The organism is Candidatus Marivariicella framensis (assembly GCF_982709265.1).
This window is the reverse complement of sequence record NZ_CEXPNT010000001.1, coordinates 57,672-115,342: the sequence shown is the minus strand read 5'-3', so window position 1 is coordinate 115,342 and position 57,671 is coordinate 57,672. Positions and strand designations below refer to the sequence as shown.

The following is a 57,671-nucleotide window of genomic DNA, read 5'->3' as shown; positions in this document are numbered from 1 at the left end:
GAAGAAAGTAAAGTCCTCACCTCTTGAATTAACATCATCAGCAAACCACTCTGACAAACCGGATGGTGTTGACAAATATTGAAAAAGGAGTTGTGGAGAAGCTTGAAAATCAATTTCTAGGATGAATGGAATTTTCTTACTCATATTATTAAAAATTTTGATCAATATATAAAAAAAGAAATTGTTTATCCTTTAATAACTTAAAATTTACTAATCATTGTGTTTAAATAAAGCTTTAACTATATTTGCCCCCCAATGGCGAGGTAGCTCAGCTGGTTAGAGCGTCGGATTCATAACCCGGAGGTCGGGGGATCGTGCCCCCCTCTCGCTACAAATTAAACTATTTTAAAAGTAGGTGTACAGCTAAATTAACATTAGTTCTTGAACATAAAAAGCAATTGATTATAAGTTAAAATCAATCTCTAGTAAAGCTATAAAGTGTTATTGTTTTTTTGCAGTTGAGACAACTGTTGATCCTCCACTTGAACTTGTAGCATTCGAGCTAGTACTTCCTCCTGAAGCAACTATAGACCTTGTTATAGTTGGAGCTGAATTTGTTGAACTATTTCCTTGACTTGAGTATCCGTTATTTGAGTTATCTGGTCCTTTATAAACACGAGTATCTCTAATACCTCCATTGTTAGTATATGATCTTGTATCGTTTCTAGAATTACGAGTTATCCAAGAATTACTTCTACGTGGGGTAGGAACAACTTTAAATTTCTTTCCATTTTTAACAAGAACAGTTAAAATATCGTCTCTTACAGGTTTTGAGTTTTTATTGCCCGTTGAACTAGGTATATCAGCAAGTTCAATAGCATTACTTCCTAACAATTCAAGTTGCCTTAATACGTATAAATTCTCATTAGCTAATTTAATTGAATATTGAGTTAAATCAGTAAAGTAATCCGATCCAAAAAAATATTTAAATTTAGGTTTAAACCACTCGTAATCACCAAAAGAAAGAATCAGATCATCTCTCCATTTATTCCAAGTTAAAAATCTATTATCATAAAGCTCCAAGTATGAATTCCATCCATATCTTCTCATTGAATTTAAGTTGAAATAATTAAAATACCAGGATCTATTGGAATTTGTAACAAAAGTGATGTAGTCGGAAACCAAATCTTGATTCTTTAAAAAAAGATTACGAACACTAATTGGATCTTCCATGATTCTTAAATCATAATTTAATTTAAATTCTTCTTTAATTTTATTTTCAAGATCAGCTTGGGAATAGCTGAAAAAACTAATACTGATAAAAAAGAATAAAATTAATTTAACTAGTTTCATGTGAATTGTATTACGCAACTAAGTTAACTAATTTTAATTTAATATTAAATGTTAAATGTTAACTTAATAAATATTAATTTTGCAATCATCTAAATCATCAATGAATGTTAAGTTCAAATTTCAAAATTTTTTTTTTAATTATCGTTTTATTCTTAATAAAATGTAGTTCTGAGGATAACTTGGAAATACTAGCGGAAGAAGAAGAGATATTAGAAGCTCAGATATCTAGCTGTGTTGATTATACTAACGTAGATAGTTCTGACCTAATGAGTTATTGGAATTTGTTCGTGGAAGATGTTAAATGCTCAAGGGGTGGTCCGGATTACGGAGAAATCAATACAATTGTAAATTTAAAATTTGACATACAAACGCCAGAAGAATTTGCTTCAGGGGTGTCTCCAGATCATGCAGGTTATTCAACATTTGCAGGTTATTGCAATAGAGAAGCTGTTATAATTGGGGTTATACTTAATTTCTGGGAAGATTACACAGAAATACAACAACTATGGCTAATGTATCATGAGTTTGGACATGATGTTTACAAATACGAACACAGTCAAAACAGAACGGATATAATGTATCCTTCGATCCCAAGAGGAGATACAAAAATTAATGATTTCATTAAAGCTAAAAATCGATTTTTAAGAAGAGATTTTCCTGGAATATCATATATCGAATGTCCAGGTGACTAATTCTTATTTATAGATTTATAAATGAGATTAAAAACCAATCCACTGATAACCATAAAAATCCCTAAAAGGGTTAATAAAGTATATCTTTCCTCTAAAACAAAAACTCCAAATAAAATAGTAAATACTACTTCTACATATTTAATTGGGGCAATCTTGTAAGCAAATCCATTTTGAAAAGCTTTTGTCATATAATATTGACCAAAAAAACCAACAACACCCATAAGAAATAAAAGTAATAGATCTTCATTTATTACTGGAGTCCAGTAAAAATAAATACCAATAAAACTTAATGTAAAAGAAGTCATCATAAAATAATTAACTATAACTAAAGGGTGCTCCTTCTTTCCAATTAATTCAATAATTAAGTAAACAAATGCTGAAAAAAAAGCAGCAAGCAAAGCCATGGAAAAACCAAATAAATTCATTTTATTATTAAAACCTCTAATAAAAAGAATACCTATAAATGATATAAGGTAAAAAAACCATTCAATTTTAGATATTTTTTTATTAAAAAAAAAGACAGTTAATATTGCAGCAAAAATTGGTGAGATGTACCTTATTGATACGGCAGAACCAACCGACATATAGCTAACAGAGAAAAAAAAACAAAGCATAGCTAAAGCACCAACCACTCCCCTTTTCATTAAAATTATTTTGTTTTTACCAAAAAATGGAATCTTATAATAAATTAGTAAACTTGAAGTGATAGCCAACGTAGTAATTGATCTAAAAAAAACCAATTGAAAAGTTCCGTAGTTTGTCAGGTGTTTTAACAACGCATTCATAATTGAAAAAGCAAATACACTAATTAACATGTATTTAACGGAACTGTATAATTTTTTCAATCGGAAAATTTTTACAAATATCTATCCTTTTTATTATTATGAAAACTTTTTTTTCTGTTTTTAAAATTTAATGATTAATAATGTAATTTGTAAAAAGAATTATATAAAATGAATAAAAAATACATTTTAGCATTAGACGCTGGGACGACTAGTTCTAGATCTATACTATTTGATAAAAAGGGTAATCAAATTGCAATATCTCAATATGAATTTGAACAATTTTTTCCAAATAAAGGTTGGGTAGAGCATGATCCAGAAGAAATATGGAAAACTCAACTAAAATCAATTGAAGAGGTAATTAAACTAGCAAAAATAAGTCCAAAAGATATTGATTCAATTGGGATTACAAATCAGAGGGAAACTACTGTCATATGGAATAAAAATACTGGAAAACCAGTTTATAATGCTATTGTATGGCAAGACAGAAGAACAGCTTCTATCTGTGATGCTCTAATCAAAGATAATAGTGCACACTTATCAGTAAAAGAATTATTTCAAGAAAAAACAGGGTTAATTCTAGATGCTTATTTTTCTGGCACTAAGATTAAATGGATTTTAGACAATGTTCCTAACGCAAGAGATTCTGCGAACAATAATGAATTGGCATTTGGGACTATTGACACTTGGTTAATTTGGAAATTAACAAACGGAAAACATCATGTAACTGATCCTTCAAATGCTAGTAGAACTCTACTTTATAACATACATGAATTAAAGTGGGATGATGAACTATTAAAGCTACTTGATGTTCCTTTAAATATCCTTCCAAACCTTTGTCAATCTTCAGAAATAATAGGAGAAGCTGAAATTTTTAATCAGAAAATTAGAGTAGCTGGAATAGCTGGAGATCAACAAGCTGCTCTATTTGGTCAGCTTTGTTTTAACCCAGGTGATGTTAAAAACACTTATGGAACTGGGTGTTTTTGCATTATGAATACAGGAGAAAATCCTGTAAAATCAAAAAACAAAATGCTGACTACTATTGGCTATCAAATAAATGGAAAAACCACTTATGCTATTGAAGGTAGTGTTTTTGTGGCTGGAGCATTGGTTCAATGGCTTAGAGATAAGCTTGGAATTATTAAAACAGCATCAGAGATTGAAGCTTTGGCAAGTAGCGAAAAAGACAGTGGTGGAGTTACATTTATTCCTTCTCTTTCTGGACTTGCTGCTCCATATTGGGATCCTCATGCTACAGGAAACATAATGGGTATAACTAGAGACACAACAAAAGGTCATATTGCAAGAGCTGCTTTAGAAGCTATTTCACTTAGATGTAAAGAGGTTGTTGTTGCAATGGAGAAAGATTCAAATACAAAATTTAATACTTTAAAGGTTGATGGAGGGGCAAGTAATAACAACTTATTGATGCAAATTCAAGCTAATATCCTCGAAAGTAATGTTATAAGACCAAAAATAACAGAGACTACTGCACTAGGTGCTGCTTTTTTAGCGGGATTAGCTACAGGTTATTTTAAAAATATTGAAGCTATTAAGAATATATGGGAAAAGGATAAATTATTTAAACCTCAAAAAGACTCATCAATTGAAGAAATAAATATTTTGTGGAATAAAAGAATAAATCAGATTATTAATTAAATGAATCGATCAAATAATCTTTCAAAAATTAAATCTGTTGAATTATGGGATGTTATTATAATTGGTGGTGGTGCTTCTGGTCTTGGTTCGGCAATAGAATCAGCATCTAGAGGCTATAAAACACTTTTATTGGAAAAGTATGATTTTGCTAAGGGAACTTCTTCTAGAAGCACAAAATTAATTCATGGTGGAGTTAGATACCTTCAAAATGGTGATATATCTTTAGTGATTGAGTCTCTAAAAGAAAGAGGAATATTGAAAAAAAATGCTCCACATTTAGTAAAAGATTTAAGTTTTGTTATACCATCCTATAATTGGTGGACTAGTCCTTTTTATGGAATTGGTTTAAAAATATATGATATGATGGCTGGTAATCTTGGAATTGGACCATCTACTTTTCTTGATAAAAATGAAATTGAAAATTTAATTCCGAACGTTAAAAAAAATGGGTTAAAAGGAGGGGTGATTTATTATGATGGACAATTTGATGACTCAAGAATGGCAATAAGTCTTGCTCAAACTGCTGAAAATCATGGTGGAGTTGTATTAAATTATATTGAAGTAATTAATATAATTAAAAGCAGTGACAACACTGTTTCGGGGGTTGAAGTTAAAGATTCATTTAGTAAAGCTAAGTATCAAATAAAATCTAAGGTAGTTGTTAATGCAACTGGTGTTTTTTCTGATTCAATAATGTTAATGGATGATTCGAAATCTCTTAGGATGATTCAACCTAGCCAAGGAGTTCATGTAGTTATAGATAAGAAATTTTTAAATAGTCAACATGCAATAATGGTCCCTCACACATCTGATGGTAGAGTTCTTTTTGCTGTACCTTGGCAGAACTATGTCATTTTAGGCACTACAGATACTAAGGTAAATGAAGCAAAACCTGAACCGAGAGCATTGAGTGATGAAATTGATTTTATTATTTCAAATGCTGGAGAATATATGGCGTCAAAACCATTAAAAAAAGATATTAAAAGTGTTTTTGTAGGGTTAAGACCGCTTGCTGTTAGTGATGATAAAAATGAATCAACCAAAGAAATTTCTAGACATCATAAAATTAAAATAAGCACAAGTGGTCTAATTAGTATCCTTGGTGGTAAATGGACAACATATAGGAAAATTGGTGAAGATGCAATAAGCTCAGCTATGCTAGTTGGTGGATTAGCTTCTTCAAAAACTATTACTGAGAATCTTCCAATTCATGGATATAATAAAAATCCTGATTTTGATGACCCACTTCATGTTTATGGAGCTGACATTAAAGAAATAATAAAAATAACTAGCGACCCTTCTGGAAATAAATCTTTATCAAAAAAACTTAATATTACTAAACATCAAATTTTATGGGCAATTCAAAAAGAAATGGCTTTAACGCTTGAAGATGTTTTAGCTAGAAGAACTCGATGTTTATTTTTAGATGTATTTGAAACTGAAAAATTAATTGATGATGTACTAGAGATAATGGCAAAAGCTTTAAATAAAAATCAAAACTGGAAAAGAGATCAAAAATTATCTTTTTTAACTTTAACAAAAAAATATAAAATATGAATGTGACTCCATTTATTGCTGAACTTATTGGCACAACATTTCTACTTATTTTAGGACAAGGAGTGGTAGCTAATGTTAATTTAAAGAAAACCATTGGAGAAGGTCAAAACCCTTGGCTATTAATCACTATCGCATGGGGTTTTGCTGTATTTGTTGGTGTTTTTATTGCAGGGAGTATAAGTGGGGCTCACTTAAATCCAGCCGTAACATTAGGTCTTGCTGTTGCCGGAAAATTTTCTTGGAATATGGTTCCTTCATATATATTAGCTCAATTAATTGGAGCGATGTTGGGGTCATGGCTAAGTTATGTTGCTTATATTGACCACTATAGAGAATCAATAGAAGAAGATATTGTTAGAGGTACATTTTGTACTGGACCAGCTATTAGAAATTTCAAAAACAATTTGTTTGCTGAGGTTCTTGGAACTTTTGTTTTAGTGTTTTGTGCCCTTTGTATTGTTACACCAAATATAAATATTGAAGGTGTTGTTATTCAAAATTTTGGATTAGGGTCAATCGACGCTCTACCTATTGGTATTGTAGTTATGGTGATTGGAATGAGTTTAGGCGGAAATACTGGGTTTGCTATTAATCCAGCAAGGGATTTTGGACCCAGATTAATTTACTCTCTCTTACCTCGTAAAAACAAAAATCCTGACTGGTCATATAGCTGGATACCGATATTAGGGCCATTTGTTGGTGGGGCTTTAGCCGGGCTTTTATATTTTTTGATTTCTTAGTCAAGTTTAAAAAAAACCTGTATTAGCCTGTTTTTGAGCAAACTCCAAAAAAACATGTTTAAAGCTAACCGACTGATCAAGGATCTATTTACGTAACAGCTTGCTTTTACAATCACGACTCACTTTTTATAAAAAATTAAACGTTGAGTTTGTCAAATAATTACTAATACAGGTAAAACAATATTTTAAAACCTTAGTATGTCTTCAAATGTACGTCAATAATATCTATAAGCTCGAGCACTTTTTCATTCTCTTTAGATAGACCTTGATTATTATGGTTACTATTGTTTTCTAGCTTAGTTGCATATTGTAGAGCACACATAGCTAATACATCTTGTTTATCTCTAACAGCATAGCTTTGTTCAAGCTGTTTAGTCATTGTTTCAATTTTTTTTGCTGCATTACGCAAAACTTCTTCTTGTTCTGGAACTATTGAAAGAGGATATACCCTGTCAGCTATTGTAATTTTTATTTTAATCAAATCACTCATAAATATTACTCATCTTTAATTTCTGATAGCTGAAATATGCAACCTTCAACTTCGTTTATCAATTTATTAATTTTACGTTTTGTGATTGCTTTCCCATCGTTACTTCCTAATATGTTATTTGCAATTATCAGTGACTTATTTTGTTTTTCTAAATCAGCTAATTTAAATTTCAGTATCTCCTCGTTAGATTCTAGAAACTTTGTTTTTTTTATTAGCTGGTTAAAATTTAAATGATTTTCTTTAAGCCTATTAAGGAGTTTGATGACTTTTTCTTCTAAAAGTGATATGGTTTTAGTATAATTATTCATAAAATCATTTACTTATCCACAAATTTAAAAATTATCATAATAATTGATTTAATTTTCGGTAATAATTTAATATTAAAATGAAGATAAAGCATTTAGTTAAATTTATACTTTTAATATCATCATCTATTAGTTATAGTCAAAGTACTATATCTCCCCTTGAAATTCCCTTGAATTTATCTGGAACCTTTGGCGAATTAAGAAACACTCATTTTCATACAGGAATTGATATAAAAACAAAGGGTAAACAAGGGCTAAAGGTCAGATCTATAAAAAATGGAGACCTTGTAAGGGTAAGAGTTAACAAGGGCGGTTATGGCAAAAGTTTATATATAAAACATACCGACGGTACTACTTCAGTTTATGCTCATTTAAAAAAGTTTTCTAAAAAAATTGAGACTTATGTCAAAATGATTCAGTACAAAAAAAAATCTTATGAAATTCAAGACTTTCCTGAAGCGGGTGTGATAAGTTTTAATGCAAGAGAACTAATTGGCTTCAGTGGAAACACAGGAGGTAGCTCAGGGCCACACTTACATTTCGAAATAAGAAGCTCTGAAACAAATAACCCGTTAAATCCTATTAAGTTTGGGCTTAATATAATTGATACTATTAAACCAAAAGTTAATGGTTTATACCTATATAAAGTTTATAAAGATGGAAAATATGATTTTTTAAAAAAAATTGAAATAAAAAAAATTAATGATGGGTCATATTTAGCTTCAACAATAAATTATACTGGTAGTCTTGGAATTGGATTAAGTTATTTTGACCGACAAGATCAATCATATAGTAAAAATGGGGTTTATTCTTTAGATTTTAATTTAAATAATAATCCAACATTCAATTATAAAATGGATGAGCTAAGTTTTAATGATAAAAGACATTTAAAACTATTGATAGATCTTGAGAAATGGAACTTAGAAAAAAATAAAATTCAAAAACTTTTTACTCATCCAAAATCAAAATACAGCTTTATCAGTAATTCAAATTCATATGGAGTGTTTACTATTTTAGATAATGAGAGCTCTACTGGTAGTATAAAAATTATAGATTTTAAAGGCAATAGGACTGATATTAAATTAAAATTCGAAGGAATCATTAAAGATTCTCTTAAAAATATTTCTAATAAAAATACAATCAATCCAGATTATGAATACAATATTGATCTAGATGGAATTAGTGTCAAGTTTCTTAAAAATTCTTTTTATAATCCAATTAATCTCAATATCAAAAGCAATAATGACACCTTATATCTTGGAGAAAATATTCATCCCTTAAATAAAAGTTTTGAGATTAATTTTCTAATCACTAATAATGATAGCGTTACTTTAAAAAAAGGCTTTATTTCAAAAATAAATAAACATGGGAAACCCCTTTTTTTAAAAACAAGAAAAGTAGATAGTCTTTGGACAGTAAAAGTATCTGAGCTAGGTAAATATTCATTATCTATTGATACAATTCCACCAATCATTAAACCTTTAAACTTTAAAAAAAATGAGTGGGTAAGTAGTTTGAAGTTTTTAAAATTAAAGGTTAAAGACGACTTATCAGGAATAAAGTCTGTCGAAGGGTCAATTAATGGGAGCTGGGTCTTATTTGAACACGAGCCGAAAAATAGTATAATTACTTATAACTTTTCTGACCTTTATTTTCCAAATGGAAAACATATTCTAAAAATAAAAGTTGAGGATTTAAACGGAAATGAATCACAATATGAATCAGTTTTTTTTAAAAAATACTGAATTTACCTAATTAGCTAAATTCTTTTAAAACGCCCATCAAGTAATCAACTTCTTTTTTTGAATTGTAAGAAGAAAAAGAAAACCTTAATGAAGGCCAATCATTATTTTTTTCTCCCTGGACTTCTTTCAAAACATGAGACCCTTGATTACTTCCTGACTGGCATGCACTACCCTTAGAACATGCAATTCCCTTTAAGTCTAGTTGAAAATCTAATAAAGAAGCCTTTTTCTTAATTACGGGTATCGCTATATTTATCAGTGTATAAGTACTCTCTTCAGAATCAGAACTACATCCATTGAATTGAACGTTCGGAAAAATTTTTTTGATAGATTTAATAAAATAATCTTTTATAGACTGTATGTATACTTTTTCTTCATTCAGATTATCGTAACTCAAAGAAATTGCTTTTTCCATTCCAATAATATTTGGAAGAGCTTCTGTGCCTGCTCTTAGTCCTCTTTCTTGTGCTCCACCACGAATAAATGGATTAATTCCAGTGTTCTTTTTAACGTATGAAAACCCTACTCCTTTTGGTCCATGAAATTTATGGGCTGCAGCAGATAAAAAATCAATATTATATTTTTTAACATCAATATTAAAGTGAGCGACACCTTGAACAGCATCAGTATGAAATAATGCATTTAACTCTTTACAGAGTAAACCAACTCTTTCTAGATCTAGAATAGTACCTATCTCATTATTAACATACATTAAGGTTACAAGCTTTTTAGAATTATCCTCCTTTAGAAGTCTTTCAAGATCTTGAAAATCAACTTGACCCTTGTTGTTTGTTTTAACATACTTAATATTAATACCAGAAGACTCAAGATCATCAAGCGTATGTAAAACAGCATGATGTTCTATCCTTGAAGATATAATTGTGGTTACACCCATATCTTTGACTGAACATCTAATTAACATGTTATCAGACTCAGTTCCGCCAGAAGTGAAAATTATTTCTTGAGGTGAGGCATTTAAATATGAAGCAATTACTTTTCTTGCATTTTCTAATTTAGATTTAGCAGACCTACCAAAAGAATGAGTAGAAGATGGGTTACCGTATGTTTCTAATAAACAGTTTTTGATTTCGTCTACAACTTCATGCCTAATACGAGTAGTAGCGGCATTATCAAAATACACTTCCATCTAAAAACAATTTTTTGCTAAGTTAATTAAGATTCAAACTCTCGCAATGTTTTTTTTATAATAGTAATACATTCATTTAACTGAGTTTTTGTTATTACTAATGGAGGTGCAAACCTTATAATATTTCCATGAGTGGGTTTTGCAAGAAGTCCATTATTTTTCAACTTGAGACATATGTTCCATGCTGTTTTACTATCGGGTTCATCATTAATTACAATTGCATTAAGCAAACCTTTACCCCTAACTAATTTAACAATAGAGCTCTGTTTTATATAGTTATTTATCTCATCACGAAAATAATTACCAAGATCTCTTGCTCTTTGAGTTAATTTTTCGTTTTTAACAACTTCTAAAGCCTTTTTTGCTACTACAGAACCAAGAGGATTACCCCCAAATGTACTCCCATGCTGACCAGGTTGTATTACGTCCATTATTTTACTATCACACAATACAGCAGAAACTGGATAAGTTCCACCGCTCAGAGCTTTTCCTAAAATTAATAAATCAGGTCTTGTGTATGTTGATTTTTGTCTTTCACAATTATTTTCACAAGTGCAATTTCCACAAACTGCTAATAAAGATCCCGTTCTTCCAATACCTGTTTGAATTTCATCAGCAATAAATAAAACATTATTTTTTTGACATAGTTTCTTTGCTTCAGACAAATAATCTTCATCAGGAACATAAACTCCTGCCTCTCCTTGGATTGGTTCAACTAAGAAACCAACCACATTAGGATTGTTATCTAATGTAGATTCAAGAGATTTTAAATCATTATATGGAACATGAAGAAATCCCGGGGTATGGGGTCCAAAATAATCTTTAGATCCAGGATCAGATGAAAAAGAAATAACTGTAGTAGTTCTTCCATGAAAATTATTTTCACAAACAATTATTTGAGCTTGATTTTCAGGTATACCTTTAATTGTATGACCCCATTTTCGAGTAATTTTTATTGCTGTTTCAACTCCTTCAGCACCAGTATTCATAGGCAGCAATCTTTCAAAGCCAAAATATTTAGTTGAAAACTCCATGTATTCCCCTAGTTTGTCATTATGAAAGGCTCTCGAAGTCAAAGTAAGCTCTTTTGCTTGACTTATTAAAGCTTCAATTATTTCTGGATGACAGTGGCCCTGGTTAACTGCTGAGTAAGCAGATAAAAAGTCATAATATTTTTTACCTTCAACATCCCAAAGAAAGACTCCTTGTCCCTTAGTTAAAACAACTGGAAGAGGGTTATAGTCATGGGCTCCAAATTCTTTTTCTAATTCCAAATGATAGCTTGAAAGAGTAGTGTCAATAACTGAGTTTTTTTTTGTAGGACCTACCATGGTTGTTTTATTTAAAACATTATTACTGTCTATTGTTGTAAATATATAAATTATATTAAGAATATTTAAATTTAAAACTGGAGTTTGTTAAAATAATAATTAACGTTTATGACTATAAATTATAAACAATAGTAGTTTTGTAAAATGAGAAGTAAAAATAAAAATATTATTTATGAGGATATAAAAATTATAGATACTGCCAGTAAAGGAAAATCTGTAGGAAAAACAGCTGATGGTAAAACAATTTTTATTTACAAAGGTGTTCCTGGAGACATAGTGAATGTTAATGTTTTTAAAAAAAGGAAAGGTTTTCTTGAGGGAAGGATTGAAAAATTAATATCTCCTTCACCAAATAGAATTGATCCAGAATGTGATCATTTCGGAATATGCGGGGGCTGTAAATGGCAGAATATGAATTATGCTGCTCAATTAATTTTTAAGCAAAAAGAAGTGCTTGAAAATATCAAAAGAATAGGTAAGATTGATTTAATAGAACCTGAAACCATACTTGGTTCATCCGAACAGTACTTTTATAGAAATAAAATGGAATTTTCATTTTCTAATAGAAGATGGCTAACTATTGATGAAATAAATGATAAGGAAAATGATCTTAATAAAAATGGACTTGGATTTCATAAACCAGGTATGTGGGATAAAATAATTGATATTGAAAAATGTTATTTACAAGAAGATCCTTCTAATGAGATTAGAAATTCAATAAGAAAGTATTCTTTTAAAAATAATCTTTCATTTTATGATTATTATAATAAAACAGGTCTACTCAGAACTTTAATGATAAGAACAAGCAGTAATGGAGGTTTAATGGTTTTAATTCAATTTTTTGAAAATGAGGTAAAAAAAATAGCTAGTTTACTTGAATATTTAACATCAGAATTCCCAGCTATTTCTTCTCTTAACTATTGTGTCAATTCAAAGGATAATGACACGCTTTATGATCAAGAGATAATTTGCTACTCTGGAAAAAGTTACATTACTGAATCAATAGAAGATTTAAAATTCAAGATCACACCCAAATCTTTTTATCAAACTAACAGCAAACAAGCATATGAGTTATATAAAATAACTCTTGATTATGCAAGTCTTCAAGGATCTGAAATTGTTTATGACCTTTATACTGGAACAGGAACAATTGCACAGTTTATTTCAAAAAAATGTCATAAAGTAATTGGAATCGAGTCTGTGGCTGAAGCTATTGAAGCTGCAAAGCATAATGCAAAAGCTAATAAAATTAGAAATGTAGAGTTTGTTTTAGGAGATATGAAAACAGTTTTTAATGATGCCTTTATTAATAAGTATGGAAAAGCAGATGTCGTTATAACTGATCCTCCAAGAGATGGAATGCACAAAAAGGTTGTTGAACAGATATTAAAATTATCTCCAAAAAAGATAGTTTATGTAAGTTGCAACAGTGCCACTCAAGCAAGAGATTTATTCATATTAAAAGGTAATTATAAAATAAGTAGATCTAGAGCTGTTGATATGTTTCCACAGACTCATCATGTAGAAAATGTTGTACTTTTAGAAAAGCAATGAAGAGAAAAATAATAATTTCTATTCTAATAATTTTATCTTTTACATCATTAAGTAAATGTGAAAGAGATGATATCTGTATTGAAGGAACAAAGGGAACTCCAAACTTAATAATTAGATTTTTTGATGCTAATAATATAAATGAGCCAAAAAATGTTCCTTTTTTAGTGATAAATAAATTAGATGATGATTATCGAGATTACATAAGAAGATATTTTTTAGGAAATGATTCAATTTCAATACCACTTAAAGACTCTCAAGACTTCACTCAACTAAAGTTTTTTTATAATTGGGGTGGTGAAGATGAAAATATAGATACATTAAAAATAAATCATGATCGTTTCGATATTTATATGGATAGAGCATGCGGTTTTAAAGGTCAATTTATATTTAACGAAAATCCAATTGAAGGAATTGGCACTGAAAATTCCTGGATTAAATCATATAAAATCATAAAAGATTCAATATTAAATGAAAACAGCATGCACCTGGCATTGTATCATTAGTTTTATTTTTATTATTAATTTACAATTACTATCTGCCCAATCTAAAAAAGACAGTTTAGTTAATGATAAAACAAAAGCTCCATTAACACTTCGTTTTGGTGTTGATCTTTTTCAACCTGCCATATCTCAATTTGATAAAACTTTTAAAGGTTTTGAAATTGTTGGAGACCTTAGAGTAAAAGAAAACCTTTATCTGAGTTCCGAAATTGGGACTCTAGAAAGAACTCAACAATCTGAACTTATAAACTTTACAACATCTGGAAGTTATATTAAATTTGGGTTTGATTTCAATATGTATAAAAACTGGACTGGAATGAATAATCAGGTTTATTTAGGTTTTAGATTTGCAAACAGCCTATATAATCATAATATTAATAATTACTTACTATATAGAACTGAACAAATTTTTGAGGAGGAACTTGTTCAAAATGAATACTCTACTGGGAAATTAAGTGATTTAAATGCTCAATGGATTGAATTCTTAGTTGGAATGAAAGTTCAAGTTTTAAAAAACACTTATATGGGGTTTAGTCTAAGACTTAACAGATTATTGGGCAGCACTTCTTCGGAAAATTTTGGTGTTTTATTCATTCCTGGATTTAATAGAGTTACAGATGAAAATATTTTCGGCTCATCCTTTAATTACACCCTCACCTATTCAATTCCCTTTAAATGGGGGAAATCTAGATAATACTTTAAGGTTTATTCAGCTTGTGAATTTTTTTTGTTCCCGGATAAATAGGAAAATATAATAGTCGAGATTCTAACTTACCATTAAATAATTTTATTTTTCTGCTCGGTCTTAATCCAACATACTTCATTGCATCCAAGTTAGAAGAGATAAACCATGCGTCAGTATTTGAGTATTTAGTCTTTAAGGTATCTCCTATGTTTTTGTATAATTCTTTTATATCGCCTTTTAACCTTTCTCCGTAGGGAGGATTTGTAACTAAATGTAATTTTTCATTAGAAGCCTTGCTTGTATCAAAAAAACTATTTTGATCAACTGAAATAAAATCACTTAAACTAGCCTGATTTATATTTTGTTTAGCTTTTAGAATAGCCGATGGAGACTTATCATATCCATAAACACGAATGCTAGGCTCCTTGACTTTCTTTAATTGTGAATTTTGAATCAACTCAAATAAATCAAGATCCCAATCTGGCCATTTTTCAAAAGCGAATTCATCTCTATTTATATTAGCTGGAATATTAGATGCCATCATAGCTGCTTCTATTAAAAAAGTGCCACTACCGCACATTGGATCTATAAAATCAATTGATTTATCCCATCCTGATAACTTAATTATTCCAGCAGCTAAAACTTCATTTATTGGAGCGATGTTAGTTGATGTTCTATAACCTCTCTTGTGTAAAGATTCACCTGAAGAATCTAATAACAAACTACAAACATTATTGTTAATATGGAGGTGAAAGCGAAAATCAGGATGTTTAAGATCAACATTTGGACGAGTCTTATTTTCATCTCTAAATTTGTCAACTAAAGCGTCCTTGGCTTTTTGAGAAACAAATAGTGAATGTGTAAAAATATTTCCTGAAAGGACCGAATCAAAAACAAAAGTACTTGATTCGTTCATGTAGTCACTCCATTGATATTTATACAGCTCGTTGTATAAGTCTTCATTGGAATTAGCTTTAAACTCATAAATGGGCTTTAGAATTTTAAGAGCCGTATGTAAACATAGGTTTGCTTTATAGATAAAACCTTTATCACCGATAAAAGATACTATTCTATTACCAATTTCTATATTTTGAGCACCAAGATCAAGAAGTTCTTTAGCAAGAACTTCTTCCATTCCATAAAAGGTCTTGGCAACTATCTTAAAATTATTATCCATAAATCATTTACAGATCAAAAATACTTTAATTTTGCTGAAATTATATTTTTATTATAAATGAAAATAATTAATATTTTATTGCCTTTAATTGGATGTTTAATCGGTTTTTATATTGCCTTTAATTTTAAGTCCAAAGATTTAAAACTGATTTTAGCTTTTAGTGGCGCACTACTTATAAGCTTAATTGTTTCTGATATTCTACCTGTTCTATATCTTCAAACACCATTTACGCCTGGGCCTTGGATAATGATTGGAATTTTATTACAAATTATTTTAGAGTTTTTTTCGAAGGGTGCTGAACATGGTCACTCACACTCAAAAACAAATCAGAATCAATCATTTATAATTCTAGGAAGCATATGTTTTCATGCCTTTTTAGAGGGTATACCAATAAATAAATTTGAAACATTAAGCTGGGGTTTATTTATTCATAAAATTCCCGTGGCAATGGTTGTTTATTTTATTTTTAAAAAGGTTAACGGCTCAGTTAAGTATAAATTATTGTGTTTGGGTGCTTTTTCTATCGCCACACCTTTAGGAGCAATTATTTCTTATAAGCTACCTCTTTTTGAAGATTTACTATATCCATTGACTGCTGTTGTAGTTGGGATGCTTTTGCACATTGGGACAACAATTTTATTTGAAAGTAGTGAAGGACATAAATTTAATCTTCAAAAAATTTTCAGTATTGTCGCAGCTATATTAATTGCTGCAATTATTTAATTTCAAATCTTACTTTAGGAAAGAATGGTTATTATTCTAAATCAGTGGATTAATACTATGTGAACTTGTAGTTTGTGTTTTGCTGGAGAATCAAATGATTTTAATTGATATTATCTTGGCTCACTCACGCTTATGGTTTTAACTCAGGTACTTGTTTAGCAACTGAAGCAAAAATCTAATTAGGTAAAATAAGAAATAATAGCTATATAATCTGACAATTACACTATAAACATGACCTTATGTCATGTTTATTTCATATTAATACTGACAATATGTCAATATTCTGTATGGGCATTGATTTTGTATTTAATAATTTGTAAAAAATGTTTAACTAAAATATAAATATTATGAATTTAATTAGAAAACAAAATACTAGATTTCCATCAATAATGGATGATTTTTTTAAAACAAACTGGGACATACCTATTCCAGATTATTCAAACTCAACACCAGCTGTTAACGTAAAAGAAGATGATAAGAGCTTTACATTACAAATTGCAGCTCCAGGGGTCAATAAGGATAATTTTCAAATAAGCTACGAAAACAAAGTAATGTCAATTGAGGTTGTTAAAAACAATGAAAATGAAAATGATGATTTCACAAGGAAGGAATTTGATTACAACTCATTCAAAAGAAGTTTTTCAATCCCTAAAAGTGTAGAATTGTCAAAAATAAATGCTTCTTACCTTAATGGTGTTTTAAAAATTAAATTACCTAAAAATAAAGAAGACCAATTACAACCTAAGAAATTTATTAAAATCAAATAATAATTTTTTTACAATATTGATGTAATTTTAATTAGTTCCAAACCCTCCTTTCAGGAGGGTTTTTTTAAAAATTATTCATAATGATCCTATTAAAGTACAATACTTTAAGAATTGGAACTCTTTTTAATTCTATTTAATAAGTTTTTTCCAGAAACTGCACTAGCTGTTAATAATCCGGAAAACAAAGCCCCTCCTACTCCAGCAGTAACGATATCTTGTCCGGTAAGAAAAAAGTTTTTAATTTCTGTTTTAGGCTTTAGAAAAACTTGATTGAAACGCTCTGGATTATGATCAATTCCGTACAATTCACCTTTTTTATAATTAACAAAATTCTTTGTGGTTAATGGGCTTGACAATTCATAATGATCTATTTTATCTCTTAGATCTGGAATCTTATCAAATAAGCATTCTAAAAGTCTTTTAGAAATCTTTTCTTTGAGCTGATCATAATCACCCCCCCTTTTCATCCATTTTGTACCTTCCCATTGAGAAAAAGTTTCGTAAGGCAAAAGAGTAATAACATCAATAGTACTTTTGCCAGGATATCTTTTATTCCATGTAGGGTCCTTAGATGATGGAAAAGAAATATAAACCAATGGAAATGGAGCATCGATATCATTCAAATAGTCGTCAACACACTGATCATGACTTCCTTTATCTGGATATATCCACAAATTATTTTTAGGGAGATTTAAATCTTCTGGTGATCCATTTAACCCAATATAAAGACAACCATGTGAAACCGATGGCTTAATTTCATTTAACCTTGGAGTTAAATTATATTTTTTACACATCTCTGATGGGATCAATTTTTCATAAGTATTAAAAACTCCAGTACCACTGACTATTTTATTTGCATAGAATTCTTTACCATCCGACATTAGAACACCAACAGCTTTATTTTTTTTCACAACAATCTGCTTCACTTCTGCACTAACTAAAATTGTTCCAGACGATCTCTCTATCACAGGATCTATTGTTTCTAAAATCCTTGAAGATCCGCCAACAGGGAAACTACCTCCATCAAAATAATGCTTAACTACCGATGCATGCATTGCAAAACTACTCTGTTTAGGAGGAAGACCATAATCTCCATACTGCGCAGTAAGAACTTTTATTAATTGATCATTTTTAATAATTTTTGATAAAACATCATAAGTTGTCTGATTTGAATATTTTAAATATTCTCTCCTCATGAAACGACCTAAAATCTTATCGATAAAACTTGGCAAAACTTTGCTTAAGTAGAATTTACCTGTAGCTTTATTTGAAGAAAAAATAAGATCTATGTAGTTTTTAATAGAAGTCTCTTGGTCAGGAAAATATTCTACCAATTTATTTTTAAAATTCTTAACACCTTTTACAAAATCATACTTTTTGTTACCAATAATCACCCTGTCGTAAACACTACCCATATCAGCCCATTTAAGCTTCGAATCAGTAATGTAATCGAATAACAGTCTTATAGCACTATTCTTTCTTTGAACCTCACCTATATAATGAATACCAACATCCCACTCATAACCTCTTCTTTTAAAAACATGCGTAAATCCACCAGCAGTGTAATGCCTTTCAAGAACAAGAACTTTTTTGCCTTCTTTTGATAAAATAGCTGCAGCAGATAAGCATCCAATTCCAGAACCAATCATTATTACATCGTAATGATCTTCTGTTTTATATTTTCTTTTATACGATTGAATCATTTAAAATAAATTTAACAAGTTAAAAGCTGTTCAAAAAACCCACCTATCTCCTTTTCGTTATCAACAAAATGAATTTCAAGTATCCAATCTCTTTTATTTCCATTTATATCTAGAGCTAACATATCGATATTATTATCAGGGTGGACATAGTTAGTTTTATCTTCTTTATCCAATTTTTCATGTGGAAAGTGACCAATTAAATGTCCGGCAATTTCACCTCCAAATTTCCAACCATAATTGTTTGCACTTTTAACTGCGTAATCGTAAAGCTCAGCCCCTGTTATATGTTTTCTTGAAATAAAAAAATTCTTACACTCATTCCAAGCTAGTGAAATATCTTTAACAAGCTTCAGCTTTAGCTTATCGTCTCCTAAAACATAAGTTCTTCCATAATCAGCCTCCCACTCATCAAATATCGGTCCAAAATCAATAAACAAAATATCATCCTCTTGTATTATTAAATTATCTGGATTTTCATTATATGGCTTAAGAGTGTTTTTTCCAGCCCTAACAATTCTCTTGTGCCAATACTTTTTTATTCCATAAAGCTCGAAAGCTAGATTAAAGATCTCAGCATTAAGATCGTTTTCTGACTTGCCAGGACAAATTAAGCCCCTGTTATCAATTTGATTAAACAATTGAGCTGCTTTTTTTTCTGCCCCAATTAGTTGTAATTTAGTATCATTCATTTTATCTATTCATTATTTAATGGCTTAATTTAATAATTATTATTTGACTAAATCATGAGTAAAAAAATTATTTTTCTTATATGTTAGAAATGAAAACTAATTGTGAAAATTGCAATAAGCACTTTCTAAATGTAAGTAAAGAAGTTTTCATATGCTCTTATGAATGTACTTTTTGCAAAGACTGTGTTGAAAAAAAACTAAAACATATTTGCCCTAACTGTAATGGCGACCTTCAAATAAGACCAATAAGAAATTAACACCAATTAAAAAAATCTACTCAATAGTTATAGTACCTACCATACCTCCATGCAAAGAACATTGATAGTAGTATACACCTGCTTCAGTTGGCGTCCAAGAAACAGTCCCATCATCAACCCCATTACCCACTACTCCATCTATTAAATTTCCTGAGCCAGTTCCAGCTATTGTTTTTAAATAAAATGGGTGACCAGTTGCATCTACAACAAAATTGATATTATCACCAATATTAAAAACTAAACCTGGATCATTTCCAGAAACATTTCCATTCCTGTCGGTTCCACTTAAGCTATAATCGGATGAATTATTAGCGGTTACTGAGAGAGAATATGACTCAGAAGTATCAATGTTGAAGGACCAAACACCAGAGATATCTTGAATTTTAAACCAATTATTTTTGATGAAATCAATGTTAGAATTCTGGTCAGAATATTCATTTTCTCTTGCGCAAGAGGTAAACAAAAGCCCATTCATTACTTCAGCTTCTGTTAAAAAACCTTGATCTATCATTAAATTAATAGCAGCAGCTCCTCTAGAAGCAATTGCTCCACCTAACAATGAATTTGGATTAGGCTCGTTTTCAGAAACCGACTGGTTATAAGCAGCTAAGGCTTCTTCCATAAAAATAGATTTTGCTGATTCAATTATACCTATCTCTGCTGCAACATTGTGTGAAAAATACTCCGCGCCACCTTCTATGATCCATCTAGAGTTTGAATTCTCGTTTTGATCCATCAAATTTCTACAACTTTCATCTTCCAAATCCTGCTGAAATGCATGATAAGTTTCATGAATAAATAATTTTTTTAAATTTGGAATGCTCATTTCACTTGGAGCAGCAATTAAAACTAGTCTCACATCAGATGTAATTGCAAACTGAGAAGAAACATCAGCACCATTATTAATATAATTCATGTTTTCATCAACAATTTCTTGAAGTTGAGTCTCGTTGAAACTAGTATGTGTAGAAATCCAATTTGACATACTAGTTTCTATTGAAGATAATTGATCATTGTTTAGAACAACTTCGTAAGAATTAAAGCCTCCAGGACCAATAAAACCACCCTCACTTATTAAATTTCCAACTGGAAATACTATAGCCATTATTTTAGCAACTCTAGTATTCATTTTTAACGAAGAGGTGTTAAAAATTAATTCAAATTCTGATTCTGGAATTTCTTTTACTATTAAGGGATATATTAAATCGAAGCTTGGGGAGCTTTCAACAGAACTTATTTCTTGAAAATTTGCAGATATAGTAATATCTGAATTTACAATGATTGATATTGAAGCATCAGTAGAACTATTGCCTGTCCAATTCACGAAATTAAAACCAAAATTTGCAGACGCAGTAATTGTGACAGATGTGCCTTCATCATATGTACCCCCAGTTGATGATACTGAACCACCCAAGCCTGAAGTTACAGTTAATGTGTATTGAACTGTAACTGGTTCTGTCGCATCTACTGGAGGTTGAACTACAACTGAAGGTGTAACATATCCGTCATCAGATGATGAACAAGAATAAATAATTAAAAAAGTGATTATTAAAAGTTTCTTCATGATTATTTATTTATTTTTAGTATTAATAAATTATTGGGACTATAATCTCATTATTCCTGTTTATGAATCTATATGGGCTATTGTAGACTAAAATCTTTGTGTCTCCATTTATTTGTATGCTATTAAGATTGAGTTTTAAAATAAGTTCTTTTGAAAATTTGTTTTCTTTCTCAGAGTTAGTATAACCTCCATACTTAATAACTGCATAATATTGGCCGATACTTTGATATAATTTTAAATCTAAATTTAATGGGTTGGGAGCAGTTTCGAGAGTAATCTTGGATGGAAGAACAAATTCCATCGAAGATTTAGTGTTAGTTTTCTGCATATGAACTGGGGTTGTCATCGACATCTTTTGATTCAAGTCGTTTGAACCAGAAATATACTTAAACAGGGGGGCAAAGCCACTACTTTTATTTACATCACCATCATATTTTATCATCATAGAAGGTGGATAGTATCTAATCTCAATTCCATCAAAATTTGATACTATATCAAATTTTTGTGTTTCATATTGGGACATCATAAAAAGTGGATAAAGAAACATAATAAAAAAAAGGCATTCAATTCTCTTTTTAAAATATTTATGATTATTTGATTTATTTTGCATTTTGAATAGATTGTGTGTCTGGCATCATTATATTTAAAATAAAAGATACTGGACAAAATTTAGTGAATGGACTAATAATTTGTAATACTTCAAAACCTAAACACATCCACTTTATTGAAAAAAAACTAAATAAAACTGCATTTACTATATAAAAAAGTCCACATACAGCATCGTCTCTTCTAACTTTTATCACGTCTCTATCACTCAGTTTTTTTAATTATGCCTAAAATTAATAAAATGATGCTAAACAATAAGATTTATTTTGCATAAATGAATATATATTTGTCTTTAAAATAAACAAGAATGAACCTTCATAGATTTATATTTTTAATATATATATTCTTATTAACCTCATCACCAATTTTAGGTCAAATCAACCCACAAAACATAACCATAGCCCGTGATAAATACGGAGTGCCTCATATTTTTACTAAAACCGATGCAGAACTGGCTTATGGATTAGCTTGGGCTCATTCGGAGGATGATTTTAAAACTATTCAACAATCATATCTCGCTGGAAACGCAATTCTTTCTAAACATATTGGTCTTAAAGGTTCAGGAGCTGATTTTTTAGCTCAGTTCATACGCTCTGATGAAATAGTTGAAAGGGATTATGAAAAAAAAATTAGTCCTGAATATAAAAAAGTTTTAGAAGGGTACTCTGAGGGGATTAATAGTTTTGCAGAGCAAAATCCAAACAAAGTTCTTCATCCAGACTTATTTCCTGTAACCCCAAAAAAAATGCTCAAATATGCGCATTTACAACTCTTTATATCTTCTGAAGGCGACTATTGGACCGAAAAAATAGTTAAAAATGATTTAAATTATAAAATTATTGATCAATCTATTGACCTCTATTCTAATCAAGAAAAAGGATCTAACACATTTGCATTTAATAGTAGTAAAACTAAAGATAAAAACACCTATTTGGCAATCAATACTCATCAACCACTTGACGGACCAGTCTCATGGTATGAAGTTCACTTGCAAAGCGATGAAGGAACAAATATATTAGGAGCTCTTTTTGCTGGAAGCCCTAATGTTTTAATTGGAGTAAATGAAGACTTAGGTTGGTGTCATACTGTTAACAGGCCTGATAAAACTGATGTTTTTGCATTAGAAATGCACCCTGAAAAGAAACACAAGTATCTAGTAGATGGAAAATATTATGATTTGGAAAAATATAAAGCTGAAGTAAGAGTGAAAATTTTAGGAATTCCATTTAAAGTTAAAAAGCAATATTTTAAAAGTATTTATGGTCCAACTTTAAAAAATAAATCTGGATATTATTCAATAAGAACCTCGTCTTTAAATGAAATAAGAGCGCTTGAACAATGGTGGAAAATGGGAAAGTCTAAAAAATTTTCAGAGTTTTATTCAACACTTAAAATGAAAGCACTTCCTGGTTACAATATTGGATATGCAGATAAAAATGATACTATTTTTTATATTTCTAATGGTCTAATTCCAAAAAGAGCGGAGGGTTACGATTGGAAAAATGTTGTGCCTGGAAATACCAAAAAAACATTATGGACAACAACTTATGATATTGAAGAATTACCACAAGTTCTTCAACCAAAGTCAGGTTATTTTTATAACACCAACCATTCTCCATTCTTATCAACCTCAACTGAAGAAAATCCAAATAAAAATAATTTTTCAAAAGACATGGGGTTTGAAACTTTTAACAATAATAGATCCACAAGGTTGAAATATTTAATTGACCAAAATTTAAAATTCGATTATGACGATTTTAAGAAAATTAAATACGATAATACTCTTCCAACTCCAATGGCTTATTCATGGATGGATATAAACGCTCTGTTCGATATAAAAGCAGATAAATACCCTGAAATTCGAGATATTTTAATTGATATTCAACAATGGGACAGAAAAGCAGATGTTAACTCAATTGGAGCAGGAGCATATGCAATTTTGTACTTTAAACTCGGCAAGTATTATAATATGTTATCCGAACCTAAAATTTTTCCTAAAACTTTTTTAATTAATGCTTTGAAGGAAACAAAGGAACACATGATGAAATATTTTGGAAAAGAAAAAGTTAAATTAGGAGAGTTTCAAAAATTAGTTAGAGGAGATAAAGAAATACCTATTTATGGATTAAGAGATGTTCTAACAACAATGAAATCTGTCCCATATAAAGAAGGAATGAGTCAAGTTATAGCTGGCGAATCTTATATTGAATTAGTTAAATTCACACCTGAAGGACCTGAAATAGAATCAATCATATCTTATGGAAGTTCAGATGATCCTAAAAGTATACATTACAGTGATCAGATGGATAAATACGCTTCTTTCAAAACAAAAAAAATGACATTAGATAAACAACTAATCCTTTCAAAAGCAATCAAAATTTATAATCCTAAATAGAGCTTTCTAAAGCTTTCTTGTAAACTTCTTCGTATTTAGGAATGATATTAGAAATATCAAAACTTATAGCTTGTTCAAAAGCCCCCTTTTGAAGCTTTTCATACAACTTGTCGTTAGACAACGCTTTAATTGTGTTATTCGCCATTTGCTTAACATCTCCAATTGAAGATAAGTATCCTGATATTCCATCTATATTTACTTCAGAAAGACCTCCAGTATTAGTTGATATAACTGGAACTTTATGAAGCATCGACTCTAATGCAACTAATCCAAAACTCTCTTTTTCAGATGGTAACAAAAAAATATCACTATAACACAGTAATTCATTAACCTCATTGCTTTTACCTAAAAACAAAACCTTTTCACTTAAATTATTTTTTTTAACATATCTCTGAGCTTTAATTCTTTCAGGTCCTTCTCCTACCATCAGTAATTTAGAAGGAATTTCTTTTTGAACAATCTCAAAAATCTTAACAACATCTTTAACCCTTTTTAAGGGTCTAAAATTAGAGATATGTATTATAATTTTTTCTTTATTATCTGCTACTGACTCTCTGTGGCATGGTCTTTCAAGATGAGCATGTTTATTGACATCAATGAAGTTTGGAATAACTTGAATCGGTTTGTTAATATCAAATAGGCTTTCTGTATCATTTTTTAAACTTTTAGAAACTGATGTCACAAAATCAGAATTGTTAATACTAAAAGTAACTGCTGTTTTATAAAAAGGATGACTTCCTACTAGGGTTATATCTGTGCCGTGAAGAGTGGTAACGATAGGAAGAGAAACACCTTCATCTTTAAGCATCATTTTAGCCATGTATGCAGCGTAAGCATGAGGGATCGCATAATGAACATGTAATACGTCTATTTTATAGGCTTTAACGACATCTACTATCCTACTGGATAAAGCTAGTTCATAGGGTTGATAGTGAAATAAATCATACTCTGGAACAAAGACTTCATGAAAAAAAATATTTTTATTTAATGTATCTAACCTTACAGGTTGTTTATAGGTTATAAAATGTATCTCATGACCTAATATAGAAAGGGCATGACCTAACTCAGTAGCTACTACTCCACTCCCTCCATAAGTTGGGTAACAAACAATTGCAATTTTCACATTTAATTATTTAATTTTCCAAAGCATCATACAACAAACCCTGAATTCGAGTTCGAATATTATGACTAACTAACAATTTATTTTCCATAGTTGGAAACGTTCTATTTGATAAAAATACAAATACTATTTCTTTTTCTGGATCTGCCCAAGCATAAGTCCCAGTAAAACCAGAATGACCAAAGCTTTCTTTAGATATGCATCCACAAGTTGAACCAACTCCTTCTATTTGAGGTTTATCAAAACCAACTCCGTGTCGATTTCCATATTCGCAATAATAACAACTATTAAATAAATCGAAGGTAGATTTTGAAAATAATTTTTTGTTATTATAAAAACCTTTCTGTAAATACATTTGCATTATAATAGCCACCTCATATGCATTTGAAAAAATTCCAGCATGCCCACCAACACCACCTAACATAGCAGCTCCCATGTCGTGAACATCTCCTTGAAGAGTTGTATGCCTATAATAACTATCTACTTCAGATGGAACAATGATGTCTTTTGAATATTTATTTTTGGGATTATAAGTAGTGAAATATAACCCTAATTGGGAGTATATTTTGTCTTCAACAAGAAAATCTAATCTTGTATTGTGAGCTGCTTCTAGATATTGTTTTAAAATATAATATGTTAAGTCAGAATAATTATCCTTTCTTTTATAAGATTTAAGCTTTAAAGTATCAATAAGTTCACTTTGCTTGATTTTTTTGAGTATTTGTTTTTCAAATCTATTTTTTAAATATAAGTTCTCAGTTACTTTCAATTTATGAGATCTAGAATACTCAGTATTGTAAAATCTTTTCTTTGGTTTACCATCATTGGTTAAAGTTTCTTTATAAAAAGGAATCCATGGTTGTAATCTTCCATTATGAGAAAGGATTTCTTTTAATGAAATATTTTGCTTATTTGAATCTTTCCATTTAGGCAGCAATTCACCAATCTTAGTATCTAAATTTATTTTACCTATAGAAACATCTCTCATAACTAGAGGTAATGTAGCTAATATCTTAGTTAGTGAAGCAACATCATAAATTGATGAATCCGTTACTTTCGTTAATTTATCATATGTGTGATATCCAAAATTCTTTTGATAAACAATCTTGCCATGTCTCGCAATTAACATTTGAATCCCAGGGGTCATAAAAGAGTCTATAGCAGTTTTTGCTAGTTGATCTATAGCATTCAATTTACTTGCATCAAACCCCTCAAGCGAGGGTTCTGAGTAACCTAAAAACTGTTTTGATAGTATTTTTATACCTGATCCTAATGGGTATTTTTTACCAGCTCTAACAGGTGTTTTACCATCAATTTCATTAACTCCAAACATTGAGTCGACGGTTACTTTTTGAGCAATTTCATTATTTTGATAACTGATTATTATACTTTTAATATTATTAAGTTTTTCAATTTCATAAACAGAATACGGATTAGCAAAAACATTAACAATGACAGGTATTTTTGAACTAACTTTTCTTATTAATTGTATTTCTTTTGAGGAAAACTTCGTGTTTAGAAATGGATTATTATCGACTTTATTAGGATGCCACCCGATTATAATAGCGTCCCATTTATTTATTTTAGCTTGATTAATAATATTTTTGTAGTCATAACCAACTACATCATCAACATGAGCATATGCTTTTAACTTATTATTGAAATGCAATCCAGAGCCTTTCCCTAAAGATAAATAACCATATTTGTTATTGATTTTAAGAGGCAGTATTTGATTTTTATTTTCAAGAACAGTAATAGCTCTTTGAAAAACTTTAGAAACCAAAAGTGTGTCATTAGCAGAACTTAAAGGATTATCTAACAACTTAACAGGAGTATATTTATTTAAATTAGATTTATATTTAGACTTTAATATCTTTTTAACCGAATGCTCTAATCTTAATTCAGAGATTAAACCAGATAAATATGCCTTTTCAATTGCACTTATTCCTTCAGGAATATTTTCAGAAATTAAAATAATATCATTTCCAGCATTAAAAGCTGCTAAATCTATGTTACCAATTATTTTTGAACCTAAAACCCCCTGCATGTTAAGTGCATCAGTAAAAATTAAACCATTAAAACCTAATTCATTTTTTAATAAATTAGTTACTATGTGTTTAGATAATGATGAAGGCAGATCAGAATCCTGAAGACTAGGGATGTTTAAATGACCTATCATGATCGATGAAACTCCTTCTTCTATAAGTTTTTTAAAAGGTGCTAATTCTATTTCATAAATATGTTTTTTATTAGACTTTATAGTTGGTAGGGTTTTATGAGAATCTTTTGATGTTTCTCCATGTCCAGGAAAATGCTTGCCAGAAGTCAAAATATTTGCACTATGCATTCCTTTCATAATTGCAATACTTTTTTTTGAAACAATTTCTACTGATTCACCAAATGATCTATTTCCAATAATTGAATTTTTAGGATTTGTATTTACATCTAAAACAGGAGCAAAATTCATATTTATTCCTAACCTTAAAGATTGTTCACCAATTCTTTTTCCAATATCATATATTAAATCATTATCATTAACTGCTCCAAGAGTCATGTTCCATGGAAATGGTAAAACATCATCCAGTCTCATTGCCACTCCCCATTCAGCATCCATAGATATTAATAGTGGAATCTTTGCTTCTGTCTGAAAGACATTACTCCATTCAATTTGAGATTTACTATTTCCTTTCGAAAAAATAAGACCTCCAATTTTATATTTCTTTACTAAGTCTAATGTTTTTTTTAAATGCACAGAGTCTCCATTAGAAAAAACCATAGGAATAAAAAGTTGACCTATTTTCTCTTTTAACGAAATGGAATTATAAATACTGTCTACCCATTTTTTTTGTAATAAATAATCAGATGTTATAAGTGGATCAGGTTGTTGAGAGTTTGTTTTTAAAATGCAAACTAATATCAATATTAAACTATAGAAATATTTCATTTTTTACTTGATAAAACGAGAATGCCAGCTGTGTTTCATAGGAATCTCCCACTCAGATTTATACCCAGCTAAATCATTAACTAAGTTATTAAAAACAACTGTATTAGCATTTATTGAACCTTTTTTTACCATATCTTTAAAATCATTTAAACTTTTATAAGTTAAATATTCACCTTGCTTAAAGGTTACATTCATTTTGTCAAGTAAAATAATATTATACTGTTTTTCCAAAGATTGAATAAAATGAACGGAGGAATCAATAGAACAGCCAGAAGCTGAATTAAAATCAGTTTCTAATCCAATAACAATAAATCTGTTGTATGGAATATCTACTGAAGCTAGAAGTGAACTATCATGAGCAGTCCATTGATTAGTAAAATCATCACATAATTTTTTAATTTCTACAACTTCAGCATCACTGAGTTTTCTGCTTGCCGGATAAATCCATACTCTAGCATTATCTGAAAGTTTGTTAAAAGGTGTTTTCATTTTTATAGATCTTCAGCTTCAGCTATTAATTCTGCAATGTCTTTAACCGGTAAAGAATCTTCTTTTTCTTTGTTTTTGACACCATCAGTCATCATTGTATTACAAAAAGGGCAACCCGTTGCTATTATATCGGGTTTTGAATCGATAGCCTGTTCAGTTCTTTCAATATTAATGTCTTTATTCCCCTTTTCGGGTTCTTTAAACATTTGAGCGCCACCCGCACCACAGCATAAGCCTTTAGACTTACAGTTTTTCATTTCAACTAACTCAGCATCTAATTTCTTGATTAAATCTCTTGGAGCTTCATAAACTTTGTTTGCTCTTCCCAAATAGCAGGGATCATGAAATGTGATTCGCTTACCTTTAAAACTTCCTCCTTCAAGTGTTATCTTTCCATCATCAAGTAATTTTTTAAGAAACTGAGTATGGTGTTGAACCTGATAATCTCCACCTAATTCCGGATATTCGTTTTTAAGAGTATTAAAACAATGAGGACAGGTTGTAACTATTTTTGTAACCTCATAAGCATTCATAACCTCAATATTAGCAATAGCCTGCATTTGAAATAAAAATTCATTACCTGATCGTTTTGCTGGATCACCAGTACAACTTTCTTCAGGACCAAGAACAGCATAAGAAATAGCTGAATGATTTAATATTTTAATAAATGCCTTTGTTATTTTTTTTGCTCTTTCATCAAAACTTCCAGAACAACCAACCCAAAAAAGAACATCAGGTTTTTTGCCCTCTGCAGCCATAGAAGCTAAAGTAGGTATTTGCATATCTTAATTTTTAAGAATTATCATCATCAAACACTTCAATAGTTACTTCTTTTTCAACCAAATCAGTGAATTTTCCATTATAACGTGTTGCCTTAACAAGATGATTATCAACCCAATGATAGTTACCCCCCCTAGGCTTACCCATAAGAAGGCTGTGATATTTAAATCCGTTTTTCTTTAACCATTCAGATGTTACTTCTCTATGGGATTCTACTCGGGAAGTGAAAAAACAAATAAGATGACCTTCTTCATACCACTTATTTAAAGTTAGTAAAGCGTCTGGATAAACCTCTGCTGTTCCCATTCTTTCTGGCTCCTCATTTGGTATATCATCACAAATAGTTCCATCAATGTCAATTAAATAGTTTTTAACTCCATCTGGCAAAACAGGGCTAACAATTTCTCCATCCTCTACTTTTTTATGTAAATAATTTTCCACTTCTTCTTTTTGCATAATAATTTATTAATTAATTTGATCTTCATTTGCCCACAATAACCTATCTTGATTATTAAAGGGCCACGGAGCTCCATTATTCTCAATATTGCTCATCATATTATTTAAATCTCCAGGAGCTGAAGATTTTTCCATAACTAAGTATTGGCGCATATCCATAATAATAGATAAAGGATCAATTCCAATAGGACAAGCTTCAACACAAGCATTACATGATGTGCAGGCCCAAAGCTCTTCTGTTGAAATATAATCATTAAGTAATTCTTTTCCATCAGGAATAAACTTTTGTTTATTTTTTCTGTAATTCTCACCAACTTCTACTAATCGATCTCGTGTATCCATCATTATTTTTCTTGGTGATAATTTTTTTCCAGTTTGATTGGCGGGACACTCGCTAGTACATCTGCCACATTCAGTACATGTATACGCATTAAGCAACTGAACCCAATTCATGTCAATCACATCAGAAACACCAAACTTTTCTGGAGGTGATTCAGAAGGGGCAGATGCAAAGGGGTCAATGTTTGGATCCATCATTAACCTAACTTCTTTTGTGACGTTAGAATTATTTTTAAATTTTCCCTTTGAATCAAGGTTAGCGTAATAAGTATTTGGGAATGCAAGTAAAATATGTAAATGTTTTGAATAGTATAAATAATTTGCAAAAATCAAAATTCCAATTATATGTAACCACCAAAAAGTGCGTTCTAAAACTATTAAACCTGACTGAGAAAAACCATCATATAATGGCTGTAAATATATTGAAATTGGATAAGCTCCCGCTTTCAAATAATGGGGAGTATTTAAATCCTGCAATAATCCATCCGTTGCATTCATTGATAAAAATAAAAACATTAAAACAATCTCAAAATAAAGAATGAAATCTGCGTCATTTTTTGGCCAACCTTTCATTTCAGGATTCATAAACCGTTTTAACTTAATTATATTTCTTCGCATCCAGAAAATAATAACTGATATAAAGACTAGAAAGGCTAGTATTTCAAATGTTCCTATTAGAAAATTATAAAATCCACCCAAATAAGGAGCAAAAACTCGATGAGTGCCTAACAAACCGTCTACTATGATTTCAAGCAGTTCTATATTAATCAAAATAAATCCTACATATACTATAATGTGTAAAATACCAGATACAGGCCTATGAACCATCTTAGATTGTCCTAAAGCTAAGAGAGTCATGTTTATCCACCTTTCTTTCTTACGATCATTTCTATCAATATCTTTTCCTAATCTAATATTGCTGATTACTTTTTTAATATTGACTACAAAAAGGCTCAAGCCAATTGAAAAAACAATAAAAAACAAAATGTTAGGTATAAATGTCATATATAAAGAAGTCAATTATTATTTTTCAGATTTTTCTTTCTTTCCGAAAATTGAAAATTGAACATATCGTTTTGGATTTTGTTTTAAATCATTTAAAAGGTCCTCTAACGCACTGGCTGCATCATCTAATCTGTCATAAACATTATCGTTTTTCAAAAATTTACCAGCTGAACCCTCACCTGCCTTTAAAGACAGAAGTAGTTGATTAATATTATTAGCAACGATTTCATATTGCTTAACAGTATGTGAAAAATTAATTGCAGTAAGAGAATCCGTTATTATTGATAGGTTCTTCGAAGTATTAGATAAATTATCCATAGTGGTAGAGAAATTATCTTGATTAGAGACTAAAAGATTAGACAGAACAACTGATGCATTATTAATATTTTCAAGAGAAATACTAAGATTTTTTAAAGTATTTTTTAGGTTATTTTGAGTGTCCACATTTAAAACATTACTAACACCAATGAAAAGGGAATCTACACTAGTTAAAGTGCTTTCTATTTTTTCTTGTAAAGGTGCAATTTGACGGTTAACAAGTTCGGTAAAACCAGGTTTTATTAAAGAAACTAATGTGTCGCCAGAAATTACAGGCTTATCAGAATCAAATTTCGGCACAATTGATATGGCTTTTCCACCAATAAGTCCAGTTTCATATAAAACTGCTTCACTGTATTTAGAAAAATTAATATCACCGCGAATGTTCATTGAAATTAATATATCTGTTGTTCCAGGTAGAAAATCAGCCTTTATTACTGAACCAATAGATAAACCATTTAAAGTTATTTTTGCTCCTGGAATTAAACCTTCAATCTCTGGATAGATAGTATATAAGATCTTTTGACTTTTTAACAAAGATTGTCCCTTGAGAAAACTATATCCAAAAACAAACAATAAAAGTCCCATCAAAACTAAAAAAAAAGACTTTATTTCTTTGGAATACTTAATCATAACACAAAACTAGTTAAATTTAATTAAATCGTGATTTAATATTTTATTCATTTTTTTTAGCTTCTTCTATTGATATACTATTTCCATTCAAAAATGCAACTAAAAACGCAGTTTTAAAACCCCTTTTTATTGCTTTACTTAAATCACTTTTAGCATTCTTATATTTTTTAGAATCTCCATAATAGTATCTATACATTATACCATTATTAATTCTATGTATTGGTTTTAATCCTTTAAAATTATAAGGAAAAGTTCCTATTTTATTTTTACTTGCTGCAATTTGCACTTTATATGAAATTTTTTTTGTGACTTTTAAGTCAATATCACCATTGTAAACATTAAAGTTTTCTATAGATTTATTTATGTTATTTTTATATTCAATTATTGCCTTTGAAACTGCTTTAGCAATTGAATTTTGGCCCTTTGATGAGTTTAAATATGCTCCTTCTTTTTTATTTGTCAAAAAACCTGCTTCTACTAAAACACTTGGCATATAGGTGTTTCTTAATACTAAAAAACCTGCTTGTTTGACTGTTCTATCTTTTCTTTTAAGAACGCTCACAAAACTATTTTGAATTGAAGTTGCTGCCAAAATACTTTGCTCCAAATACTCTTCTTGCATGAGCAAAAGGCTAATTACAGATTCTGGATTGTTAGGATCAAAGCCATCATATTTTTTTTCGTAATCATCCTCCATAAATATTACTGAATTTTCTTTCTGAGCTACTCTAAAGTTTCGATCATTTTCATGCAATCCCAAAACAAAAGTTCCAGCTCCAAATGCTTTAGAAGATCCAAACGCATCGCAATGAACAGAAATAAATAAATCAGCATCAGCATCATTCGCAATTTGAGCACGTTTGTTAAGCTCTACATACTTGTCATTTTTCCGAGTATATATAACCTTAATTTCACTGTCTTTGGATAGTAATTTTCCAATTTTAAGAGTAATTGTCAATGCAATTTTTTTTTCTAAATAACCATTACCATTGTTGCCAGTATCACGTCCACCGTGACCAGCATCAAGAACAACAATAAATTTCTTAGACGAGCTTATAGGGTGGTTGAATTGAATTATCCATGGAGTTATTATAAATATTAATAAATTTAGGTGTAAGATTTTCATTTCATTAACGTTACATTATCAGGAGAACTATAAAAATATCCTTAATTTTGAATTATTATTAAATTCTATACAAATTTAAGAGGTTTCATCTTGCAGTCAAAGTTTAGTTATACATCATCATTGTTCATATTTTTATGGAGCTTAGCCTCCTATGGGCAAATTGACTCATTAAAACTAAATAATATTAAAGTTCAAAATACCCAAATTCTTGATAGCACTAATATTAAAAACCCTCTTCTTCTTGACATGATTACATATAATGCTGAGGATTATGTTAGAATAAATAGAAAAGAAAACAAACTATACCTCTATAATAAAGCTGAGTTATATTATGGAGACATAACTCTTCGCTCTGGGATAATAATTCTTGACTATAAAGAAAAAGAAGTCTACGCAGGAAGAATTATAGACACAAGTGGAACACTAGTCCAATATCCTTTTTTTAAGCAGGGTGTTAACGAAATAAACCCTGACTCAATTAGGTATAATTTTGATACACAAAAAGCACTAATATGGAATTCGAAAACAGATCAAGGCGGAATGAATGTCTACTCAAATTACACTAAAAAACAAAATGATTCAGTTTACTATATTAAAGATGCAAAAGTAACTACTGGAGGTGAATTAGATGATGCTGATTATTATTTTAGAGTAAGAAAAGGTAAGCTTGTTCCAGGAGGAAAGATAGTGACAGGGTTTACAAATATGTACATAGCTGATGTCCCAACTCCTGTAATGCTTCCATTTGCATACTTTCCTACAACTCAAAACCAGTCATCTGGCTTTATTTTCCCTTCAATTGGGGAAAACAATAATCGAGGTTATGCAATTCAGAATGGGGGATATTATTTTAATTTATCTGATTATTTTAATCTTGCTCTAATTGGAGATTATTATACAAATGGAAGTTATGGTTTTAGAGCAGACACCCAATATAAAAGGATGTATAACTATAACGGAGATTTAAGTTTTAGATATGAAAATTTAGTTAGTGGTGAAAGAGGATTATCCGGCTATTCTAAATCTACAGTGTTTAACTTCAGGTGGTCTCACAGTAAAGATGCTAAAGCTTCTCCCTACTCAACATTTTCAGCTTCTGTAAACTTTGGAAGTAGTGATTATTATCAGCAATCCGTTAATCAATTAAATAATCCTAATTTCTTAAATAACAACTTAAGTTCTTCAGTTTCATATTCAAAAACATTCCCTGGCTCTCCCAGAGTTAATATTTCTATGACTTCAGCTATGTCGCAAAATTCTCAAACTAAAAATGTAAACTTAACATTGCCTACTCTTCAAACAAATATGGAAAGGATTTTCCCTTTTGCACCCAAAGAGGGAGGTAAAAAAGGGATTTTACAAAACATAAATTTTCAATATACTTCTAGGGCTGAAAATAGAATTATTACTACTGAAGATAATTTGTTTAAATCCGAAATGTTTAAAGAGGCTAGATCAGGAATGATACATAATATTCCATTAAGTACAAATTTTAAATTATTAAAACACTTGAGTATTTCTGTTGGAAGTTCATATCAAGAGGTGTGGACTCCTCAAACAATAAGATATAACAATTATAACGAAGAATCAGAAATAGTAGTTAAGGATACAATAAGAAAATTTGATGCTTTTAGAACCTACAACCTTAACTCTAGTATTGGCACTACCATTTATGGTACTTTTAATTTCGGTGTGGATAAAAAAATTCAATCAATTAGACATACTATAAGGCCTAATATTTCATATAGCTATAATCCAAGTTTTGAAGACCAATATTATGACACATACATAATAGATGCTGACGGAAATACTGCATCCTATTCAAGGTTTGAAGGAGGTTTGTTTGGTACTCCAGGCAATTCTTTTTCCAGTAATGTTGGCATAACAGTTAATAACTCTTTTGAAGCTAAGGTAACTGACAAAGACTCAACAAAAACAGATCCAAAAAAAATAAAACTTCTTGATAATTTAAATTTTGCAACAAGCTACAATGTATCTTCAGATTCCTTAAAGTGGTCTCCTGTAAGAATGTCAACAGGATTTAAAGCTCTTAATAATAAATTAAATATGAACCTTGGAGCTACTTTTGATCCATATGCTTTAGATGAAAACAAAAGAAGATACGGAACCTTCAATTATAAAACAGGTGGATCTTTTTTAAGAATGACTAGTGCTAATATAAATATGAACTATTCAATATCCAATAAAGATTTTGAAACTGATTCAAAAAACGATAGAGAAGAAGAAGAATCCAAGGATAAGGAAACAGCTTCTAGCGGTGGAAGAAATGATGGTTTATTTGGAAGAGCAGTAAAATTAGATGGCAAAAGGATGAATCAATTTAAAGAGGCTCAATCAGAAAGTAAATATCCTTTATACAAAACTAAGATACCATGGGATTTTAAAGTTGCCTGGTCCTTTACATATAGTAATCGAAGGCAGGAACGAGAAATATCAAATAACTCACTAATGTTTAGCTCAAACGTTACCTTAACTCCAAAATGGCAAGTATCAGCATCCTCTGGTTATGATTTTAAAGGGAAAGGATTTACATATACCTCTTTAGGTTTTGATAGAGATCTAAATAGCTGGAGAATGAGTTTTGATTGGGTTCCCTTTTCTAATAGAGCATCCTGGAACTTTTTTATTGGTATAAAATCTGGATTATTAAGTGATATTAAATACGAAAAAAACAGAGAACCTGACAGAAAATTAAATTAAATAATTATGAAAAAAGAAATTATTCTAACTTCTGATGCTCCAGCACCAATTGGACCATACAATCAAGCTGTAAAAGTAAATGGAATTTTATACTTGTCTGGCCAAATTCCATTAACATCAAAAATGGATTTAATAAAAAACGATCTTAAAAAAGAGGTTAATCAGGTAATGATAAATCTCAAAGCTGTTTTAAATGCTGCTAACATGAGTTTTAAAAATGTTGTAAAGAGCACAATTTTTCTTAACAATATGGATAATTTTCAGTCCGTAAATGAAGTTTATGGAGAGTTTTTTGAAAATGAAATAGCTCCAGCAAGAGAAACATTAGCTGTAAAGACTCTACCTAAAAATGTAAGAGTTGAAATAAGTATGATTGCGCATGATTAAAGTTAAATCAAATTATCTATTTGTAATTTATGATGATTTAGAAGACCATCTATTGGTCTTCTAATTATACTTCCAATACTTAGCTCATATTCAATTAGTATTTCTTTTATTTCATCCTGAAGATAAAACGCGATAGATCCCACAAAATGAATTGGAACTTCCCTACTGTTGTTGAACTGTAAAATTTGATGTTCTATAAACCTTTTAAGCCCATTATGAATAATGCCTTTCATTATAGGATGACTTTTTCTATCAATAAGAAACTTGGCAAATGTTGCAAGATAAGTATTTGGATTTTCTTTCCTGTAAATGTTTTCTTTAACAGTATCTGGATCAAGCTTAAACTCATTTTCAAATGCTTTAGAGTGTTCTTCTGTCATTTCTTTGAAGTAATAACTCCTTATCAATTGTTTGCCAAAAAAATTACCGCTTGCTTCATCCATTAAAACGTAACCTAAAGAAACTACTCTTTGTTCAATGTCTTTACCATTATAATATGTGCAATTTGAACCTGTACCTAATATACATACTATAGAGGGCTCCCCTGGCTTGAAAGCAGAATACACAGCTGCATAGGTGTCTTCTTTAATGTCTAATTCTGCGTTAGAGAAAATTTCTCTAAAGATTTTCTCAATTCTTTTTTTAGAGGAGCTAACACCGCATCCTGCTCCATAAAAAAAAAGCTTAGTCACCTCATTTCTATTTTGATAAAGATCGTAGTTGTTAATTATTCTTTCATTTAATATGGCACTTGATAAAACCTGAGGGTTTAAACCTAGGGTCTGAGTTGAAAATAAAACTGATCCAATATCATCAATTGAAATCCAATCAGTCTTAGTAGAGCCACTATCTACGACTAAAATCATAATTAAACTTGTTTTACATATTTAGCTAGATCTAAAAGTTTATTAGAGTATCCACATTCGTTATCATACCAAGATATAATCTTAAAAAAACTATCATTCAACTCCATTCCAGCTTCAGCATCAAAAATAGAAGTTCTTGAATCACCTATAAAGTCTTGAGATGCTACAGGCTCATCCACATACCCTAAAATTCCTTTTAAATTATTTTTTGAAGCATTAAGCATTTTAGCTTTAATTTCTTCATAGGAAGTTTTATTAGAGAGCTTAACAGTCAAGTCAACAACTGAGACATTAGCAGTAGGAACACGAAATGACATTCCAGTCAATTTCCCATGCAGTTCAGGAATTACCTTCCCAACTGCTTTTGCTGCACCTGTTGAAGCAGGTATTATATTTATTAACGAACTTCTACCCGCTCTAAAATCTTTTTTTGAAGGACCATCCACAACAAACTGAGTAGCTGTAGCAGCATGAACAGTAGTCATCAAACCTTCTTTAATTCCAAAATTATCATTTAAAACTTTGGCTATTGGAGCAAGACAATTTGTGGTACATGATGCATTTGAAACGATTAAATCACTGGATTTAATATTTTCATGGTTGACTCCCATCACAAACATTGGAGCATCTGGAGAAGGAGCAGAAATCACAACTTTCTTTGCCCCACCTTTAATATGAAGGTTGGCTTTTTCAATAGATGTAAAAATACCTGTACATTCAGCTACAACATCAGTGTTCATTGAGCCCCAAGATATATGTTCAGGATTACGCTCAGCTGTAATTAAAATTGTCTTATTATTAACAATTAAGCTGTTACCATCAACCTCAACAGTTCCAGTAAACCTTCCATGAACTGAGTCATACTTTAAAAGATAAGCTAAATGATTAATTTCTAATAGATCATTAATAGCTACAACTTCAATATCATCTTGTTCCATAGCAGAACGAAAAACCATTCTCCCTATTCGTCCAAAACCATTTATTCCTATTCTTAAAGACATAATATTTTTTTTAATTAAAATTTAAATGAATTATATAGACAGTATTTCTGAAACACGAATTAAATTCTTGTTGATTTCAGTTTGTCCTTTTATCGCTTCTTCTAATGGACTTATGACCATAATATCATCTTTTATGCCAACCATCACATTATAAGTTCCACTTATAAGAGAATCAACAGCATGTACTCCCATTCTCGATGCTAAAACTCTATCAAAACATGAAGGTGCTCCACCTCTTTGTATGTGACCTAAAACTGAAACTCTCACTTCGTATTCAGGCATATTGTTTTCTACGTATGATGCAATTTCAAAAACATTTTTACCAGTTTTATCACCTTCAGCAATCATTACAATACTTGAAGATTTTCCAGACTTTTGACTTTTTTTAAGCGACTCTAACAATCTTTCAAGCCCCATATTTTCTTCAGGTATTAAAATTTCTTCTGCTCCAGCGCCAATTCCAGCATTTAAAGCAATGTGTCCAGCATCCCTACCCATAACTTCAACTATAAATAAACGATTATGTGATATAGCAGTATCTCTAATTTTATCAATTGATTCCACTACCGTATTTAATGCCGTATCAAATCCTATAGTAAAGCTAGTTCCTGAAATATCATTGTCAATGGTACCTGGAATACCTATAATTGGAATATTATGCTCTTTTGTAAAAAGAATAGCACCAGTAAATGATCCATCACCACCAATTACTACAAGTGCATCAATCTCATATTCTTTAATTTTATTAAATGCCTTTTGTCTTCCTTCTTTACTATAAAATTCTTGACACCTGGCTGTTTTGAGCACAGTCCCTCCTTTATTAATTATATTATTTACACTTCTAGCATTTAATTTTTTAATTGATCCTTCAATCATTCCTTGGTAGCCCTTGTAAATCCCAAAGCACTCAATATTGTTGTATACACTTGATCTCACTACTGCTCTGACCGCAGCATTCATTCCAGGAGCATCTCCTCCTGAAGTTAAAACGCCAATTTTTTTAATTTTTTTCATTTGCATAAATAATCGACAAATTTAACTATTCTTAATGGCATAAAAAAAGTTAGTTTTAAATTAATCAAAAACCAACTTATATGTTGAATTTTGAACTATTGTTCTTCTTTAACTATTTTATTAATCAATTCCTTAAAAGTATTAAAATCAACATTATATGAAATACCTAGGCCTTGTGTATACCCTAATTTATCACCTATATAACGAAATTCATTTTCCTTATTAAAAACCTTTGCTTTAAGCGAGCCATCTTCGTTTAAAATAAAATCAATTTGAACATCACCTACAATTAAAGTTTCATTTACACCTCCTATGGGAACACCAATTTTTCCATTTATAAGTATTTTATCACTTACCTGGGTAGATAAGGTCAACCCAAGTCTATCTTCTGAAAAAATATCTAAATCTGAATTTCTATCGCCCTGAAGATAATTAATTCCCACTTTAAGCTTCTCATCTTTATCTCCTATGATGGAAGTAAACATGTCAGATGCTTTTTCAAATAAATTATTAGTAATTCCCTCAACAGAAAAACTAACCTCATTAATAAATATACCTTGAGAAAGAAGAGAAATTGCTTGAAGTTGTCTCCTTTGAGAATCTGCTAATCGATAGTTAATTTCAGATACTACAGTCCCACTTGTGTTAGGAAAAAATATTTCAAAAATTGGATTATCAGGTTTTAATAAGTTTCCCTGCAAATTGATCCCTAATTCCGTTGGAATTTTTTTATTAAAGTTTGGGTTGTCTAATAGAATAGCTGGGTTTGCCCCTCCTGGAACTTCATAAAGTGCATTTAAGTTCATTTGAGCTTCCAAAGGATTACCATCCCACACAATTGTTCCACCAGGTTCTAGATTGAATTTTTTATCTAAAAGACCAAGATTTTTAAAATTATAAATTCCATCCGTAGTTGTAAAATCACCCCACATATTAAACTTGCCTTTTGTATTAATTTCCATCAACAACTTTCCATATCCTCTTCCACTTAAATAACTTCCAGAAGATCGATCTACAACGATTTCTACGGACGCATCATTATTTATATCTAATTCGAAAAACATTTCTAAACCAGAAATTTCATTAATTAATGGCTCAGAATCAATTGATTTATTTGTTTTTATTTTAGTGTTTTTATCAATAAACTTTATAAAAGAAATATCAGAAATTTCCTGGGTATTCTTCCAGGGTATTTTAATTGATGTTCCTGGTGCGGTTAAACCATTTACTTTAAGCTTAAGGTTTTTAACAGGACCTATCATTGATATATCTCCTGACAAGAATCCCTTCCCATAAAACAAAGCATCAGAAGTTTCTTTTTTGTTAAGCAATAGGATTCCTCCAGAGTCGACAGATAGATCCATATTCCAATCTGTAAAGTTTGAATGAGAGAATTTTGCTTGAAAGTTAGCCTTTGTTTCAGAAATATTATCAATGATTTTGGTTGGCGAAAATTCTAAAACTTTATTATAAAAATTTAATTTAGTATTATTAGATAAAGTATAATCAACATTCAAATAAGGAACAGAAAAACTTGCTTTATCTAAATTAATTAAACCAGTATTTTGAAGATTATTAAAATCACCCCAAATATTTAAATCTCCATCTAAAACCCCATGAATATTTGATATTGAATTCTTACCCAGAGGCGAAGAAAATGAAATGTCAAATTTTGAAAATAAAATATCTAAATCAAGTTTGGATGATGTTTTGTTAAAAATTAAATTTCCAATTCCTGAAAAAGTTTTATTATTATTTTTGATTAAACCCCAATCTATTGAATAAGAATTTAACAGAGTATTTCCTGCCATATTCAAATTAAATTCGCCAACCAAAACTTTATTTATACTTACTTCAGGTGAATTAATATAACCTTTAAATGAATTATCTTTTGGAGTTCTTTTTATTTCCCAACTAGAATTAAACAAGCCGTTAGTTTTAAAATTTTCATTTTGTTTAAACAATTGATTCAGATTAGTGTTTTTAACATCTAAAATCACATCAAAGTCATCTGTTCCTTTATAAAATCCTTTAATTTTAACCTCAGATACTCCTGAACTTATTTTGAAATCACTAACTTCAATCAAGTTATATGCATAATCATAAATAATGGGATCATTTTCTGATTCTTTCAATTTCCAATTTTCATTGTTAAAAAAAATTGAAGATTCTGTTAAATAAAATATGTTTTTACTTTTATTGAGCTTCTCAATATTGAAATTTAAATTAAATTCATCACCGCCACTAATCAATGAATTCAACTTAGCATTAATAGATAATTTATTTTCATTTCTTTTACTCCCTAATGAAAATCTGCCAAGATTAGAGTCTTTATAAATAGTCTTATTAATAACCAATCTACTATCTCTATTAGATGATTTATTATTCAAAGTAACCTTTAATCCTTGTGCAAAAAAATCTTGATATTGAAAAAAGGGAACTTCTATATCCAAATAAGACTTGTATTCCTCACTACTAAGATATCCGATTAAATTAAAATCTTCTGTGCTTTGAATATCAGTATTTAATATATTCACCAAGTCCTTTGATAATATAAAATTAAATTCAACTTCCTGAACTTTAAAAAGTTTTAATTTTGGAATAATTGGAAAAGTTTCTGATAAAGCATTATTAATTAATAATTTTGTTTTACTAAGATCAAACCTTCCAACTGCTTCTCCTGATAGCCAAGAAGAGTTAATTATTGAAAAATTACGTAAACCATTATTATTAAAGCTATTTAGATAAAAATCGCTGGAATTTAAAATTCCACCATTATGATTTAATTTTAAATCTTGAACTGTCAAAATAATTGATGCATCGTCAATTGATTGTCCTTCAATTTTACTTTTAAAAACTCCAGTTAAAATAGCTTTACCTCCTCCGATTTGTCTGTTAATGTTGGATAAATCATAAGACTTTAAATTTATAACTGAACTTAGTTTGTTAATTTCTGTAGAAAAATCATATTCGACTTCACTTAATGAAACTTCCAAATCTTCACTTGCACTCCATAAAAAAGTTCCTTTCTTAAAATCTCCTATACCATTTGCTTTAAAATTTATTACATTAAAATTTTTGTTAGTTAAATGACCTTCATTTAGATTCCAGTCTGCAAATCCATTTTTTAAATCTAGTTTCAAATTTGCCGAAACAAGACCATAAGGACTTGACTTGTATAGCTTTGATAAATTCAAATTGTTAATATCGATTAAAATTGAGTTATAATTCTGGTCAAATTTATTGTTGATTAATTCAGATTTAAAATCTCCAAAACTAGTTTTAATAATGGTGTTTAAATCCCAAGTATTATTAGAGTAAATACCTCTTAAATCAAACTTGTTTATTTTTTGATTTTTTAAATTGTCTAATTGAGGGACTGAAGTTTTTATGATATTATTCAAATCACTTAAGCCTAAAGTGTCAATTGTAATATGTCCAGAAAAAATATTTTCTTTTTCGGAAAAGAAATTTAAAATATTTATATCACCATTTAGTTTTGAAAAGCCAAAATCAAGTTTTGCATTCCTAATATTAATTGAATTTAAAGAACCCAACAAATCCAATTCACCTGACACATTGAATAATGAGTCTATTTTTATACCAATTTTAGCTGGTTTAAAATTTGAAATTTGAATTTTGGAAATAATTTCTGATGTTTCAAAGTCGTCAAAAAAATCTCCAGCAGATTTACCAAACTCAATATCCCCATTCAACTCAACTTGATTAGAAACAAAAGAAAAATCATTTATAGAAAAAGAACATCCTAAGTATTTAAATGAATTAGATTTAAATGAAAAAGAATTAATATTTGATGTTTCAAATTCACCATCAATTGTATCTGATTCAATAAAATCTGGTCCAGCAATCAGATTATTCAATTTTAGTTTAAGTATTTTATACGAATTGATATCATTTGGAAATCTTACCTCACTGTTATCAATTTTAAAAGAAGAAACAGATATAATGGGTGAGAGTTTAGAAGTGTCTTTTTTTGAATTTAGAATGTTTAAAAAAAATTGCAGGCTGTTAACCTCCTCTTTCGAATACTTTTTGATTTTAAGAATCATTCCATCCAAATGCAGATTAGAAAACCGAACATCTCCTTCAATAAGTTTTTCAATTGATTTCAGGTTAGTTTTCAAATTCTTGACATAGACCAACGTGTCTTTAAAATGATCATTAAACAAAATATTCTTTAATACAATTCCATCTTGAAAAGACAACTCAGATGAATCAATACTAATGTCAACATTATACTTTTCACTTATTTTATTAGTTAAACTTTGAATTACTTTTTCTTGTATACTACCTGTTTTAAGCATATAAAACACTGGCAATAAAATTAAAATTATTGCTGTAAAAAGTCCAATTGATATTTTATATCTCCGTTTGATGCTAATCGTTTATTTTTGTGAAGTTACTATTTCATTTATGAAACAAAAACCGTGCTACATTTTAGGAATTGAATCTTCATGTGATGACACTGCTGCTGCAGTTTTAAATCACAACAAAGTTCTGTCAAATTGTATAACCAACCAAGAAATTCATAGTCAATATGGTGGAGTTGTTCCTGAATTAGCTTCAAGAGCACATCAAGCAAATATAATCCCTGTTGTTGAACAAGCTCTAAAACGAGCAGAAGTAAAACAAAATCAATTAAGCGCAATAGCTTACACACAAGGTCCAGGTCTATTAGGATCATTACTTGTTGGAAATAGTTTTGCAAAATCCATGGCAATGGGTTTAAATATTCCATTAATTGGAATTAATCATATGCAAGCTCATATTTTAGCTCATTTCATTGACAATAAACACCAAAAGCTTCCAAGTTTTCCATTCATAGGTGTTAATGTCTCTGGAGGTCATACTCAAATCATGATTGTTAAAAATCATTTTAATATGGAAATTATTGGTACTTCTATTGATGATGCTATAGGAGAAGCTTTTGATAAATGTGGAAAAAAAATGGGTCTTGATTATCCCTCTGGACCATTAATTGATCAATTATCAAAAAATGGGAATTCTGAAAAATTCACATTTCCTGTTCCTAAAGTGAAAGAATTAAATGTTAGCTATAGTGGGTGTAAAACTGCCTTTATAAACTTTATAGAAAAAGAGAAGAATAAAAACTCTAAATTTATTGATGAAAATCTTAACGATCTTTGTAGTAGTATCCAATTAACTTTAATAAAAATTATAACTCAAAAGATAGAAATGGCTGTACAGAAAACTAATATAAGCTCTGTAGTAATTGGAGGAGGAGTTTCTGCTAATAGCGAAATACGAAATTTTTTAAGAAAAAAAGAAAAAAATAATGGATGGAGTATTTACCTTCCTTCTATTGAATTCACAACTGACAATGCTGCAATGGTAGGAGTTGCAGGCTACTATAAGTTTTTAAATAAAAAATTTAGTGATTTATCATCAGTTGCTAATCCAAGAATGTCATTTTAAAATGAGTTTATTTTACAATTCAAAAATTCATTTAGAAACTGACGCTTTTATTTTTTCACCAGAAGAAAGCAAGCATATTTATAAAGTTTTAAGAAAAGTTCCTGGTGACAATATTACAGTTACAAATGGAAAAGGTTTAAAATGGAAAGGGGAATTAACTCAAGTAGGAAATAAAAATACAGAAGTTAAAAAAATTGAAGCCACCAAGACTAATGACACCCGTTACGGACTCGAAATAGCTATCGCACCGACTAAAAGTAATGATAGAATGGAGTGGTTTATTGAAAAGGCAACAGAAATTGGTATCACAAAAATTCATTTTATAAAAACAGAAAATAGCGAAAGAAAAAAAATTAATTTAAACCGTTTTCAAAAAATTGCAATTAGTGCAATGAAACAATCTAAACAATTTTATTTACCGGAGATAGAAGATCTAATTTTCTACAAAAAATTTTTATTAAAAAATAGTGTTCATCAAAAACTTATTGCTCACTGTGACGACCTAAATAAAAATCATATTGCTAATCTTTCTTTAGAATTTAAACCACTAATAGTTTTAATTGGACCAGAAGGGGATTTTAGCAAAAATGAAATAAAAGCAGCCATCTTAAAAAACTACTCACCTATTAGCTTAGGTATGCAAAGACTGAGAACTGAAACAGCCGCACTTTATGTAACACAAACTGTTTCAATACTTTCTTATCTACAAAATAAATAAGTTACAGTAGTTTTATATCTTTATATACATGGAATCTAATAATATTGCTAAAGGAATTTTAATTGCTATTTATAAAGTTTTAATTATTTTATTGGGAGTTTATTTACTTTACACTCTAAATGAATTAATTATTCACCTAGCTATTGCAGCAGTTTTAGCATTGCTAGGAAGGCCAATAGTTTTGTTTTTAGAAAAAAAATTAAAATTTCCACCTCTATGGGCTGCTTCATTTACTCTTCTATTTTTTATTACATTAATTATTGGTGTGTTTTCATTATTTGTTCCTTTAATATTAAAACAAGGAGATAGTTTGTCTTTGTTAGATGTTGAAGAACTTGAAAATAAGTTTATATTTTTAAGCTCACAAATAAATGATTTTATTGGCTGGAATAATTCAATTTTAAATAAAAATACAATTTCAAATAATATATTTTCTAATATTGGATTTAGTAGTATTCCGAATATTTTAAATGGATTTATTGGAACTTTAAGTAATTTTACAATTGGACTTTTCTCAATAATTTTTGCCAGTTTCTTTCTTCTTAAGGATAGTAATATTTTAGAAAAAACAGCTCTAATTTTCATAAGAGACGATCAAGAATCAAAATTCAAAATAGCTCTTGAGAAAATTAAAGACCTACTTTCTAGATATTTTATTGGACTCGTTTTTCAGATAATTATTTTATTAATAATATATACTTCAGTATTACTAATATTTGGAGTTTCAAATGCTTTTATAATCGCTTTCTTATGTGCTTTACTAAATTTAATTCCTTATTTAGGACCTATAATTGGAGCCTTTTTAATTAGTGCTCTAACTATGACAAGTTTTATTGATGCATCTTTTACAGAAGTTATTCTTCCAAAAACAACTTATGTGCTTTTAGGTTTTGCTTTTGGACAAGTAATTGATAATTTTTTTAGTCAACCATACATATTTTCAAAATCTGTAAAATCTCATCCATTAGAAATTTTTATAATAATTATAGCTACTGGAACTCTTTTTGGAACAATAGGATTAATTGTTGCTGTTCCAGCATACACGTCAATAAAGGTTATGCTTCAAACATTTTTTGAAGAAAATAAAATTGTAAAATCATTAACAAAAAACTTATAATATGTTATTCAAAAATATTTTATTTTTTACACTATTCTTAACTCAATTTATTTGCTTTAGTCAAACAAAACTTTCTAGACTAGAAAAAAAAATATTAAAGCAAGTAAATGTAAATCAACAAGATGCAATTATTTTTTTAGAAAAAGTTGTAAACATTAATAGCGGAACTTTAAATACAAAAGGTGTTAAAATGGTTGGGAATGTTTTTAGTGATGCTTTTGATGATTTAAATTTCTCTACTGAGTGGATTGAAATGCCTAAGGAAATGAATAGAGCCGGTCACCTGTTTGCATTTAAAAAAGGGGTTAAAGGGAAAAAACTTCTTCTTATTGGACATTTAGATACAGTATTTGAAGAGAATAGTCCTTTTCAAACTTTTGAAAGAAAAGATACAATTGCATATGCTCCTGGAGGCAATGACATGAAGGGCGGAAACGTAGTTATGCTTTATGCTCTTAAAGCTTTACATGATTTAAAATTACTAAATAATTGTACTATAACAATAGCTATGACAGGAGATGAAGAGAGTACAGGGAAACCATTAAGTATATCAAGAAAAGATTTAATTGAATCTGCAAAAAATAGTGATATTGCATTGGGTTTTGAAAACTCAACAGGGTATAACAATGCAACTATTGCAAGAAGAGGTGCGTCAGGTTGGAGTGTTACATCTACAGGTAAAAGAGCTCATTCATCAGGAATTTTTAGAGAATCTGTTGGAGCAGGAGCTGTTTTTGAAATTAGTCGAGTTTTAAGTCAGTTTTACGAGAAAGTTCGAGGTGAAGAGTTATTAACTTTTAATCCAGGAAATTTAATGGGTGGAACTTTTGTAGATTATGATAATAAAAAAAGTGAAGGTGTTGTTTTTGGAAAAACTAATGTAATTGCACAAGTTGCAAAAGTAAATGGAGGTTTACGTTTTATTTCTGAAGAACAAAAAAAGCGTGCTAGAGATAAAATGACATTAATTGTCAGTGAATCATTGCCTCATACATCAACAACAATATCTTTTACCGATAGTTATCCTGCAATGGGACCAACAAAGGGAAATATAAACCTTTTAAAAAAGTTAAGTGATGTAAGTCTATCACTTAATCAAGGTGAAGTACTTCCATATGATCCAGGAAAAAGAGGAGCTGCAGACGTCTCTTTTGTTGCAGATTATGTTGATGCTTTAGATGGACTCGGGACAATGGGTGAAGGGGCTCATACTCCACAGGAAACTGTAAACCTTAAAACAATGGAAGCTCTGACATCAAGAACGGCTATATTTATTTACCGATTGATTAATACTAAATAAAAGTTCTACTTAAATATTTCAAGTAACTTTATTTGCTCTTTAATTGAAGATTCAAATTGAACCTTAAGTTGAGTTACTAAAGAATCTGTAGTTTGGACATCGTTAATAGCTGTAACTCCCTGACCTGCAGACCAAATAGTTTTCCAGGCTTGAGCTTCTGCTTTAGCTACATCTAATTCACTTCCAAAATCAACTTTTTTAGATTTTATCCATTGATCTTCAGTAATACCCATTGCCTCTAAACTTGGTTTTAAAAAACTACCATGAACTCCAGATACTGCCGCAGTATAGACTATGTCTTCAGCAGAACTATCAATAATCATTTGTCGATAATCTTCACTTGCATTACTTTCAGTAACATTAATAAATCTAGTTCCCATGTAAGCAAAGTCTGCACCCATTTGTAAAGCACTAGCTATATCTTTTCCAGAGCTTAAACACCCTGATAATATAATGGTTTTATTAAAGAAACTACGTATTTCATTTATCAAAGGAATTGGGTGAAGAGTTCCTGCATGACCTCCAGCTCCAGCAGCTACCAAAATAAGTCCGTCTACACCAGCCTCTGAAGCCTTTTCGGCATGACGTTTTTTTATTACATCATGGTAAACTAAACCACCATAACCATGAACAGTATTGACTAATTCAGGAACAGCACCTAAAGAGGTAATAATTATGGGAACTTTATGCTTTACACAAACTGCCAAGTCAGCCTGAACTCTCATATTTGTTGCGTGAACAATCAAATTTACACCAAAAGGAGCCGCTTTTTTTCCAGTTTCTTTTTCAAAAACTTCAAGTTCTTCTTTAATTTGAATCACCCATTGTTCAAACCCTTCGGTTGTTCTATGGTTTAGAGCAGGGATTGTTCCAACTACTCCACTTTTACAACAAGCTATAACTAATTTTGGACCTGAAATTAAAAACAATGGCGCCGCAATTACCGGTATAGATAAATCATTAAAAAAAGATGGTTTCATTATTTTCTAAGTTTAACAGACCATTCAAAGGAGAAATGAGAAACAAGCGTGCTATCTTCATTGTATCCTTTAGAATCAATCCATAGGGTTTGACCATCACCTGTAGTGATAGCTTTTTCAATAAGTTTTTTTACTTCTAGTCCTTGATCACAAACAAAGCGAATTTGACCTGTTGCTTTTTTAGTAAATTTAGCAGTATTGTTAGCCACCAACATAGATATGTTATGACCACTTGAATTAATTTCACGAGTTAAAAAAGCTCCCGTAGTCATTTCAGCTGCCATTCCCTGAACTGCCCAAAACATTGAATTGAACGGGTTTTGATTAATCCATCTGTGCTTAACTTTAACAATACATTTATCTGAGTTTATTTCATACAATCTTACTCCGGACCACCATGCAGAGGGAAGTTTAAAAAACATAAAAAGATTGAAGCGAGTTGGGGTAACTTTCACAGTCAAATATAATCAATTTTAATTCAAAAAATTGTCAACTGACTCAAAGGGTAGTGAAAATGATTCTGCTACCTCTTTATACACAACTTTTCCACTAACAATATTTAAACCTTTAACTAAATAAGAGTTTTCAATACATGCCTTTTTCCATCCCTTGGAAGCTAATTCTCGAGTATATGAGATAGTAGCATTTGTTAAAGCTTTTGTGGATGTGTTTGGAACCGCTCCAGGCATATTTGTTACCGCATAATGAACTATACCATTAATAGTATTAATAGGCTTGTCGTGAGTTGTTGGAATACTTGTCTCAAAGCAACCACCTTGATCAATAGCAACATCTACAAGTACAGCCCCTTTTTGCATATCATTTAGCATTTCTTTAGTGATTAATTTTGGAGCCTTCGCACCTGGAATTAAAACTGTTCCAATAATCAAATGTGAAGTTTTAATATGTTTACTTATTGTAGATGAATCTGAATAAAGTATGGTTACATTTGGAGGAAGAACATCACCCAACAATTTTAGTCTATCTAAATTAGTGTCTAACAATGTAACGTTGGCTCCCAATCCAGCAGCCATTCTCGCAGCTTCTGTTCCAGCTACACCTCCTCCCAATATTAAAACATTAGCTGGAGCAACACCAGGAACTCCTCCTAAAAGAATCCCTAACCCTCCTTGAGGCTTTTCTAAATATTTAGCTCCTTGTTGAGTTGCCATTCTTCCAGCAACTTCAGACATGGGAACTAAAAGTGGTAAGCCTTTATTTTTTTCTACAGTTTCATAAGCAATACAAATTGCTTTACTTTTGATCATGGCCTTAGTAAGAGTTTCACTTGAAGCAAAATGAAAATATGTAAATATTAATTGATTTGGTTTAATCAAAGAATATTCAGGTTTTAATGGTTCTTTTACTTTAACTATCATATCGGCAATAGAGTATATTTCCTGTATTGAACTTAATATATTGCAGCCTGCTGCAATATATTCTTCATCTGAAAAACCACTATCAATTCCAGCACTTTTTTGAATAAAAACTTCATTACTGTCCGAAACTAAAGTTGCTGCTCCAGATGGTGTCAATCCAACACGAGCTTCTTGAGGTTTGATTTCTTTGGGGACACCTATTTTCATAGAATAAATTTGATGTAAAAGTATATAAAAATTTAAAAGATTATTAAAATAAAGTAAAAGAAATCAATCAAGATTTATACTATAAAAAAATAATAAATCTTATTAACCATTTCTTCACATTGTTGAGAATGAATACTATAATAAAAGAAGTAAGACAAGTAGATGAATTTTATTCTGAAGTTTATAAATAGGATTTTCTTAAATTAAAATAATATGTAAAAACAGCTATTTAACAAAAAACCCTGACTATTAAGGTAAGTTTTGATTTGATCGCGACAGCTTTCGGCCATTTTGTTAAATACTGATCAATTCTGTATGTTTTGGCGGTATTGTTGTCATAAATAAGCAAATAAATACATATTTAATCAATAGTTTCGACCCACATATCGACCCACTTATGTTTTTTTTATCACATACTAAAAGAAAATAATCAAAGCCTTTTTATTTTTTCAATAATTGCATTAGTAACTCCCTCAGTATTGGCATTTCCACCTAAATCTTTAGTTAGAACCTTACCACTTGAAATAATTTCTTCAATTGCATTTACTATTAATTTAGCTCCTTCTATTTCTCCTAAATGATCTAACATCATCGAAGCGGTCCAAATACAAGCAATTGGATTTGCTAATTTTTTTCCTGCTATATCAGGGGCACTTCCATGAACAGGCTCAAACATGCTTGGGAACTCTTTTTCTGGATTAATATTAGCGCCTGGAGCAATACCCATTCCACCTACCACAGCAGGTCCAAGGTCTGATAATATATCACCGAATAAATTACTTGCCACAACCACATCAAACCTGTCAGGATTCTGAACAAAATGTGCTGCTAGTATATCAATATGAAATTGATCAATCGCTACTTTAGGATAATTTTTACTCATTGCCTTGAATCTTTCGTCCCAATAAGGCATAGTATGGATTATACCATTAGATTTAGTTGCGCTAGTTAATTTAAAATCTCTTTTGCTCGCAAGTTCAAAGGCATACTTCATAACTCGATCTACACCTCTTCTTGTGAAGATACTTTCCTGAACTACTAATTCATGAGGTGACCCTTCATTTAATCGCCCTCCAATAGATGAATATTCTCCTTCATTATTTTCTCGAACAATATAAAAGTCTATTATTCCTGGGGCTTTTAAAGGGGATTCTATTCCTTTTAATAGCTTAACAGGTCTTAAATTAACATATTGTTGAAAATTTCGTCTGATTGGAATTAACAAGCCCCATAATGATATATGGTCAGGCACTCCTGGATAGCCAACTGCCCCTAAAAAAATACCATCACTGTCCCTTAATCTATCTAAACCATTTTCTGGCATCATTTTTCCATGTAACTTAAAATATTCACAGGAATAGTTGTAATTTTTATATTTTAATTTAAAGCCACATTTAGCAGCAACTATATCTAAAACTTTTACTGATTCCGGAACTACTTCTTTGCCTATTCCGTCTCCAGGAATAGTAGCAATTTGATATGTATTCATTTATTCATCTTTTAATTTTAAACTAAAGAAAAGAGACTAATGCATCCAAAGTTTCATTTGGTGCTTCCTCTGGTAAATAATGACCGCAAGGTAGACCGTATCCAACTACCTCTGTTGCAAATTTTTTCCATTCAGCAACAATATCGTATTTATTTCCAACATAACCCTTAGCCCCCCAAATAACGATGATCGGACAAGTTATTTTATGATTATTGTCTATGTCAATTTGATCATGTTCTAAGTCAATGGAAGCCGAAGCACGATAATCTTCACAGCTTGCTCTGATTGTCTCCGGTGTAAAACAGCGAAGATATTCAGAAAATGCAGTTTTTGTGAATGCATCGCTATCTTTTCCCCATTGTCTAATTTTTTTATTTAAATAAAATTCAGGGTCTGCTCCTATCATCTTTTCTGGAATATTTGCGGGTTGAATTAAAAAAAACCAATGATAATAAGACTTTGCAAAATCCATATCAGTTGTTTTGTACATAGTATAGGTCGGTGCAATATCCATCACTACTAATTTTTCCACAACGCCTGAGTAATCTAATGCCATGCGATGTCCCACTCTCCCTCCTCTGTCATGTCCAGCCACTAAAAAACTATCAAAACCTAAATGCTTCATTAATTTTACTTGGTCTTTAGCCATTGCTCTCTTGGAATAAGATTCATGCTTTTTATCTGAGTTAGGTTTACTGCTGTCACCGTAACCTCTGAGATCACTGGCTACAACTGTATATTTTTTACTCAATTCAGATGCTATTTTATGCCAAATAAAATAAGTCTGAGGATATCCATGCAGCAATAATAATGGAGGGCCTGACCCCCCCATCACATAATTAATTGAAATGGAGTTATAAGAAAATATTTGTTTTTTAAAATTTTGAAACATTAATCATAAATTTTAATGAATATAATTTAAAAAGTTAATCTTTAATCTAAGAAATATTAACATTTTTTTCTTCTAGTAGGTCAATGATAAAATTATCAATTTGCTCTTTTGAAATGCTTGGCATACAAATAATATGGGTAATATCTCCTTCAGCTGCCAATCCCCATTTATGTGTTAGTTTTTCTGAAGTTTTCGGGAAAACAATCGTTATAGCTCCAGGATTCGACCAAGCACTGATTCCTGATTTTTTTAATTCTTCCTTACAATATGACGCCATTTTTAAACTATCCTCATAACGTTTACGTAAGCCTTCAACTCCCATTTTATTTATTGCATACCACATAAATAATACTGCATGACCATTACGTGAACCTGCAATTGTTGTATCTAAGGAGCCAATGTAGGCAACATCATTTGCAATGCGATCCCTAAAAGAACGCTTTGTAATCACTATCCCACAAGGAAAAGGTGACCCAATAAATTTGTGTCCGCTAAGTGAAATACTATCTGTCCCATCTTGTAAATCATATGGTATTCTAGGCTCAATAAAATTCCCATAAGAAGCTGACAATGCACCATCTAAGTGGATATGAAAACTTTTTATAGCTAATATTTTTAAAATCGACTTTATTTTAGATACATCATCTTTAGCTTCTTTCATTGTTGTACCAAAATTGGCCATGATAATAGGTGGAATATGTCTATTGTTTAGAAGGGTATTTTGTAAATCTTCGTAATCGATTTCCCCGTTTTCTTGAGATCTAATAACGATACTGGGAATATTTAGAAGATGTATGTTCTTCTTAATACTGTAATGGGTTGTTTCTGAATAATATACCATTGCATTTGGGTAGCGTTCTCTTGCCACGTAAAGACCGTATAGGTTTCCTTCGGAACCACCTGTGGTTACATATCCCCAATAATCTTTTGGATTAGCACGAAGCAATTGAGCAAAGAAATCAATAACTTTTCTTTCAGTTTTATGGGTTTGTACCTTATATGTGCTTTCTATAAAAGGGTCACCCACATTGTTAATTACATATTTTAATGAAGGGTATAGCTCAGAAAAATCAAAATCTTTGGCTACAGGGTAACCTATCATGAGTTCATTAGCGTTTTTTAGGGCATTCATTAATTTCTTTAAACTCTTTCGATTCGTAAAACCAGTTTTCATATTAAATATATTATTCTATAAATTTAATAAATATGGTTTTATATTTTATAATATATATATTATTTAGAAAATAAATTTATTATATTTGAAATAATAGAAATTAAATCTTTTTTTTAATAAAAAAATATCTTTGCTTAACATTAAAATCTAAAATGGATAAAATCGATAAGGCTATTTTGTATCAATTGCAACGCAACTCAAAGCTTAATACCAAAGAAATTGCTAATAGGGTTGGTTTAAGTATTACACCTACTTATGAACGAATAAAAAAGTTTGAAAAACAAGGTGTGATTAAATCCTATGTAGCACTTTTGGATCTAGATAAGGTTGGTAAACAGGTAATCGCTTTTTGCCAAATATCTTTAGCAATACACAGCATAAAAAAATTGAATAATTTTAGAAATAACATTAGTAATTTACCCGAAGTTATGGAATGTTACCAAGTTACAGGCGATTATGACTATATCATAAAAATTACTGTAAATACTATTTCAGACCTCCACAATTTTATTAACAAGAAACTAGCCTCTATTGAAGGAATTTCTAAAATCCGTTCTTCTGTTTCTGTCGATATAATTAAAGAAACTACCGCATTTGATTTGCAATAAATTTAGCTTCTTTTTCAACAGTTCTTCAAGTATCAAAGGTATTAATTCTTGAAAAACACATGATCGAATTGCTAGAATCAGCCATATATTTTGACGCTAACTTTCTACTTACGACCCACATATCGACCCACATAAAAATGAAAAAATCCGTAAAGTATTATAATTAAACACTTTACGGATCTTTGTTGTGATCGCGACAGGATTCGAACCTGTGACCGTCTGCTTAGAAGGCAGATGCTCTATCCAGCTGAGCTACGCGACCTTTATATTGCGGAGGGACAGGGATTCGAACCCTGGCAACGGTTGCCCGTTGACAGTTTAGCAAACTGCTCCATTACCACTCTGGCACCCCTCCTTATTTAGGATGTGATAAAGATTTTGCAAATCTAAAGTTTAAGCTGATAACAACAAATGTTTTTTAATAAAACATCACTCAGGATATTCAATTCTCAAATGATAAATATTTACCAATCTTTTAATTAATACTTTTTTAACAAGTTCAATTTCGTATAAAGTAATATTTGAATATTCAAACTGTTTACCAAACATATGATTATCAATTATTTGATTTACAAAGTCTTGGATTTTTTCAAACGTTGGAGTTCTTAAACTTTTAGAGGCAGCTTCTACAGAATCAGCCATCATTAAAATTGCAGTTTCTTTTGAAAAGGGTGTTGGTCCCGTATATTTAAAACTTTTCACATTCACATTATCCTTACCATATTGTTCTATTGCCTTTTGATAAAAATAATAGACTGTATTTGTACCATGATGAGTTCTAATAAAGTCAATGACTCTATCTGGAATATTATTTTTTTTAGCAATTTTAATCCCCTCATTTACATGATTAATAATTATTTCAGCACTCTGTTCAGGAGTCAAATCGTCATGAGGAGAGACAGGTGAATTTTGATTTTCTGAATAAAAAGTAGGAGCATTAATCTTTCCAATATCATGATATAAGCTCCCTACTCTAACTAATAGACTATTTGCTCCTATTTCGTTTGCAGCGGCTTCAGCTAGATTTGCAACTTGTAATGAATGATTAAAAGTTCCGGGAGCTTTTTCAGATAGTTGTTTCAATAATTTTGAATTTGTATCAGAAAACTCAAGTAATGTAATGTCTGAAACTAAACCAAATAATTTTTCAAATACATAAATTAATGGCTGAACAAAAAGAGTAAGCAAGCCATTAATTATAAAATATACTATAATATTAATATTTAGAGAATTGAAGCTTCCTTCATGTATTATTGAGAAAGAAAAATAACCCAACAAATAAACAAGTACTATTTGGCTAACTGAGATAAAAATACTTGCTCTTTTATGTAACTCAGTTTGTGTTTGAATAATTACCATTCCCGCAATAATTTGAAGAAACACAAATTCAAACCCATTAGGAACTACAAAACCTAATAGTAAAACTGTTAGAACATGAGCAAAAAGGCCCAGCCTTGCATCATAAAATGTCTTTATAGTAATAGGGAGAATGCATAATGGTATTGCATAATAAAAGTCACCATTAAAACTCAATATCAAAGTTGTAAAACCTAATAAAAAAAGAATATTAAAAACGATAAAAGTTAAATCTTTATTATTCTGATAAATCTCAGGCCTGTAGTTTTTAATGAATAAAAAAAGCATTAAAAACACAGAGCTAATCAAAATTGAATACCCGAATATAATTGTGTACTCTTGTCTAGAAGAAATGTTTAAAGACATGTATTCTTTCTTTAGTGATTCTAACTGAAGGAAATTCTCTCCCTCTGCAATTTCACCTTGGGCAATTATGAGTTTTCCTTCTCGAATATAATCTCTTGTAGGAGAAATATCACCTAATGATGCTTGTAAGGCTTGCTTTGTAAAGCCTTCATCTAAAAATATATTTGGCTGAATCAAATCAAAGAAAAGATTATAGTATTGATCATTATATTCATTTAAAGAAGAGGTGCTGGTCTCTTCCAAAATAAATTCATTTAGATTTTTTAGTCTAAAAAGCTGATCAAAACTTAAAGAAGTTTCTTCTGTATTTTTAATCAGATATAAATTTTTATTATTTGATTGGAAATTAATGGGTAAAACCCCGTATTTATAAATTTCATTAATTAATTCTCTTCCAAATAAAATCAATTGATCACTTGATTTATTCTCTAAAAAAACCAACTTGAACTTCTCATTATATTTTAAAATAACATTCTCATAAATAGATGAGTCATATCTATAATATTTAGGTTGTTGAATCTCAATAGTTTGTTTTTCCTCAGCAAGCTCTTGTTCAGATTTTAGAATAGTAAAATTAAAGGGAGCGTATAGTGTAGGATGTTGCCATATTTTTCCTTTTTGATACTCATACTTAAATTGCCCTCCTCGGGGAAAAATGTAAACTACAAAAACACTACAGCTTATAAAGAGAAGTAATTTATAAAACAGTGATTGTTTTAAAATAAAATAACTGTATAAATTTTTCAAACTATTTATTTGTTTTAAAAATACTAAATGTATTTAACTCTCTTAAATAAGATAAAAAACTCCTTTAAGAAACAAAAGGAGTTTAATTATTATTTAAAAATATTAAAATTTAATTTACTCAAGTAATTTTTTCATTTTCATGTAACCGACATTATCTCCAATTGTTCCATATATGTTCATTAATGTTTGAATTGCTTCAACATTTTTATTTAGATCTATTAGTTTATTGAGAAATGGAACACATTCTAAATATAAAGCCTGTCTATTTGATTTCAAAGTATCATACCTTGCATTATCAGCTCTTGAAGTACCTAACGA

Annotated in this window: 52 protein-coding genes, 3 tRNA genes and 1 other RNA gene (2 of these 56 cut by a window edge); 20 read left to right on the top strand and 36 right to left on the bottom strand. The window is 30.1% G+C overall.

Annotated features, from left to right (window positions below; genetic code table 11):
• Positions 1-144: the start of an START-like domain-containing protein gene (locus AC34EU_RS00540; RefSeq protein ID WP_487532970.1), read on the bottom strand. The gene continues 249 nt to the left of window position 1, outside the view; 144 of the gene's 393 nt are visible here — the first part of the coding sequence; its start codon is at positions 142-144; the stop codon falls past the left edge of the window.
• 113 nt (positions 145-257) lie between these two features.
• On the opposite strand from AC34EU_RS00540, the gene AC34EU_RS00535 reads away from it, so the two are divergent.
• Positions 258-331: transfer RNA gene (locus tag AC34EU_RS00535), tRNA-Met, on the top strand.
• Between the two features lie 110 nt (positions 332-441).
• Here AC34EU_RS00535 and AC34EU_RS00530 read toward each other — a convergent pair.
• Positions 442-1,293, bottom strand: coding sequence for a hypothetical protein (locus AC34EU_RS00530; protein ID WP_489666858.1), 852 nt, complete (start codon positions 1,291-1,293; stop codon positions 442-444).
• Positions 1,294-1,472: 179 nt separating this feature from the next.
• On the opposite strand from AC34EU_RS00530, the gene AC34EU_RS00525 reads away from it, so the two are divergent.
• Entirely contained in the window at positions 1,473-1,985 is a 513-nt protein-coding gene (locus AC34EU_RS00525; RefSeq protein WP_487532968.1) for a hypothetical protein, read from the top strand.
• Here the strand turns inward: AC34EU_RS00525 and AC34EU_RS00520 are convergent.
• Positions 1,982-2,830 carry a DMT family transporter gene (locus tag AC34EU_RS00520; protein WP_489695985.1) on the bottom strand — a complete coding sequence of 283 codons (849 nt, stop codon included), beginning with the start codon at positions 2,828-2,830 and terminating at the stop codon, positions 1,982-1,984. The two genes, AC34EU_RS00525 and AC34EU_RS00520, sit on opposite strands and share 4 nt — an antisense overlap.
• 108 nt (positions 2,831-2,938) lie before the next feature.
• On the opposite strand from AC34EU_RS00520, the gene glpK reads away from it, so the two are divergent.
• From glpK to AC34EU_RS00505, 3 genes are read left to right on the top strand one after another with little or no spacing between them, the layout of a single operon-like run.
• The gene (glpK, locus tag AC34EU_RS00515; RefSeq protein WP_487532966.1) at positions 2,939-4,429 is read left to right on the top strand and encodes a glycerol kinase GlpK; all 1,491 of its coding nucleotides are present in this window, start codon (positions 2,939-2,941) and stop codon (positions 4,427-4,429) included.
• Positions 4,430-5,986: a glycerol-3-phosphate dehydrogenase/oxidase gene (locus tag AC34EU_RS00510; RefSeq protein WP_487532965.1), complete on the top strand. Its 1,557-nt coding sequence runs from the start codon at positions 4,430-4,432 to the stop codon at positions 5,984-5,986.
• Positions 5,983-6,726 carry an MIP/aquaporin family protein gene (locus AC34EU_RS00505; RefSeq protein WP_487532964.1) on the top strand — a complete coding sequence of 248 codons (744 nt, stop codon included), beginning with the start codon at positions 5,983-5,985 and terminating at the stop codon, positions 6,724-6,726. Before AC34EU_RS00510 ends, AC34EU_RS00505 begins: the two co-directional genes overlap by 4 nt.
• A 39-nt stretch (positions 6,727-6,765) precedes the next feature.
• On the opposite strand, the gene ssrS is transcribed toward AC34EU_RS00505, so the two are convergent.
• The 3 genes from ssrS to AC34EU_RS00490 form a co-directional block, all read right to left on the bottom strand.
• A non-coding RNA gene (gene ssrS / locus AC34EU_RS00500) (6S RNA) lies at positions 6,766-6,875 on the bottom strand.
• Between the two features lie 44 nt (positions 6,876-6,919).
• Positions 6,920-7,216, bottom strand: a complete 297-nt coding sequence (locus tag AC34EU_RS00495; RefSeq protein WP_487532963.1) for a cell division protein ZapA — start codon at positions 7,214-7,216, stop codon at positions 6,920-6,922.
• A 5-nt stretch (positions 7,217-7,221) separates the two neighbouring features.
• Positions 7,222-7,524 (bottom strand): hypothetical protein, encoded by a 303-nt coding sequence (locus tag AC34EU_RS00490; RefSeq protein WP_487532962.1) that lies wholly within the window; start codon positions 7,522-7,524, stop codon positions 7,222-7,224.
• A gap of 77 nt (positions 7,525-7,601) precedes the next feature.
• Here AC34EU_RS00490 and AC34EU_RS00485 point away from each other — a divergent pair, with 77 nt between their 5' ends.
• On the top strand, positions 7,602-9,266 hold the full coding sequence (locus tag AC34EU_RS00485; protein WP_487532961.1) for a M23 family metallopeptidase: 1,665 nt from the start codon (positions 7,602-7,604) through the stop codon (positions 9,264-9,266).
• A 10-nt stretch (positions 9,267-9,276) separates the two neighbouring features.
• Here the strand turns inward: AC34EU_RS00485 and AC34EU_RS00480 are convergent, their stop codons facing one another.
• Positions 9,277-10,413, bottom strand: a complete 1,137-nt coding sequence (locus AC34EU_RS00480) for a cysteine desulfurase family protein (protein WP_487532960.1) — start codon at positions 10,411-10,413, stop codon at positions 9,277-9,279.
• Between the two features lie 26 nt (positions 10,414-10,439).
• Entirely contained in the window at positions 10,440-11,744 is a 1,305-nt protein-coding gene (gene rocD / locus AC34EU_RS00475) for an ornithine--oxo-acid transaminase (RefSeq protein ID WP_487532959.1), read from the bottom strand.
• A gap of 144 nt (positions 11,745-11,888) precedes the next feature.
• Between rocD and rlmD the strand changes: the two genes are divergently transcribed.
• Genes rlmD through AC34EU_RS00460 form a run of 3 tightly spaced genes read left to right on the top strand, consistent with a single transcriptional unit; the run spans position 11,889 to position 14,492 of the window.
• Positions 11,889-13,298 carry a 23S rRNA (uracil(1939)-C(5))-methyltransferase RlmD gene (gene rlmD, locus AC34EU_RS00470; RefSeq protein ID WP_489695984.1) on the top strand — a complete coding sequence of 470 codons (1,410 nt, stop codon included), beginning with the start codon at positions 11,889-11,891 and terminating at the stop codon, positions 13,296-13,298.
• Positions 13,295-13,801 carry a DUF6452 family protein gene (locus AC34EU_RS00465; protein WP_489695983.1) on the top strand — a complete coding sequence of 169 codons (507 nt, stop codon included), beginning with the start codon at positions 13,295-13,297 and terminating at the stop codon, positions 13,799-13,801. The genes rlmD and AC34EU_RS00465 overlap by 4 nt, the downstream gene beginning before the upstream one ends.
• Positions 13,767-14,492, top strand: a complete 726-nt coding sequence (locus tag AC34EU_RS00460) for a DUF6048 family protein (protein WP_487532956.1) — start codon at positions 13,767-13,769, stop codon at positions 14,490-14,492. Before AC34EU_RS00465 ends, AC34EU_RS00460 begins: the two co-directional genes overlap by 35 nt.
• 4 nt (positions 14,493-14,496) lie before the next feature.
• On the opposite strand, the gene AC34EU_RS00455 is transcribed toward AC34EU_RS00460, so the two are convergent.
• Positions 14,497-15,660 (bottom strand): THUMP domain-containing class I SAM-dependent RNA methyltransferase, encoded by a 1,164-nt coding sequence (locus tag AC34EU_RS00455; RefSeq protein ID WP_487532955.1) that lies wholly within the window; start codon positions 15,658-15,660, stop codon positions 14,497-14,499.
• A gap of 57 nt (positions 15,661-15,717) precedes the next feature.
• Between AC34EU_RS00455 and AC34EU_RS00450 the strand changes: the two genes are divergently transcribed.
• Both AC34EU_RS00450 and AC34EU_RS00445 read left to right on the top strand, forming a co-directional pair.
• Positions 15,718-16,383 (top strand): ZIP family metal transporter, encoded by a 666-nt coding sequence (locus AC34EU_RS00450; protein WP_487532954.1) that lies wholly within the window; start codon positions 15,718-15,720, stop codon positions 16,381-16,383.
• A gap of 347 nt (positions 16,384-16,730) precedes the next feature.
• On the top strand, positions 16,731-17,150 hold the full coding sequence (locus tag AC34EU_RS00445) for an Hsp20/alpha crystallin family protein (RefSeq protein ID WP_489695982.1): 420 nt from the start codon (positions 16,731-16,733) through the stop codon (positions 17,148-17,150).
• Between the two features lie 104 nt (positions 17,151-17,254).
• Here the strand turns inward: AC34EU_RS00445 and AC34EU_RS00440 are convergent, their stop codons facing one another.
• Both AC34EU_RS00440 and AC34EU_RS00435 read right to left on the bottom strand, forming a co-directional pair.
• The gene (locus AC34EU_RS00440) at positions 17,255-18,853 is read right to left on the bottom strand and encodes a phytoene desaturase family protein (protein WP_487532952.1); all 1,599 of its coding nucleotides are present in this window, start codon (positions 18,851-18,853) and stop codon (positions 17,255-17,257) included.
• A gap of 11 nt (positions 18,854-18,864) precedes the next feature.
• Positions 18,865-19,542: a M24 family metallopeptidase gene (locus AC34EU_RS00435; RefSeq protein WP_487532950.1), complete on the bottom strand. Its 678-nt coding sequence runs from the start codon at positions 19,540-19,542 to the stop codon at positions 18,865-18,867.
• Positions 19,543-19,622: 80 nt separating this feature from the next.
• Here AC34EU_RS00435 and AC34EU_RS00430 point away from each other — a divergent pair, with 80 nt between their 5' ends.
• A complete protein-coding gene (locus tag AC34EU_RS00430) occupies positions 19,623-19,799 on the top strand; it encodes a DUF1272 domain-containing protein (protein ID WP_487532948.1) in 177 nt (58 codons plus the stop codon).
• 16 nt (positions 19,800-19,815) lie between these two features.
• Here AC34EU_RS00430 and AC34EU_RS00425 read toward each other — a convergent pair whose 3' ends face one another.
• The 3 genes from AC34EU_RS00425 to AC34EU_RS00415 all read right to left on the bottom strand — a co-directional run bounded on the left by AC34EU_RS00425 (position 19,816) and on the right by AC34EU_RS00415 (position 22,166).
• Positions 19,816-21,363 (bottom strand): InlB B-repeat-containing protein, encoded by a 1,548-nt coding sequence (locus AC34EU_RS00425; protein WP_487532946.1) that lies wholly within the window; start codon positions 21,361-21,363, stop codon positions 19,816-19,818.
• Positions 21,364-21,385: 22 nt separating this feature from the next.
• Positions 21,386-21,889, bottom strand: a complete 504-nt coding sequence (locus AC34EU_RS00420; protein ID WP_487532944.1) for an SOUL family heme-binding protein — start codon at positions 21,887-21,889, stop codon at positions 21,386-21,388.
• Positions 21,890-21,962: 73 nt separating this feature from the next.
• Entirely contained in the window at positions 21,963-22,166 is a 204-nt protein-coding gene (locus AC34EU_RS00415; RefSeq protein WP_489695981.1) for a hypothetical protein, read from the bottom strand.
• A gap of 110 nt (positions 22,167-22,276) precedes the next feature.
• Between AC34EU_RS00415 and AC34EU_RS00410 the strand changes: the two genes are divergently transcribed.
• Positions 22,277-24,364: a penicillin acylase family protein gene (locus tag AC34EU_RS00410; protein ID WP_489695980.1), complete on the top strand. Its 2,088-nt coding sequence runs from the start codon at positions 22,277-22,279 to the stop codon at positions 24,362-24,364.
• On the opposite strand, the gene bshA is transcribed toward AC34EU_RS00410, so the two are convergent.
• The 8 genes from bshA to AC34EU_RS00370 are packed head-to-tail and all read right to left on the bottom strand — an operon-like array spanning position 24,357 to position 33,574.
• Complete coding sequence (gene bshA / locus AC34EU_RS00405; protein ID WP_487532941.1) at positions 24,357-25,487, bottom strand: N-acetyl-alpha-D-glucosaminyl L-malate synthase BshA; 1,131 nt, start codon at positions 25,485-25,487, stop codon at positions 24,357-24,359. The two genes, AC34EU_RS00410 and bshA, sit on opposite strands and share 8 nt — an antisense overlap.
• Before the next feature lie 10 nt (positions 25,488-25,497).
• Complete coding sequence (locus AC34EU_RS00400) at positions 25,498-28,428, bottom strand: serine hydrolase domain-containing protein (RefSeq protein WP_489666645.1); 2,931 nt, start codon at positions 28,426-28,428, stop codon at positions 25,498-25,500.
• 3 nt (positions 28,429-28,431) lie between these two features.
• Positions 28,432-28,917 (bottom strand): ABC transporter ATPase, encoded by a 486-nt coding sequence (locus tag AC34EU_RS00395; RefSeq protein WP_487532938.1) that lies wholly within the window; start codon positions 28,915-28,917, stop codon positions 28,432-28,434.
• A gap of 2 nt (positions 28,918-28,919) precedes the next feature.
• On the bottom strand, positions 28,920-29,699 hold the full coding sequence (locus AC34EU_RS00390) for a (Fe-S)-binding protein (RefSeq protein WP_487532937.1): 780 nt from the start codon (positions 29,697-29,699) through the stop codon (positions 28,920-28,922).
• A gap of 10 nt (positions 29,700-29,709) precedes the next feature.
• Positions 29,710-30,153: an LNS2 domain-containing protein gene (locus AC34EU_RS00385; RefSeq protein ID WP_487532936.1), complete on the bottom strand. Its 444-nt coding sequence runs from the start codon at positions 30,151-30,153 to the stop codon at positions 29,710-29,712.
• 9 nt (positions 30,154-30,162) lie between these two features.
• Positions 30,163-31,497, bottom strand: a complete 1,335-nt coding sequence (locus AC34EU_RS00380; RefSeq protein ID WP_487532934.1) for a 4Fe-4S dicluster domain-containing protein — start codon at positions 31,495-31,497, stop codon at positions 30,163-30,165.
• Positions 31,498-31,515: 18 nt separating this feature from the next.
• Positions 31,516-32,448, bottom strand: coding sequence for an MlaD family protein (locus AC34EU_RS00375; RefSeq protein ID WP_487532933.1), 933 nt, complete (start codon positions 32,446-32,448; stop codon positions 31,516-31,518).
• Between the two features lie 43 nt (positions 32,449-32,491).
• The gene (locus tag AC34EU_RS00370) at positions 32,492-33,574 is read right to left on the bottom strand and encodes an N-acetylmuramoyl-L-alanine amidase family protein (RefSeq protein WP_487532932.1); all 1,083 of its coding nucleotides are present in this window, start codon (positions 33,572-33,574) and stop codon (positions 32,492-32,494) included.
• 90 nt (positions 33,575-33,664) lie between these two features.
• Here AC34EU_RS00370 and AC34EU_RS00365 point away from each other — a divergent pair, with 90 nt between their 5' ends.
• Positions 33,665-36,295, top strand: coding sequence for a putative LPS assembly protein LptD (locus tag AC34EU_RS00365; RefSeq protein ID WP_487532930.1), 2,631 nt, complete (start codon positions 33,665-33,667; stop codon positions 36,293-36,295).
• A gap of 6 nt (positions 36,296-36,301) precedes the next feature.
• The gene (locus AC34EU_RS00360) at positions 36,302-36,682 is read left to right on the top strand and encodes a Rid family detoxifying hydrolase (RefSeq protein ID WP_487532929.1); all 381 of its coding nucleotides are present in this window, start codon (positions 36,302-36,304) and stop codon (positions 36,680-36,682) included.
• Positions 36,683-36,684: 2 nt separating this feature from the next.
• On the opposite strand, the gene AC34EU_RS00355 is transcribed toward AC34EU_RS00360, so the two are convergent.
• The 4 genes from AC34EU_RS00355 to AC34EU_RS00340 all read right to left on the bottom strand — a co-directional run bounded on the left by AC34EU_RS00355 (position 36,685) and on the right by AC34EU_RS00340 (position 43,888).
• Positions 36,685-37,548: a BadF/BadG/BcrA/BcrD ATPase family protein gene (locus AC34EU_RS00355; protein WP_487532928.1), complete on the bottom strand. Its 864-nt coding sequence runs from the start codon at positions 37,546-37,548 to the stop codon at positions 36,685-36,687.
• Positions 37,549-37,550: 2 nt separating this feature from the next.
• Positions 37,551-38,549, bottom strand: a complete 999-nt coding sequence (gene gap / locus AC34EU_RS00350; RefSeq protein WP_487532927.1) for a type I glyceraldehyde-3-phosphate dehydrogenase — start codon at positions 38,547-38,549, stop codon at positions 37,551-37,553.
• Positions 38,550-38,579: 30 nt separating this feature from the next.
• Positions 38,580-39,563: a 6-phosphofructokinase gene (gene pfkA, locus AC34EU_RS00345; protein ID WP_487532926.1), complete on the bottom strand. Its 984-nt coding sequence runs from the start codon at positions 39,561-39,563 to the stop codon at positions 38,580-38,582.
• A 95-nt stretch (positions 39,564-39,658) separates the two neighbouring features.
• Complete coding sequence (locus tag AC34EU_RS00340; protein WP_489695979.1) at positions 39,659-43,888, bottom strand: translocation/assembly module TamB domain-containing protein; 4,230 nt, start codon at positions 43,886-43,888, stop codon at positions 39,659-39,661.
• A gap of 109 nt (positions 43,889-43,997) precedes the next feature.
• On the opposite strand from AC34EU_RS00340, the gene tsaD reads away from it, so the two are divergent.
• Genes tsaD through AC34EU_RS00320 form a run of 4 tightly spaced genes read left to right on the top strand, consistent with a single transcriptional unit; the run spans position 43,998 to position 48,155 of the window.
• The gene (gene tsaD / locus AC34EU_RS00335) at positions 43,998-45,020 is read left to right on the top strand and encodes a tRNA (adenosine(37)-N6)-threonylcarbamoyltransferase complex transferase subunit TsaD (protein WP_487532924.1); all 1,023 of its coding nucleotides are present in this window, start codon (positions 43,998-44,000) and stop codon (positions 45,018-45,020) included.
• 1 nt (position 45,021) lies between these two features.
• The gene (locus AC34EU_RS00330) at positions 45,022-45,738 is read left to right on the top strand and encodes a 16S rRNA (uracil(1498)-N(3))-methyltransferase (RefSeq protein ID WP_487532923.1); all 717 of its coding nucleotides are present in this window, start codon (positions 45,022-45,024) and stop codon (positions 45,736-45,738) included.
• A 28-nt stretch (positions 45,739-45,766) separates the two neighbouring features.
• A complete protein-coding gene (locus tag AC34EU_RS00325) occupies positions 45,767-46,855 on the top strand; it encodes an AI-2E family transporter (RefSeq protein ID WP_487532922.1) in 1,089 nt (362 codons plus the stop codon).
• Position 46,856: 1 nt separating this feature from the next.
• Positions 46,857-48,155 (top strand): M20/M25/M40 family metallo-hydrolase, encoded by a 1,299-nt coding sequence (locus AC34EU_RS00320; RefSeq protein ID WP_487532921.1) that lies wholly within the window; start codon positions 46,857-46,859, stop codon positions 48,153-48,155.
• Between the two features lie 5 nt (positions 48,156-48,160).
• Here AC34EU_RS00320 and AC34EU_RS00315 read toward each other — a convergent pair whose 3' ends face one another.
• The 6 genes from AC34EU_RS00315 to AC34EU_RS00290 form a co-directional block, all read right to left on the bottom strand.
• Positions 48,161-49,135 (bottom strand): NAD(P)H-dependent flavin oxidoreductase, encoded by a 975-nt coding sequence (locus AC34EU_RS00315; RefSeq protein ID WP_487532920.1) that lies wholly within the window; start codon positions 49,133-49,135, stop codon positions 48,161-48,163.
• Positions 49,135-49,590 carry a DUF4442 domain-containing protein gene (locus AC34EU_RS00310; protein WP_487533050.1) on the bottom strand — a complete coding sequence of 152 codons (456 nt, stop codon included), beginning with the start codon at positions 49,588-49,590 and terminating at the stop codon, positions 49,135-49,137. Before AC34EU_RS00310 ends, AC34EU_RS00315 begins: the two co-directional genes overlap by 1 nt.
• 18 nt (positions 49,591-49,608) lie before the next feature.
• Positions 49,609-50,721 carry an alanine dehydrogenase gene (ald, locus tag AC34EU_RS00305; protein ID WP_487532919.1) on the bottom strand — a complete coding sequence of 371 codons (1,113 nt, stop codon included), beginning with the start codon at positions 50,719-50,721 and terminating at the stop codon, positions 49,609-49,611.
• Between the two features lie 430 nt (positions 50,722-51,151).
• Complete coding sequence (locus tag AC34EU_RS00300) at positions 51,152-52,210, bottom strand: tartrate dehydrogenase (protein ID WP_487532918.1); 1,059 nt, start codon at positions 52,208-52,210, stop codon at positions 51,152-51,154.
• A gap of 22 nt (positions 52,211-52,232) precedes the next feature.
• Positions 52,233-53,102 carry an alpha/beta fold hydrolase gene (locus AC34EU_RS00295; protein WP_489667056.1) on the bottom strand — a complete coding sequence of 290 codons (870 nt, stop codon included), beginning with the start codon at positions 53,100-53,102 and terminating at the stop codon, positions 52,233-52,235.
• A 46-nt stretch (positions 53,103-53,148) separates the two neighbouring features.
• A complete protein-coding gene (locus AC34EU_RS00290) occupies positions 53,149-54,276 on the bottom strand; it encodes a histidine decarboxylase (protein WP_487532916.1) in 1,128 nt (375 codons plus the stop codon).
• A 152-nt stretch (positions 54,277-54,428) separates the two neighbouring features.
• Between AC34EU_RS00290 and AC34EU_RS00285 the strand changes: the two genes are divergently transcribed.
• On the top strand, positions 54,429-54,884 hold the full coding sequence (locus AC34EU_RS00285; protein WP_487532915.1) for an Lrp/AsnC family transcriptional regulator: 456 nt from the start codon (positions 54,429-54,431) through the stop codon (positions 54,882-54,884).
• A gap of 188 nt (positions 54,885-55,072) precedes the next feature.
• On the opposite strand, the gene AC34EU_RS00280 is transcribed toward AC34EU_RS00285, so the two are convergent.
• The 4 genes from AC34EU_RS00280 to AC34EU_RS00265 form a co-directional block, all read right to left on the bottom strand.
• Positions 55,073-55,146, bottom strand: a tRNA-Arg gene (locus AC34EU_RS00280).
• 9 nt (positions 55,147-55,155) lie between these two features.
• A tRNA-Ser gene (locus AC34EU_RS00275) sits at positions 55,156-55,239 on the bottom strand.
• 74 nt (positions 55,240-55,313) lie between these two features.
• Positions 55,314-57,353 carry an HD family phosphohydrolase gene (locus AC34EU_RS00270; protein ID WP_487532914.1) on the bottom strand — a complete coding sequence of 680 codons (2,040 nt, stop codon included), beginning with the start codon at positions 57,351-57,353 and terminating at the stop codon, positions 55,314-55,316.
• A 114-nt stretch (positions 57,354-57,467) separates the two neighbouring features.
• Positions 57,468-57,671: the final stretch of a tetratricopeptide repeat protein gene (locus tag AC34EU_RS00265; RefSeq protein WP_487532913.1), read on the bottom strand. 1,017 nt of this gene lie beyond the right edge of the window; the window shows 204 of its 1,221 coding nt (coding positions 1,018-1,221); its start codon lies beyond the right edge, outside the window; it ends in the stop codon at positions 57,468-57,470.

What these genes read in the sequence shown, in the direction of transcription:
- AC34EU_RS00485 (WP_487532961.1), top strand. Translation starts at nt 7,602, where the DNA reads ATGAAGATAAAGCATTTAGTTAAATTTATACTTTTAATATCATCATCT.
- AC34EU_RS00370 (WP_487532932.1), bottom strand. Translation starts at nt 33,574, where the DNA reads ATGAAAATCTTACACCTAAATTTATTAATATTTATAATAACTCCATGG.
- AC34EU_RS00385 (WP_487532936.1), bottom strand. Translation starts at nt 30,153, where the DNA reads ATGCAAAAAGAAGAAGTGGAAAATTATTTACATAAAAAAGTAGAGGAT.
- AC34EU_RS00455 (WP_487532955.1), bottom strand. Translation starts at nt 15,660, where the DNA reads ATGGATAATAATTTTAAGATAGTTGCCAAGACCTTTTATGGAATGGAA.
- glpK (WP_487532966.1), top strand. Translation starts at nt 2,939, where the DNA reads ATGAATAAAAAATACATTTTAGCATTAGACGCTGGGACGACTAGTTCT.
- AC34EU_RS00290 (WP_487532916.1), bottom strand. Translation starts at nt 54,276, where the DNA reads ATGAAAACTGGTTTTACGAATCGAAAGAGTTTAAAGAAATTAATGAAT.
- AC34EU_RS00285 (WP_487532915.1), top strand. Translation starts at nt 54,429, where the DNA reads ATGGATAAAATCGATAAGGCTATTTTGTATCAATTGCAACGCAACTCA.
- AC34EU_RS00315 (WP_487532920.1), bottom strand. Translation starts at nt 49,135, where the DNA reads ATGAAACCATCTTTTTTTAATGATTTATCTATACCGGTAATTGCGGCG.
- AC34EU_RS00495 (WP_487532963.1), bottom strand. Translation starts at nt 7,216, where the DNA reads ATGAGTGATTTGATTAAAATAAAAATTACAATAGCTGACAGGGTATAT.
- AC34EU_RS00530 (WP_489666858.1), bottom strand. Translation starts at nt 1,293, where the DNA reads ATGAAACTAGTTAAATTAATTTTATTCTTTTTTATCAGTATTAGTTTT.
- AC34EU_RS00465 (WP_489695983.1), top strand. Translation starts at nt 13,295, where the DNA reads ATGAAGAGAAAAATAATAATTTCTATTCTAATAATTTTATCTTTTACA.
- AC34EU_RS00435 (WP_487532950.1), bottom strand. Translation starts at nt 19,542, where the DNA reads ATGAATGATACTAAATTACAACTAATTGGGGCAGAAAAAAAAGCAGCT.
- AC34EU_RS00410 (WP_489695980.1), top strand. Translation starts at nt 22,277, where the DNA reads ATGAACCTTCATAGATTTATATTTTTAATATATATATTCTTATTAACC.
- tsaD (WP_487532924.1), top strand. Translation starts at nt 43,998, where the DNA reads ATGAAACAAAAACCGTGCTACATTTTAGGAATTGAATCTTCATGTGAT.
- AC34EU_RS00445 (WP_489695982.1), top strand. Translation starts at nt 16,731, where the DNA reads ATGAATTTAATTAGAAAACAAAATACTAGATTTCCATCAATAATGGAT.
- rlmD (WP_489695984.1), top strand. Translation starts at nt 11,889, where the DNA reads ATGAGAAGTAAAAATAAAAATATTATTTATGAGGATATAAAAATTATA.
- AC34EU_RS00395 (WP_487532938.1), bottom strand. Translation starts at nt 28,917, where the DNA reads ATGAAAACACCTTTTAACAAACTTTCAGATAATGCTAGAGTATGGATT.
- AC34EU_RS00380 (WP_487532934.1), bottom strand. Translation starts at nt 31,497, where the DNA reads ATGACATTTATACCTAACATTTTGTTTTTTATTGTTTTTTCAATTGGC.
- AC34EU_RS00505 (WP_487532964.1), top strand. Translation starts at nt 5,983, where the DNA reads ATGAATGTGACTCCATTTATTGCTGAACTTATTGGCACAACATTTCTA.
- gap (WP_487532927.1), bottom strand. Translation starts at nt 38,549, where the DNA reads ATGTCTTTAAGAATAGGAATAAATGGTTTTGGACGAATAGGGAGAATG.
- AC34EU_RS00295 (WP_489667056.1), bottom strand. Translation starts at nt 53,102, where the DNA reads ATGTTTCAAAATTTTAAAAAACAAATATTTTCTTATAACTCCATTTCA.
- AC34EU_RS00320 (WP_487532921.1), top strand. Translation starts at nt 46,857, where the DNA reads ATGTTATTCAAAAATATTTTATTTTTTACACTATTCTTAACTCAATTT.
- AC34EU_RS00390 (WP_487532937.1), bottom strand. Translation starts at nt 29,699, where the DNA reads ATGCAAATACCTACTTTAGCTTCTATGGCTGCAGAGGGCAAAAAACCT.
- AC34EU_RS00430 (WP_487532948.1), top strand. Translation starts at nt 19,623, where the DNA reads ATGTTAGAAATGAAAACTAATTGTGAAAATTGCAATAAGCACTTTCTA.
- rocD (WP_487532959.1), bottom strand. Translation starts at nt 11,744, where the DNA reads ATGGTAGGTCCTACAAAAAAAAACTCAGTTATTGACACTACTCTTTCA.
- AC34EU_RS00300 (WP_487532918.1), bottom strand. Translation starts at nt 52,210, where the DNA reads ATGAATACATATCAAATTGCTACTATTCCTGGAGACGGAATAGGCAAA.
- AC34EU_RS00420 (WP_487532944.1), bottom strand. Translation starts at nt 21,889, where the DNA reads ATGATGTCCCAATATGAAACACAAAAATTTGATATAGTATCAAATTTT.
- pfkA (WP_487532926.1), bottom strand. Translation starts at nt 39,563, where the DNA reads ATGAAAAAAATTAAAAAAATTGGCGTTTTAACTTCAGGAGGAGATGCT.
- AC34EU_RS00490 (WP_487532962.1), bottom strand. Translation starts at nt 7,524, where the DNA reads ATGAATAATTATACTAAAACCATATCACTTTTAGAAGAAAAAGTCATC.
- AC34EU_RS00355 (WP_487532928.1), bottom strand. Translation starts at nt 37,548, where the DNA reads ATGATTTTAGTCGTAGATAGTGGCTCTACTAAGACTGATTGGATTTCA.
- AC34EU_RS00400 (WP_489666645.1), bottom strand. Translation starts at nt 28,428, where the DNA reads ATGAAATATTTCTATAGTTTAATATTGATATTAGTTTGCATTTTAAAA.
- AC34EU_RS00330 (WP_487532923.1), top strand. Translation starts at nt 45,022, where the DNA reads ATGAGTTTATTTTACAATTCAAAAATTCATTTAGAAACTGACGCTTTT.
- AC34EU_RS00480 (WP_487532960.1), bottom strand. Translation starts at nt 10,413, where the DNA reads ATGGAAGTGTATTTTGATAATGCCGCTACTACTCGTATTAGGCATGAA.
- AC34EU_RS00510 (WP_487532965.1), top strand. Translation starts at nt 4,430, where the DNA reads ATGAATCGATCAAATAATCTTTCAAAAATTAAATCTGTTGAATTATGG.
- AC34EU_RS00325 (WP_487532922.1), top strand. Translation starts at nt 45,767, where the DNA reads ATGGAATCTAATAATATTGCTAAAGGAATTTTAATTGCTATTTATAAA.
- AC34EU_RS00460 (WP_487532956.1), top strand. Translation starts at nt 13,767, where the DNA reads ATGAAAACAGCATGCACCTGGCATTGTATCATTAGTTTTATTTTTATT.
- AC34EU_RS00340 (WP_489695979.1), bottom strand. Translation starts at nt 43,888, where the DNA reads ATGCTTAAAACAGGTAGTATACAAGAAAAAGTAATTCAAAGTTTAACT.
- AC34EU_RS00450 (WP_487532954.1), top strand. Translation starts at nt 15,718, where the DNA reads ATGAAAATAATTAATATTTTATTGCCTTTAATTGGATGTTTAATCGGT.
- AC34EU_RS00425 (WP_487532946.1), bottom strand. Translation starts at nt 21,363, where the DNA reads ATGAAGAAACTTTTAATAATCACTTTTTTAATTATTTATTCTTGTTCA.
- AC34EU_RS00375 (WP_487532933.1), bottom strand. Translation starts at nt 32,448, where the DNA reads ATGATTAAGTATTCCAAAGAAATAAAGTCTTTTTTTTTAGTTTTGATG.
- ald (WP_487532919.1), bottom strand. Translation starts at nt 50,721, where the DNA reads ATGAAAATAGGTGTCCCCAAAGAAATCAAACCTCAAGAAGCTCGTGTT.
- AC34EU_RS00360 (WP_487532929.1), top strand. Translation starts at nt 36,302, where the DNA reads ATGAAAAAAGAAATTATTCTAACTTCTGATGCTCCAGCACCAATTGGA.
- AC34EU_RS00440 (WP_487532952.1), bottom strand. Translation starts at nt 18,853, where the DNA reads ATGATTCAATCGTATAAAAGAAAATATAAAACAGAAGATCATTACGAT.